Source organism: Rhodococcus sp. 15-2388-1-1a (assembly GCF_002259145.1).
Classification (GTDB): Bacteria; Actinomycetota; Actinomycetes; order Mycobacteriales; family Mycobacteriaceae; genus Rhodococcoides.
Genome location: NZ_NPFP01000039.1, coordinates 114,052 through 171,722 on the forward strand (window position 1 = coordinate 114,052; position 57,671 = coordinate 171,722).

Sequence of the window (57,671 nt, forward strand, 5' to 3'; positions counted from 1 at the left end):
TATGCCAGCTTCGGTAGCTACTCATTGGCGGAGTCGCCCGATCTGACGGCGTCGGCGGCCATCTTCTACGGCCATCTCTACGTGAACATGTCGATGTCGCGATTGACCGGCATTCGCGGTGGATTGCCCGTCGAGTTGGTCGACCAGCTCTGGTACGGCGGGGACCCCGATATCCCTCCCTACGTGGCACATCCGGACGACGAGAACGCGGACGCAAGCCAGCGCCTGCAAGCCCGAAATGCCTGGGCGCTCTCGACCGAGGACTTTCCCGAACTGGAGGAGGACCGAACCCTCGCCGACCGCTTGCGTACCGAACGGCCGGACCTGTCGGTGCTGACCCCGGCTGCTCTCGTCGCGCGCGCACGCTCGGTGATGCCCCTGGAACGAGTGGCGTGGCGCGGCGAGGTCGTCGCCACCAACTGCTCCGCGGTGGGCCCCGCCGTACTCGGTCAGTTGCTCGGTGCCGAGCATCAGGACCTCATCGTGACCCTCGTCGGTGCCGCAGGCGACGTCGATTCGGCGCTGCCGTCGTATGCACTGTGGGATCTGGGTCGACTGGCACGGGCCAACGACAGGCTGATGGCCGCGTTCGACGAGGGCATCGAGGGTGTCGGTGCGCGCGTGCACGGGATCGACTCCGCGTTCGACGCACAGCTCGAACAGTTCCTGCTCGACTTCGGCTACCGCGGACCCAACGAATGGGATCTCGGATCGGTGTCGTGGGAAACCCGACCCGAACTGGTTCTCGGTCTCGTCGACAGGCTTCGGCTCCAGGACGACGCGGCCTCACCACATGCGCGGCTGGCCGACCACGCATCGGCCACCGACACGGCGCTGAAGAAGGCCGAGGACATCGTCGGCGACGATGCCGACGGACGAGCAACTCTCACCGCCGCGCTTGCGTCGGCTCGTCGTTTCGCCGCATGGCGGGAGCGGGCCAAGACCAACTGCATCAAGGTCTTGCACGAAGCGCGGGTTCCGCTCGTCGAGCTCGGACGCCGACTGTTCTCGGAGGGCCGTCTCGAATCGGCCGACCACGTGTTCATGGCCGTCGACGCAGAACTCGACGTGTTGGCGAGTGCGCCCGAGTCGATCGCACCGGTACTCGCGCAACGCCATCGCGACTGGAAGGAACTGTTCGGCCTGGAACTGCCGACGTTCCTCGACGGGCGCGAGGCATTCCCGCCGTTGTCCTCCCTCGCTCGCAAAGGCCAGTCGGCCATCGAGTCCGTGCAGGTGGGCGACGTGCTGCAGGGTTCGGGCGCGTCACCGGGCGTCACCCAGGGCCGCACTCGGGTGATCACCTCGATGGCGGCACTGGGCGAGTTCGAGGTCGGTGAGATCCTCGTTGCGCCACAGACGGATCCGTCGTGGACACCGTTGTTCATGGTCTCCGGTGGGGCGATCACCGACGTCGGGGCCATGGGCTCCCACGCGATGATCGTCAGCCGCGAACTCGGTATCGCCTGCGCTGCAGGAGTTCAGGCGGCGACCCGTCGCATTCCCGACGGTACGCTCGTGGAGATCGACGGATCCAAGGGCACGGTCACCATTCTGGAACTGACGTGAGTGGTGTCGTGACCGCGACCCGAGCAGTCTTTCTCGCCGAGCGGCCCTCGGGCGAACCCGAAGCCCGACACTTCGACGTTCGGGAATTACCGCTACCCGAACGCGCTGCGGATCAGCTTCTCGTCCGCAACATCTTCATGAGCGTCGATCCGTCGACGCGGGGACGCCTGGGGACGTCGAACATGCAGTACACCACCAACATCGAGGTGGGTTCGCCTCTCGACGGCTCGGCGCTGGGGGTGGTGATCGAGGGCACCGACGAGGTGCCCGCGGGTTCCTACGTCCGGCATCGGCTCGGCTGGCGCGAACACGCGGTGCTCGACACCGCTGCGGCCACGGTGATCGCCCCACGCGGTATCGAGCTGCACCACTGGCTCGGGATACTCGGCCAAACCGGATTCACGGCGTACTGCGGACTGCAGCGCGCCGGTGAGATCCGAACGGGAGACACGGTGTTCGTGTCCGCAGCTGCGGGCGCAGTGGGAAGTGCCGCGGGTCAGTTCGCGAGATTGCTCGGTGCGACGCGGGTCATCGGGAGCGCCGGGGGACCGGACAAGGCAGCCCTGCTGCGTGATCGGTTCGGGTTCGACGTAGGAATCGACTATCGCGCCCGCCCTGTCGGTGCTGCGCTGCGTGATGCGGCACCGGACGGCATCGACCTCTACTTCGACAACGTCGGCGGCGATCACCTCGTGGCTGCGCTGTCCGCGCTCCGACAGCAAGGCCGCGTCGCACTGTGCGGCATGATCTCGAACGGCGGTCCGGACAGTCCACCCCTGGACCGTCTGATCGAGGTCATCCTGAAGCGAATCACCATCAAGGGCTTCATCGTTCGTGATCACGAGGACCTCAGGAGCGAGTTCGAGGACCGCGTCGCCGGCTGGCTCGCTGCCGGCGACATCGTGGCCGAGTCCACGATCCACGACGGCCTCGACAACGCGGCCGACGCATTCTTGTCGATGCTCGGCGGCGGCAACATCGGAAAGATGCTGGTCCGGGTGTCCTGACCCGCGTCGTCCCGATGGACCGGACGTCTACCCGGCGATGGTTCGGTCGGTGTCCCAGTACGGTGCTCGCAGTGCCTTCTTGTCGAGCTTTCCCATGACGTTACGCGTCAGCTCGTCGACGATCACGTAGCGTCTGGGGCACTTGTACGATGCCATCGCCGCCTTGGCGAACCCTGCGAGTTCGGTGGTGTCCAGCGTTGTATTCGGTTCAGGGACAACCAGAGCCAGCAGGGCTTCACCGAAGTCGGCATCCGGTACTCCGATGACCGCGACCTCCGCGACGGCAGGGTGTGTGGCCAGAACTCGTTCGCTCTCGGCGGGGTAGAGGTTCACGCCCCCGGACACCACCATGTCGGCGACTCTGTCGGTGATGAAGACGAACCCGTTCTCGTCCACGTAGCCGACATCGCCCAGGGTTGCCACGCCCGGCAAAATGTAAGCGGCTGCTGTCTTTTCGGGATCGGCGTGATACACCACGCTGCGTTCCGGCGGGGTTCGGAAGCCCAGTACCCCGACCTGCCCACGGTCGAGTTCGTGTCCGTCGGCGCCGACCACGACTGCCTCGAACGGCGGTACTGCGCGCCCGACCGACCCCGGATGTGTACGCCAGTCCGGTGAGTCGATCTTGCACACCGTCCCGATTTCGCTGCCGCCGTAGGACTCCACCAGAACCGGCCCGAACCAGTCGATCATGGATCGCTTGACATCCGGCGGACACGCCGAGCCGGTGTGCGCAACGTACTCGAGGCTGGAGACGTCGTACTTCGAGCGAGTGTCGGTATCGAGTGCGAGCAGCCGCTGGAAGTGCGTCGGGACCATCAATGTGGACGTGACGCGGTGGCCGTCGATCGAATCCAGCGTCTTCTCGGCGTCGAAGCGGCCCAGCACCACTACTGGGTGGCCGGAGAGCAGGTGCCGAACGGCGGTCAACGGACCGTTGTGCTGGAGTGGTCCCACGACCAGGTGTACTCCGTCCGGGTAGCCGGATCTCGCAGCGACCGCGTCGGCGAATTCTGCAGCGCTCTGGCCGGTGGCCGGCAACCATCGCACCTGGGTGCCGCGGGCGCGGCCGGTCGTGCCGGATGTGTAGACCAGAGGTGGACGCGCGGGGCGCTCGGTCGGAGGCGTGGATGCAGAGGAAGTTCGTCGCGGCGTGACGGCCTCCGACCAGTCCACCGTGTCGACGGCACCGTCGCACCCGTGCGCAATCACTTCGCGTAGGCCTGCGGTGGCCGCGGCGGCGCGGGACGAGAGGAGACCGGCCGGACCGGTCACCACCGCGACGGTTCCGGAGTCGAGGAACTGCTCCGACATCTCGTTCGGTGTCAGCTGACGGGAGACGGCGACCGTGCCGACGCCCCGCGCAATGGCCGCCACGTGGGTGAGCAGGGTCGGACTGGAGTTCTCGCCGATGACGGCAATGCGGTCGTCGGAATCGGGGGCGATCTCGAGAAGGTGCTCGCCGAGCGCCTCGAGGGCGCTGAGCAGGTCGGACCACGTCATCGAGGTGGTGTCGTCCGTCAATGCCCGGCCTGACGGATCGACTCGTGCTCGATCTCTGATTCGGTCGAGCATGGGATCGATCCTCCAAAGGTGTGACGCGACGGGTTGAAGTAACTTTATAGTGATTCTACTTACATTGCGCTAGTGTGGTGACGATACTGGTGAAGACGTAAACAAAGTCTGCAGAGAGGTGTACGTGGTGACTTCGACCGCGACCGACCCGACCCGCGAGGCCATAGAGCCCGTGGGGTCGAACGATCCGACGCCGAGCCGAGAGGTCGTGCTCGATCTGCACCGCAGGATGGTGCGCATCAGGCAGTTCGAGACCGAGGCCGGTCGGTTGATGGAGGGCGGTCGGATGCCTGGCTTCCTGCATCTCTACGTCGGACAGGAGGCTGTCGCGGCCGGCGCGATGTCCAACCTCAGGGACACCGACCAGATCACCTCCACCCACCGCGGACACGGTCATGCCGTCGCCAAAGGCGCCGAATTCAAACCGATGTTCGCCGAGCTGTTCGGTCGCGTCGACGGTTACTGCAAGGGCCGCGGCGGCTCCATGCACATCAACGACCTGTCGATCGGCATGCTCGGTGCCAACGGCATTGTCGGAGGCGGTATTCCGATCGCAGTGGGCGCTGCGTTCGCGGCCAGGTACCGCGACGAGGATTCGGTGGCGATCCCCTTCTTCGGCGACGGCGCGAGCAACATCGGGGCGTTCCACGAAGCGGCCAACATTGCGGGAATACTCGAGCTACCGGTTGTCTTCGTCTGTGAGAACAACGGATACGCCGAATTCACGGCACTCCGTGACCACATGAAGCTGGAGAACGTGGCCGATCGTGCTGCGGCCTATGGATTTCCGAGCGAGATCTGCGACGGAATGGACGCGATCGCCGTGCGCGCCGCAGTCGGTCGCGCCGTCGAGCGGGCGCGAAACGGCGGCGGTCCCACACTGGTGGAAGCCAAGACGTACCGCTACTACGACCACCAGGGTGTGAAGGGTCTCCGCAAGACGTACCGCACCGAGGAGGAGGTCGAGGCCTGGAAGGAGCGCGACGCCATCAAGTTGCTCGAAGCGCGGGCGGTGACCGAGGGGCTGGTCACCGAAGCCGAATTCGCAACCGTCTGGGCCGAGGTCGACGCCGACATCGCAGAATCCGTGAACTTCGCCGAGGCCAGCCCGTTCCCGGATCTGGCCGACATCGCCCTCAACGTCTACAGCGACTGAAGATCTGAAAAGGCTGAGCATGTCTACTGCAACGGAAACACCCGAGTCGACCGCGACGGCACCGAGCGCCGCGGGCAGAGTCACCACCTACGTCAAGGCCTACAACGAGGCCGTCGCCCAGGTCATGCGCGAGGACGACAACGTCTTCGTCGCCGGCGAGGACGTCGCGGCCTACGGCGGCGTCTTCCACATGTACGACGGACTTCTCGCCGAATTCGGGTCGCGGCGCATGGTCGACACACCGATCGCCGAGATGGGTCTGATCGGACTCGGCGTCGGCGCGGCCGCACGCGGCCTACGCCCGATCATCGACATCATGTTCATGGACTTTCTGGCCGTCGCGCTCGACCAGGTCGTCAATCAGGCCGCCAAGATGAAGTTCATGTACGGGGGCGAGGTCAAGGTCCCCATGGTCATCGCTGTCGCGTACGGCGCCGGTGTCAGTGCGGGCGCACAGCATTCACAGAGTCTCGAAGCGTGGTTGGCTCACACGCCCGGTCTCAAGGTGGTCATGCCGTCGAACGCGTACGACGCCAAGGGCTTGATGGTCTCCGCCGTACGTGACGACAACCCCGTCGTGTTCATGCTCAACAAGGTCCTTCTCGGTGCCCGCGCCGAGGTACCGGAGGACGTCTACGCAATCCCGCTCGGTGAGGCGTCCGTGGCGCGAGACGGCGAGGATGTGACCATCGTGGCGTTCGGCCGCATGGTCTCCGAAGCGCTGAAGGCCGCGGACATCCTGGCCGAGTCCGGGGTGTCGGTGGAGGTCGTCGATCCGCGGACGGTCCAGCCTCTGGACACTGCCACCATCGTGAAGTCTGCGTCGAAGACCAACCGCATCCTCGTGGTGCACGAGGCCGTGACCTTCGGTGGAATCGGAGCCGAGGTGGCCGCGCAGATCCAGGAGGAGGCGTTCGACTACCTGGACGCGCCCGTACTTCGCGTCGGTGCTCCCTTCACGCCGGTGCCGTTCAGCACACCACTCGAAAAGGCCTACGTTCCCGATGCCGACCGCATCGTCGCAGGTGTGCGCCGTCTCCTCGAAAGGAACTGATCGTGGCTCAGCAGATCGTGCTGCCGAAGCTGGGTCTGACGATGCAGGAGGGCGTGATCGGCGAATGGGTGGCCGAATCCGGCCAGCGCATCGGTCTGGGCGACGTTCTTCTGCGGCTGGAAACGGACAAGGTCGACGTCGACGTCGAAGCGGAGGCCGAGGGAATCCTGGCGACGACCGCGCAGGCCGGTGACGTCTTGCCCGTCGGCGCGGTGATCGGGTGGCTTCTCGGCGACGGGGAAACGGCACCGGGCGTCGACGCGGCGGTCGTGACCGCGGCCGAACCGGCCGCCGCCGACGGTGCCACCGCCGCCGTCGAGACCGACGTTCCCACCCTGGGCAGCGACTCACGAATCAAGTCGTCTCCGAATGCCCGCCGGGTCGCTGCGATGTCCCACATCGATCTTGCCCGTGTACGGGGTTCCGGCCCCGGCGGACGAATCGTGTCCGAGGACGTCGAGGAGTTCCTCGCGGCAACGCCCGTGCAGGACAAGGCAGACACTGCCGAGAAGGCCGGTGCCTCCGAGAAGGTAGCGACGCCCGAGCCGGCGCAGCCCCAGAACGCGGTCGGCGCGGACAGTGCGGCCGGTCGGTTCGTCGGCCCGGTACTCCGTCGTCGGGCAGCCGAGCTCGGAGTCGATCTCGGCGAGCTCGTCGGATCCGGTGTCGGAGGGCGAATCACGAAGGGCGACATAGAGACTGCCGCCGGTCGCAGTGTTTCGGTCCCGGTTGGCGCGCAATCGGCAGACGCGGACGCGCCTGCCCGCACGACCGGCCCGAAACCCGGCGACACCATCCCGCTGAAGGGCATGCGAGGCGCTATCGCTCGCAACATGCTCGACAGTCTGCACTCCATGGCGCAGCTGACGCACGGCTACGAAGCAGATGTGACCGCACTGGTGCAGATCAGGGCCGAACTGGGAGCCGAGTCCGCGCGCAGCGGGTCGAAGCCGCCGAGCCTCAACGCATTCGTGGTCAAGGCCGCAGCGCTGGCGCTGAGGAAGCATCCACTGCTGAACGCGGGAATCGCCGACGACGAGGTGACCCTCTTCGAGGCCATCGACATCGGCGTCGCCGTGTCGGTCGAGGGTGGTCTCGTCGTTCCGGTCGTCCGGGGAGCGGATTCGTTGTCGATCGGCGCAATCGGCGCTCGCACCACGGAATTGGCGACAGCTGCCAGGACGGGGAGGCTGGGATCGTCCGACATGGAGGGTGCGACGTTCTCGGTCAGCACGCTCGGGGCGTACGGAGTCGACTTCTTCACGCCGGTCATCAATCCCGGCAACGTGGCGATCCTCGGAGTCGGCAGAGTGAAGGACGGATTCCGTTGGGAGGGGCAGACTCCCGTCAAGACTCAGGTGATGACTCTGAGCTTGACGTTCGATCATCGGGCCGTGGACGGAGCTCCCGCGGCGGAATACCTCCGCACGGTCAGCGAGATCCTGGCGCGTCCGCTGAGCCTGTTGGCGGACTAGGCGAGCGGTAGGAGATGGAATCGACCGCGATCGACGACAGGCTGTTCGTCGAACTCGACCCACCACTGTTGGCCGGAAGTTCGTGTGGCGACTGCGATGTGGTCGTCTTTCCGGCAGCCCATCGGTGCCCGGGATGTACCGGCGAGAACGTCACGCGCATCGCGCTGCCGAACCGAGGAACGATCTGGACGTGGACCACCCAGGCGTTCGCGCCGAAACCGCCGTACCAGCCGCCGTCGTCGGGATTCGAACCGTTCGTCGTCGGATACGTCGATCTCGGTGCGGTTCTGGTCGAGTCGCGAATAGTCGGTGAGGTCGCGATCGGCGACGAGGTCGAGTTGCGTCTGCTCTACGTCGGCGGGGGCCAGGTCACGTTCGCCTTTGCCAGGGTGGTCTCGTGAGTCCGGCCGACATCTTCGTCGTCGGAGCGGGGATGCATGCCTTCGGGCGGCACGACGGTGTCTCCGGCATGGACATGGGTGAACACGCACTTCGTGCCGCACTGAAAGACGCCGGAATCGGGTGGTCCGATGTCGATGCGGCCGTCGGTGGCAGCAACGTCTCCGGCAAGCCCGACTCGCTGGTGTCTCGGCTCGGGCTGACCGGAATCCCGTTCACGACCGTCAAGAACGGCTGCGCCACAGGGGGAGTCGCGCTGTCGACCGCGGCCGACATGCTCACCGCCGGTCGAGCGGGGATCGTCGCAGTCGTCGGTTTCGACAAGCACCCGCGAGGAGCATTCGCATCCGACCCCGCGGCCTACGGTCTCGACCCCTGGTACGCGCAGACCGGTCTGATGGTCACCACGCAGTACTTCGCCATGAAGACTCGTCGGTACCTCCACCGGTACGGACTCGACGAGTACGCCCTCGCCGCGGTATCCGAGCGGGCCTTCGCCAACGGGGCCGCGCATCCGATGGCATGGCGTCGCACTCCGCTGACCTCTGCGCAGGTTCTGGCGTCCCCGATGATCAACGACCCGCTGACCCAGTACATGTTCTGTTCGCCGGGCGAGGGCGGCGTGGCACTGATTCTCGCTCGGGGTGAGCGGGCACACGACATGTGCGAGCGGCCGATTCGGCTGGCATCCGTCGAAGTCCGAACGAGACGACCGGGATCCTTCGAGGTCTTCTCACCCTGGTTGACCACCGATCCGGTGCACAGCCCGAGTATCGACGCGGCCGCGTCTGCATTCGCCGGAGCGGGTGTGGATCCGGCCGACGTCGATGTGGCGCAGTTGCAGGACACCGATTCCGGGTCCGAGTTGATCCACATGGCCGAAACCGGGCTCTGCGAGCACGGTGAGCAAGCACAGTTGGTCGGCTCCGGAGCGACCGACTGGGACGGCGACCTTCCGATCAACACCGATGGTGGATGTCTGGCCGGAGGTGAGCCGATCGGCGCATCCGGATTGCGGCAGGTGCACGAGGTGGTGCGTCAACTGCAGGGTCGAGCGGACGGGCGTCAGGTGCCCGGCGGGCCGACCGTCGGATTCACGCATGTCTACGGGGCACCGGGTCTGTCGGCCTGCACCGTGCTGACGAGCCGATAGCGAAAGGCGAACCATGACAGAGGTTGTCGACACCGTTCCCGAGTTGGCCGATTTCCGGTCGGAGGTCCGCTCGTGGTTGAGCTCGATCCTCCCGCCGCGGCCGACCCCGTCACCGGACGACCGGCCGGACCTGGCCGTCTTTCGCAATCTGTCCGATGACGACGAGTCGGCCTTGCTCGACGCCGTCAGAGAATACCGTCGCAGGCGTTTCGATGCAGGCTACGGCGCGGTGACGTTGTCGGTCGAGCACGGTGGACGCGGGCTTCCCGCGTCGTTCGCATCGGCCATCGCCCAGGCCGAGCGCGAGTTCGATGTTCCGCCTTCGACCGAACTCATCAGTGTCACCACGGGTCTCGTCGGTCCCGCGGTTGCGATGTTCGGGTCCGACGAACAACGTGAGACCTACGCGAATCCACTGCTGCGCACGGATTTGCTGGCCTGTCAGCTCTTCAGCGAGCCCGGTGCCGGCTCGGATCTGGCGGCTCTGGGATGCCGTGGGGTGCGCGACGGTGGCGAGTGGATCTTCAACGGGCAGAAGGTGTGGTCGTCGGGCGCACGGTTCGCAGACCTCGGGATGCTCCTGGCCCGCACCGATCCTGACGTGCCCAAGCACAAGGGAATCACCGCGTTCCTGGTTCCACTCGACCTCGAGGGCGTCGAGATCCGCCCGATTCGGCAGATGAGCGGGGGCGCATCCTTCAACGAGGTGTTCCTGCACAACGTTCGAGTTCCCGACAGCATGCGCCTGGGCGACGTCGGCGCGGGGTGGAAAGTTGCCGGTGCCACTCTGGCCTTCGAGCGCACCGCCTCCGGTTCGGTGACCCGCAAGAAGGGCGGCTCGGTCGCAGAGTTGGTGACTCTCGCACAATCCCTCGGCGTGGCCGGCGATCCGCTGGTGCGTCAGGACATCGCCGACGTGTACATCCGATCCGAACTGCGCGCCGCCACCGCCGACAGGGTAGCGAGGGCCGCTGCGGCAGGGATCTCGCCGGGACCGGCCGCGTCGGTCGGAAAACTGATGGCATCGGACGTGCTGAGCAAGATCGGTGAGATTGCCGCAGACCTGTTGGGAGAGAACATCTCCGCCCGGGTGAACGACGACCTCTTCGCGTGGTCCGAGCACGTGTTGGGTAGCCCGGGTTACCGGCTGGCGGGCGGCACCGATCAGATTCAGCGAACCATCATCGGCGAGAGAGTGCTCGGCCTACCGTCCGAGCCACGGGAGAATCGTGATCGGCCGTGGTCGGGGCGCGACAAGCGCTGATCTACCGGGTGGAGGTCTCACCAGGCGAGGGCGAGGGCCAGACGTTCCCGATGGAACGCGGAACCACCGAAGAGTTGAGCGTCTGCGCGTGCACGTCGAAAGTACAGGTGGCAGTGGTGCTCCCAGGTGAAGCCGATGCCGCCGTGCAGTTGCACCGCCTCGGCCGTCACCGTTCGGTACGCGTCCGAGCACCACGCCTGGGCAACCGAACCGGCTTCGGTGCGGTCTTCGGCTTCGACCGCGCGGGTCACCGCTGACCGACTCGACTCCACCAGCACCAGTAGGTCTGCGAGCGAGTGCTTGACCGCCTGGAAGCTACCTATCTCGCGGCCGAACTGCCGTCGTTCCTTGGCGTACCGGACCGTGGCATCGAGACTGGCCTGGGCACCGCCGAGCTGCTCGGCGGCCAGCACTATGCAGGCGAGGTCGAGGGCCGGAAGTAGTGCTGTGGCAGCGCTTCCGCCAGTTGTGAGACGTCGTGCCGAGGTATCGGTGAGGGTCACAGAGGCCTGAGCGCGGGACAGATCCAGTGTCTCGACGCGGGAGATCGACGCGCCGTCGGCAGACGCCTCGAGGACGAAGACATCGGGGCCGTCGGGAGTTGCCGCCACGGTGACGATCCATCGCGAGCCTGCGGCACCCGGGACGGCTGGCGTGTGCCCGCTCACTGTCCATCCGTGGCTGTTCTCCGAGGCGGTGAACGGCAGGTGGTCGGGCGACCACCACCCGCGCCGGTCGAGCCCGGCGAACGCCGCAGGCTGCCCTTCGGCGATGTCGGACACCACGTTCTCGGCGCTGCCTGCGCCGGCGAGCACCTGCCCCGCGAACAGGGTCGAGAGAAAGGGGACCGGAAGCAATGCAGCGCCGAGCTCCTCGGCGACGACGACCAGTTCGGCCAATCCTCCTATACCACCGCAGGATTCGGGCAAGCCGAGGGCAGCCGTTCCGATCTGCTCCGCCAGTATCGACCAGGCGCGCGTGTCCCATCCTGGGCCGGCCGGATCGAGTCGACGGCACAGGTCGTGTCCGCCGAGTTCGGTGGCAGCAGCGCGGACGGCAGCTCGAAGGGCGTCGAGTTCGGCGCTCATCGTGTGGAATTCACCGGCTTTCGAGGGTGGCGTGCGCCGCGGCGAGCCGGGCAACCGGGACCCGCCGAGGTGAGCACGAGACATAGTGCAGGCCGAGCGAATTGAGGAACGAGATGGACTGCGGATCGCCGCCGTGCTCACCACAGACACCCAGTTTGACGTCGGGACGAGCGGTGCGGGCACGGTCGACGGCCATGGAGACCAGAGCGCCGACACCGTCCCGATCCAGGACGGCGAACGGGCTGTCGGTGAGCAGCCCATGTTCGAGATAGTGGGCCAGTACCGTCTTCTCCACGTCGTCGCGGGAGAACCCGTAGGTGAGCTGGGTCAGGTCGTTCGTCCCGAAGGAGAGGAACTGGGCCTCGGCGGCCAATGGTTCGGCCAGCAGGGCTGCGCGGGGAGTCTCGATCATGCTGCCGACGAGATAGGGAACGGTGACGCCGGTGTCGGCGGCAACGGTCGCAGCGGCCCGGTGCACCTGTGCGATGGCCTCGGTCAGTTCGCCCGGCAGCGACACCAGCGGAATCATGACCTCGAGTTGCGGTGTCATTCCTTCGCCGTTCACCACGACCCACGCACGGAACAGAGCTTCGGCCTGGGCGGGATACAACCGGGTCTGCACCATGGCGAATCGAACTCCGCGCAGACCGAGCATCGGGTTCGATTCGTGTGTGGCAGCCGCACGTTCGGCTTGTTCGCGGTCGCGATAATGGCCGTCGGCCGGGAGGAACTCGTGCAGCGGCGCATCGAGCAAGCGCACGGTGACGGGTCGGTCGCCGACGACACGGAGCAGGTCGGTGAAGTCCGATTGTTGCGCGGCGGTCAGGGCCGCAATGGCCTCGATCTCCTCGGCCTCGCTCTCGGCCAGTACCAGCCGTTGCACCAGCGGGAGTTGATCGCCGAGGAACTGGTGCTCGGTGCGGCACAGTCCGATTCCCTCGGCACCGAGGCGAAAGGCGGTAGCGGCGTCGTCGGCATTGTCCGCGTTGGTGCGGATGCGCAGTTCGCGGATGTCGTCCGCCCAACCGAGCAACACTTCCAGTTCCGCTGACGGCTCGGCCGGCCGAATTGCCACGGTACCGACGTAGACGTCACCGGTACGGCCGTTGACCGAGACGGTGTCGCCCTCGGCGAGGGTCACGCCGCCGGCCGTCACGGTGGCGCGCTCTCTGTCGATGCGGATGGTCGCCGCGCCGCAGACCGCCGGACGACCGGCACCGCGGGCAACGACGGCGGCGTGGGATGCGAGCCCGCCGTTGGACGTGACGACCGCGGTGGCTGCCAACAGAGCGGGCACGTCGGCGGGGCTGGTCTCGGACGCAACGAGGATGACGGCCTTGCCCTGCGCTGCCAGAGCAAGTGCTCGATCGCTCGACAGTGCGATCTCGCCGACGGCAGCACCCGGTGACGCGGGGAGTCCGCGGACGAGCAACTGCTCGCTACCGGTGAGGGTGAGCTGAGCGTGCAGAAGGTCCTGCATCAGGTCGGGCTCGAGCATGCGCACTGCCTCGCTGCGGTCGATCGATCGCGCGTTGGCCAGATCCACGGCGAGATTGGTGACCGCACGTGGGCCTGGATGGTCCAGCGCCCCTGCACTCAGCAGGGCGAGCTGGCGATCGCGGACCTCGAACTCGATCTCGGCGACACCGCGCAGATGCGGCTCGAGAGTCGCGAAGATCTGATCGAGGATCTGTTCACCACCGGGAGTGCTGGACAGTGGTTCGCCAGGACCGGGATTGGGATCGGCCTTGCGGACACCGAGGTGGAACACGCCGTGGGGTGCGTACTTGCCGGTTTCGAGATCGCGGCTGACGGCGGAACCATGGCCCGAGTCGTCCCAGGGGCCGAGTCGCAGAGCACGGACGTGCAGTGCAAGGCCCAGATCGTCCGGTAGGGACAGAGAGCGGCGGGCCCGCTGCCCGCGGGGAGAGGCCCAGCGAGCCAACATGGCGGTCGCTGCGAGGCCGAGCTGCTCGGCAGGTTCGGTGGGAAACGGACTGCCCGTCGCACGTTCGATCAGTTCGAGAAGGGCGGGTACGCGAGAGTGACTGTCGGGGTGGTCCTCGTCCAGATCGTCGAGATCGTCGGTGTCGACGTCGAGGGCACCTTCGGCGACGAATCGAAGGGTCGCAGCCCACGAGTCGTAGATGTCGCGATCGCGTCCGATCACCTCGACGAGTGCATCGACGTTCAGGGGCGAGAGCCCGATGACCGAGATGGCAGGAGGCAGAGCCGACACCGGAACCGGTGCGCTGCATCGCAGATGCAGCAGCATGGGTCGGCGCTCGGTGCGCACCGACGGCCAGATCCCGCGGACTGCCAACTTCTCCAACAGATCGATCGTGGCGCTCGCGGTGTCGGGAACGCGCAGGCCGGCACCGGACCCGATCGGCACCGTCAGCCCTGGTACGACCGGAAGACCAAGCGCGACAAGGTTGTCCATCTCGACGCCGTGAACCCCCAGCGCGTCGGCACCGAGACCGCGAGCACGGCCTTGCCCGTACGGCACTGCTGCGCGCGCGGAGGTGAGTACGGAACCGTCGGACAGGGTCATTCGGCGCTACCGCGGACGAGTTCCTCCTCGAGTGCCTCGTCCTCGGCGCGGGTGAGTCCCAGCATCATCAGCACGTGCTGATGGAGCCACATCCACACGGTGTGGTAGCCATCGGTCAGGGGCGACGTCATCGACGCGGTGTCGCCGTTGTCGAACCGTTCGAGTGCGACATTCAGGCGGTCGCGGTACTCCAAGAGGACTGCACACTGCTTCCCACCGCGGCGGAGCAGCTTGGACACGGATGTATGAATGTCCTCGAGCTGGTCGCGGATTCTGGCGTCGTACTGTGCATCGCCGTGGTCGTTGGCCGTGCCGTCCGGACGGCACTGCCATGCGGTGCACAGTTCCCGCAGCCGACGGTTGACCGGTAGGAATGCGCGCAGGAAGTCGGTGACCGCACCGTGCTCGTCGCTTCCGTCTGTGAGACGAACCTGCGCACCGGCAGCGGCGATTCCGGCCTGCGTCGGCATGACGATCGGGCCCTTGGCCACGGCGTCACCGGCATCGACGACAGCCTGTAGCTCGGGCGTGACCGGCCCTCGAAGCATGCCCTTCACAACGAGGTCGACCAGAGCGGTCGATTCGGATGTGGTGGTCGCAAGGTCGTTCATGGTGCTCCTGGCGCTCTCCGGTCCCCCGTGGGGAACAGCCTTCGGCAAGTGACGTACGTCTACCGTAGGCGGGACTGTGACGGTGCTCATAACCTACTCAAATAGTAGTGGATGTCAAGAAACTTTGTCCAACTCTGTACAGGTTTGACTGCGGCTAGTTACTTGACAGCATGTCGCCTTTGGCGGCTAGGCTGCATGTGATGGCCGCCACTCGGCCGACCGCCGTACGGGAAGAGGGATCGCGACATGGACGACCGAACCGAGCTCTACATCGGCGGGAAGTGGGTGGCCTCCGCGGGCGGGGGCACCATAGATGTGCTCGACGCCACGACGGGTGAGCTGCTCGCCCGCGTACCCGCAGGAACGGAAACCGACGTCGACGACGCTGTCGCCGCAGCGCGCTCCGGCTTCGATGTGTGGTCGCAGTCCTCGATCGAGGAGCGAGTCTCGGTGTTGCGGCGGATCGCCGACGGGCTGGTCGAACGCGAGAGCGAGCTTGCCGAGATGATGGCGCGCGAGGTCGGGACGCCGATCGCGCGGTCTCGAACCGTACAGGTGGGGCTCGGAGTCACGATCTTCCGATCGATGGCGGACATTCTCGAGGACACCTCGTTGGAGGAACGTCGCGGGACATCGTTGATCCTGAAGGTCGGCATCGGTGTCGTCGGCGCGATCACGCCGTGGAACTACCCGCTCTACCAGCTCGCCGCCAAGGTCGCGCCTGCCATTGCAGCCGGATGCGCCACGGTGGTCAAGCCCAGCAGTGTGGCCCCGCTGGTCGCGTTCGCGGTCGCCGAGATCGCCGATTCGACCGCTCTGCCCCCGGGCGTGCTCAATATCGTCAGTGGGGCAGGCGGCCGGGTGGGGGAGCGGCTGGCCGGACACCCGGACGTCGACATGGTGAGTCTGACCGGCTCGACGGCAGCCGGTGCCCGCGTCGGACAGGTAGCTGCAGCCGGAATAAAGAAAGTGACTCTGGAGCTGGGAGGCAAGTCGGCTTTCGTCATCGCTCCCGACGCCGACTTCGATGCAGCTCTGACCGCCGCGGTGCGCGGCTGCTACGTCAACAACGGGCAGACCTGCACTGCGACAACGCGGCTGCTGGTACCCGCCGATCGCCTCGAGTACGTCGAGGAGAAGCTGGCGGAGTTGGTCGGCTCGCAGCGGATCGGTGACCCCCTCGACGAATCCGTCGACATCGGACCGATGGCATCGCGTGAGCAGCAGCAATCTGTCCTCGATCACCTCTCCGCAGTTCCCTCGAACGCTCACTTCGTGGTCGGTGGGCCGGGCGACGTGCCCGACCTGGACGATCGACTACGGTCGGGATTCTTCGTCCGCCCGACGGTGGTGAGCCGGGTCGACAACGATTCTGCGATCGCCCGTGAAGAGGTGTTCGGCCCGGTCCTCACGGTGCTCACCTACGACGGGATCGACGACGCGGTCCGCATTGCCAACGACTCCGAGTACGGGTTGTCCGGAGCCGTGTTCGCGGCCGACGACGACGCAGCGATTGCCATCGCCCGCAGGTTGCGCACCGGTCAGGTGGGCATCAACGGGGGGCGCTTCAATGCCCTTGCACCGTTCGGTGGCATGAAGAAGTCGGGTATCGGACGAGAGCTCGGACCGGATGGATTGGACGAATACTTCGAGAAGATCTCCCTACAGTTGCCTGCGACATGAGCGTCGAGGCGACCGGTGACATCACCCGGCTCATGGCGCGATTCGCGCGAGGGATCGACCTGCGTGACTGGGATATGTATCGATCCGTGTTCACCGACGAGATCGACGTCGACTACACCAGCTACCGCGCGGGTAACGGTGGGCACTTCCGCGCCGAGGACTGGGTGCAGCGTGGGCGAATGCTGTTCCCGGGGCTCGTTGCGTCGCAACACTTCTTGTCGAACTTCGACATCACGGTCGAGGGTGATCGGGGCACGGTCATCACCTACGTGCGAGCCGAGCACGTACTCCCGAACACCTCCGGCGATGCCGTGTTCACCATCGGCGGGTACTACACCGATTCGGTGGTGCGAGTCGGCGGTGAGTGGAAGATCTGCCGAAAGCAACTGACGGTTCTCTGGAACTCCGGCAACCCGCAGGTGCTGACGCTGGCCCGTGAACGAGCGGCTGCCCTACTCGCCGAGGCCTAGACGCGTCAGAGGCGGCGAACGGGATCGGTTCCGTCCCAGTTCGTCGCGGCGTCGGCAACACGCCGGTACAGCTCGAGAATGCTCGGCCGTGGCTCGTAGATCTCCAGGAGATGTCCGAGCTGCGGCCGCGCATCGTGGAACGCGAAGTTGTTGCCGTGCGGGGTGGACGCCGACAGTAGGGCCGGCCAACCACGCTCGGTGAGTTGCCGTTGGTGCTCGACGAACGACGCGACCATGATCGCAACGTGGTGCACACACCCGCGTGCTCGCGTGGTCTCGGCGAATTCCGGCGGTTCGGCCGAGTGCGTGTGCACCAATTCGATCTGCATGCGGCCCCATTGCCCGTAGGCCGATGAGTGGTCGAAAGCCCCCGTTCGGCCGTCGGAGCCGTACGCGGCCGTGATGACGTTCCGTCGCACGAAGAACGGCCCCGCTCCGGTACGGGCGGAGAAGTCGGCGGCCGCTGCACTGACGTCGTCGACCATGTACGCGATCTGAACCACACTGCCGAGCTCGAACTCACTCATCCGGATTGTCTCGCTTTCCATGTGCAACCGTCGATTCTGATGCTTGCTAACTGATGATCGACTGCAGATACGACGCCGCAGTTCTCGATCGCGGCGGTTACCGCGATCCTCTCCTCGTCGATGATTCCTGCACCGAGGCGCACAATGTCGAGTTTTGCAGATTGCTGGACTTATCCCTGTACATAGTTGAGTATGACGTGGGTAACACAAGCGGATCTCAAGTAACTCGAGTCACAGGCGGGCTTTCATGACCGATGCACTGAGCATCACCAGTCTTTCCAAGACCTTCGGCGGGCACCGAGCACTCGACCGTGTGGAGTTGTCGCTGGCCCCGGGTGAGATTCGAGGGTTGGTCGGTCAGAACGGGTGCGGGAAGTCGACACTGATCAAAGTGCTGGCCGGATACCATGATCCGGACGACGGTGCCCGGATATCGGTCGGCGGTCACGACCTTGCCCTCGGTGTTCCCGGCAGTGGCGAGGCCGCTGGCCTGCGATTCGTCCACCAGGAACTCGGGTTAGTCGAAACCCTCGATGTCGTCGACAATCTGGCACTCGGTCACGGCTACCTGACCACCGCGATCGGGACGATCGACTCTCGTGCCGAGCGAGCCCGGGCTCGCGCCGCCCTCGCCGAACTGGGAGTCGACCTCGACCTGAGCAAGCTCGCGGGAGCGCTGAGCATGAGCGAGCGCACGATGCTCGCGATCGCCCGTGCGGTTCAGGACAGGTCGGGTCAGGCCGCCGTCCTGGTACTCGACGAACCGACAGCCAATCTTCCCGCAGCAGAGTCTGTTCGGCTCTTCGACTTGGTGCGCAGGATCAGGGATCGCGGTGTCGCGGTCCTGTTCGTCTCGCACCACCTCAACGAGATCTTCTCGCTGTGCGACAGCGTCACCGTGATGCGGGACGGCGCTGTCGTGAGCACGCGTCCACTCGACGGTCTCGACGAATCGGGGCTCGTCGAGTTGATGATCGGGCGGCGCATCGACGATTTCCTGGCCGAACCGGAGGAGACATCGGATCCCGAGGGGCATCCTGTGCTCGAGGTGTCGGAGTTGAGTTGCGGTGCGGTGGAGAACTTCGGGTTCGCGATCAGATCCGGTGAGGTCCTCGGCATCGCCGGTATCACCGGCTCCGGTCGTGAGCAGATCGTGCCTGCGCTCTTCGGTGCCGAGTCTCGACGCGGGACGGTTGCCGTCGATCGTGTGGTGGTCGAACAGGGCCGCCCTGACCTCGCCATGTCGGCGGGCGTCGGATGCGTTCCTGCCGAGCGGCTTTCGAATGCTGCATTCGCTACCGCTTCCCTTCGCGAGAACGTCTCGGTCGCGGACCCGTGGGGTTTCTCTCGGGGTGGGATCGTGCGAGTGAAGCGGGAGAAGTCCGATGTTGCCACGTGGCTCGAGCGACTCGGTGTACGTCCGGCCGGTGACACCGAGCGCCATCTCGGCACTCTCAGCGGAGGCAATCAACAGAAGGTCGTGCTGGCCAGGTGGCTTCGGCGCAGTCCTCGCGTGTTGTTGTTGGACGAGCCTACGCAGGGTGTCGACATCGGTGCTCAGGCAGACATCCATGCACTCGTGGACAAGGCCGCGCAGGACGGCGCTGCGGTGCTCGTGGTGTCCACCGACCACGGGGAACTCACGCGCTTGTGCGATCGGGTGATCGTCCTCTCGGCAGGCCGGGTGGTCGACGAATTCTCCCGCCCCCGCATCGACCCGGATCGATTGACGGCCTCGACTCTGAAGAAACCTGTGTCCGCAGCAGCGCGGTCCGGCGCAGAAGATCGGTGAAAGGATCACCATGACAACACAATCCCACGAAGGCACAGCAGCGTCGCCGCACACTCCACCGCCGGGCGGTGAGGTCGATGCCGAACGTCGCACGGCTCGACGACGGCCGAATCTCGGACTCGATCGCTTCAGCGGTCTCTATGTGTGGATCGTCGTCATCGCGCTCTTCGCGCTCTGGATTCCGGACACCTTCATGACCCAGGGCAACTTCCGCATCATCGCGGGCGACCAGGCGATCACCGCGATGCTGGCCATCGGGCTGATCGTGCCGCTCGCCGCCGGGGTGTTCGATCTGTCCATCGCAGGCATCATGGGCTTCTCGGTCGCGATGGTGTCCTATCAGCTCTCGCAGGGTGTCAGCACACCCATCGCCGTCGTCACCACGCTGCTCTGCGGTGCGGTGATCGGAGCCGTCAACGGTTTTGTGGTGGTCAAGCTCAAGGTCGACTCGTTCATCGCCACTCTGGGAATGTCGAGCATCCTGCTGGCGGGAACCTATTGGGTCACGGACGGCAAACAGATCACCGAAGGGTTCACCGACGGCTTCCTCGACCTGGGGAGCAAGCCGTTCCTCGGTCTGCCGCTGCCGTTCTTCTACATGATCGGCGTCGCCGCCGTGATGTACGTGGTACTCGAGAAGACCCCGTTGGGTCGCTACTTCTACGCCACCGGTGGCAACCGTCAGGCCGCACGGCTCGCCGGACTACGAGTCGAGCGAATCATGTTCGGCGCGTTGATGACGTCGGCCACCATCGCAGCCTTCACCGGAGTGGTCCTGGCGGCCAAGCTCGGCACCGCCGCACCCGATATCGGCCCGTCGTACCTGCTCCCGGCGTTCTCGGCCGTCTTTCTCGGCTCGACTCAGATACGCGCAGGCCGGGTCAACGTGCTGGGCACGCTGATCGCCATCTACCTGCTTGCCACCGGTGTCAAGGGACTGCAGTTGGCCGGTGCTCCCAGCTTCGTCAACGACCTCTTCAACGGACTAGCCCTCATCGTCGCCGTGGCTCTCGCGGCTCGGACCGCACGCCGTACCTGAACTCCCTCCTCTCGAAAGGTGATCACGTGAAATCAACCAACTGGACGAAGGCTTTCGTGGCCCTCGTATCCGCGAGCCTGCTGGCGTCCGCATGCAGCAGCTCGGACGAGACCACGACGACCGGTGCAGCTGCCGACGTGGCCGGCGCGCAGGCCGTCGCCGATCGGTACGAGGCACCGCCGGCCGATCTCGTTCTGACAGCGCCGTTGAGCAGAGCTCCGGACAGCGGCAAGTACGTCATCAGTATCGAGACCCCACAACCGATCTCGAGCGCGAAGAACGACGCCATCCAACAGGCCGCGGACGTCCTCGGGTGGCGCTATCAGCGAGTACTGATGGGCACCGACGCAGAAGCGGCACCCAAGGCGATGGATCAGGCCATCGCGCTGAAGCCGGACGCGATCCACATCTCGGGTACCCCACTCACGATGCTCACCCGGCAGATCGAATCTGCCGAAGCCGCAGGCATTCCCATCATCGCGGACAGTATCGCGGGCCCGCCCGTGGCCGGTGTCATCTCGACCGCATTGGACGGTGACGCTCAGGTCGAGGAGTGGGGAAAGATGGTCGCGAGTCAGGTCGTCGCCGACAGCGACGGGCAGGCGAACGTCGCCATCTTCTCGATCACCGACTATTCGATCCTCAACGTCTTCACCGACGCGTTCACCGCACAGTTGAAAGCCCAGTGCCCCGACTGCACAACCCAACTCGTGAACCAGCAGGTCACCGATCTCGGCACCAAGACCCCCCAGAGCGTGGTCAGTACGCTCCAGCGTGACCCGACCATCAACTACGCGGTCTTCTCCTTCGGTGACCTCGTGCTGGGTGTCGATGCGGCCCTGCGTGGTGCAAGCCTGACCGATCAGGTGACCTTCGCCGGTCAGACGCCGACGCCGGACAACCTCGAGTCACTGAAAGGCGGCGACAACAGTGTCTGGGTCGGCTTCCCGGTGCAAATTCTCGGATGGCGCGTGATCGATACCCTGGCAAGGCAATTCAACGGTGACGACCTCGCCGCGGCCGATGCCGCGTTCCTTCCCACGCAATTGCTCAACAGCGACAACATCGGTTCGGCAGTCCTCGACGAGGACACCGGCTACTACGTCGGCGTAGCGGATTACCAGGGTGAGTTCGAGACACTCTGGCAGAAGTGACGCCACGGATCCTGTCTCTGTCCCACCTCTCGGCGCTGCATCTGGCACCGCCGGAGCTGATCGACTGCGCTGCGTCGGGCGGCTTCGGCGCGGTGGGCGTCCGAGTGGCGCACACCGAACGCGACCGGGGATTCTGTCTCCCGGCCGGATCGGCGCTGCTGCGTGAGACCAAATCTGCGTTGGCGCACAACGGGATGCGAGTTCTCGATGTCGAGGTGGTCAAGCTGCATCCCGGAAGTTCGAAGGGGGACTGGTCGTCCATCCTCGACGCAGGTGCCGAGCTCGGTGCCCGGCACCTGCTCGTCACGGTGCTCGACGACGAGCGCAACCGGGCAGCGGACAACTTCGGCGAGATCTCGGAGCTGTCCGAGGACGTCGGTCTTCGGTGTTGTCTCGAGCCGATGATCTTCTCGTCCATTCGAGACTTCTGCGCCGCTGCCGACTTCGTCGCCGCTGCCCGGGGCAGCAATGGCGGTGTTCTCGTCGACGCCCTGCACTGGGTACGGGCGGGGTCGGCGCTGTCCGATCTCGACGCCGTCGACGAGAACTCGTTGCCGTACTGGCAGATCTGCGACGCGACGTCGGCGGAGCCCTGGGACGATCTGAACGCAGCGATCACCGAGGCTCGAACCGACAGGCTCCCGCCGGGACAGGGCGCGTTCCCGCTGGTCGATCTCGTGCGGGCACTCCCGCCCACGGCTGCGGTCAGCGTTGAGGTCCCGTCCGCCCGTAGCGCAGGCGATACGCGGGCGTGGATTGTGGAACTGGGTCGAGCTACTCGAAAGGTGCTCGACGAAGCGGAAAGTGAGAAACTGGAGACATGACCAATAAACTGAATTGCGCGCTGTCGTGACCGGCACCTCGGAGCGAAGGTACGTCCACGTCGTCGCACCCGGCACAGCCGAGACGAGTGTCGACGCTGCACCCGTGCCTGCCCCGGACGGTGTCGTCGTCGACATCCGCTACTGCGGGATCTGTGCAACCGACACACACGGATACTCGTCCGCGGCCCTGCCGCCGGCCGTGTTCGGCCACGAATGGACGGGCACGATCAGCGCCGTGGGCGAGAACGTGACCACCTTGCGGGTGGGTCAGCGCGTGGTCGCAGGTGTCGGGCCTGCATGCGGCGTGTGTGCCCAATGCAGGGCAGGTCACGCCGCTCACTGCGACCTCGCATTCGCAGAGGCCAACGGTATTACCGATGACGCCCCCGCACACGGCGGATTCGCCACCACCCTCACGGTGTCCGCACGCAGGGCCATCCCGGTGCTCGACGCGCTGTCGGACGAAGAGGCCGCGTTGATGGAGCCGGCGACCGTGACGTTCCATGCCGTCAAACGTGCCGCGATCACGCTGGGCTCCACCGTCGTCGTCCAGGGAGCGGGTCCCATCGGTCTACTGACCGCACAACACGCACGTACCGCTGGGGCAGGCCGAATCCTCGTCAGCGAGCCGTCATCCGCACGTCGAACGGCGGCAACGGATCTGGGCTTCACCGACGTGGTGGAACCGGCGGATCTCGCAGCGTTGCTCGCCGACGTCACCGGTGGGCTCGGGGCCGACGTCCTGTTCGAGTGCACCGGAGTCGCCGCTTTGATGCAACCGTCCGCCGAGCTGGTCAGACGGGGCGGGACCCTGGCATTGCTCGGGTATCCGGGCACCGATTCCTCTGTCAGCTATGGCGATTGGCAGTCTCGCGAGCTCACGGTGATCGGCTCGCTGGCGTACTCGCACGAGGATTTCCTCGGTGCGATGACACTGGTCGCCGAAGGTCGGATCGATGTGAAGTCCTTGCACACCGGCACGATCGGGCTCGGTGAACTGGTCGAGATGTTCGCCGAGCTCGACTCCGGGACGAGTCGGCACGCCAAGGTGCTGGTCGACCCGAGTCGTTGACGCGGTGGGTCAGACGGGAGCCGGCACCGGCACCGTCTGACCGCTCCCGCAGGTCGCTCCACCGTCGACCGGGATGGCGACACCGGTGACGAACGACGCCAGCGGTGAGGCCAGGAATGCGATGACCTCGCCCACCTCGCGAGCGGTGCCCCAACGGTGAAGGGGCACCATCGTCCTGAGCGCTTCGTAGCGGTCGGGGGTGTTGTCCTCGATGCGTCGGGTCATGCCGGTGCTGATGGGTCCCGGGCAGACGGCGTTGACGCGGATTCGGTCGTTCGCCAGGTCCAGGGCGAAGGATCGTGCGAGGTTCACAGCGCCGGCTTTGGCCGCGGCGTACGGCCACCGGTTCGGCTCACCACCGAGCGCGGTTGCCGATGCCGTGATCACGATCGAACCGCCGCCTGCTCGGCGAAACGCAGGAATGGCTTCGCGCACACCGAGTACGACCGCACGAAGGTTGACTTCGATCGAACGATCGAAGACCTCCATGTCGATGGTTTCGATGGATCCGGATGCAGGCACACCGGCATTGAGCACCAGGGCGTCGAGGCGTCCGAACGAGGTCTCCGCGTGCTGTACTGCCGCACGGTTGTCGTCCTGGTGGGTGACGTCGCCGACGAACGGCACCGCATTGTCGTTGCCGGACAACCAGTCCAACGACTCCGCGGTGGTGTCGAACGCAACGACCGAGCCGCCGTTCTCGAGAATGATCTCCGCGGTCGCACGGCCGATACCCGACCCTGCACCTGTCACCACCGCGACGGTGTTCACGACGCGCTCGCCGTCGCCGGAGTCGACAGATCCTCGATGTCGTCGAGCAGGACTGCCAGCCGCGCCGGTGCGTCGACCCAATCGTTCGGCGAACGCATCTCGTCCCAGAAGTTGGGCTCGACGATCAGGTGTTCTGCGCCTGCCGCCAGCGCAGTGCGGATGTCGGTGCGGACCCCGTCGATGCCCTGGCCACCCGATCCCACATCGTCGGTGGGCCGCTGCAGATACGAACGGAGGAACAGTCGAATCGGACTCGCATCCTCCGAGCGCAGTTCCCGCATCGTCTCGAGTTGTTCGAGCAGAGCCTCCGGGCTGCCACTGCTGGGGTTCCAGATGTCGAACAGTGCTGCGGTGCGCTTCAATCCGGTCGCCGAACGCAGGCCCGAGAGCAGTGGTGGGTGTGGCTGCTGCACTGGTTTGGGTCGAACGATGGACCGCGGGATGCTGAAGAACTCACCCTCGAATTCCACCGGGTCGGGTCCCCAGCAGGCCTGCACTGCCCGCACCAATTCGCCCATTCGACGGCCGCGGGTGCGCGGATCGACGTCCATCTGAGCATGTTCCTCGTCGGACCATCCGGCCCCGAGACCGGCGACGAGTCGTCCGCCCGACAGTAGATCCAGAGTCGACAAGCGTTGCGCCAGTTCGACCGGACGATGGTAACCGGCCACCAGGATGCTGCTGCCAATCGTGATCGTCCTTGTACAGGCAGCGGCGAACGCCATCAGTTCGGTGGCACCGAGAACCGAGCGGTAGGCGGGATGCACGCTGGTGGTGTGGCGCCCGCCGTAGATCGATTCGTTCTCTTCGGGATAGAACAGGTGCTCCTGAACCCACAGGCTCGAGAAGCCCAGTTCCTCGGCCGAGGTGGCGAAGGCGCGGACAGCACCGGCGTCGACATGTTCACCGAGCTGAGGGAGGGACAAGCCGATTGCGAGAGTCACAGTACGGTCACCGTTCCCGTGTTTCCGTCGACTTCGATCATCGCACCGTCGGGGATTTTCAGGGTTGCGTCCTGCACCGAGACCGCGCAGGGAATGCCCAGTTCGCGGCACACTATCGACGAGTGAGTGATGGTGGCACCGACGTTGACGACCACGCCGCCGGCGAACACGAAGAGAGGGGTCCAGGCCGGATCCGTCTGTGGGGCAACGATGATGTCGCCCTCGGCGAGGTCGCCGACTTCGTACGGATCATGGAGGATGCGCGCTCGGCCGCGGCTCACCCCCGGTGCGCCGCCGACTCCGGTCAACGAATCGCCGGGAGCTGCGATCTGCGCCTTGTTCTCGGTCCTTCTGGGCCACTGCGAGAGTGGCAGCGGCTCGAACAAGAAGAAGGGCGGCTCGAGCTCGAAGAGTGCGAGGTACTGCTCGCGCCGCTCGGCAACGGTGGTTGCGAAACTTTCGGGATCGGCGACGAAAGCATCGAGTTCGTCGTCGAGAAGCATCGTGATGTCGTGATGGTCGTCCATGATGCCGCGGTCGACCATACGATGCCCCAATTCGTACAGGGCAGTGCGCATCTCGCCCATCACCTTCACACAGGCAGTCTTGGTTCGCTCTCGCCAGGGCATGAACTTGGTGATGGATTTGGCAGCGTCGAGGAAGCTCTGACGAGTTGCATCGTCGGGCATCTTGGCGGCGAGCTCCGCGGTGAGTGCGATGCGCTTGGACTCGTTGCGCCGTCCGATCACCTCGGGGTCGGATTCGTCGGGACTGAGCCGCATTCCGTTGATGGCCAGCAGAGCGAGCACCGGCTTCGATTCCCAACTGTCGGAGCGGATGTCCCACTCGTTCGGCGCTCGCGATCCGAACTTGTACAGAAAGTCGTCGAAGTCCTGTCGGAACTGCTTCGCATCGGGGGAGTCGCCTGCATCGACGGCGTCGAGGAGAGTGGCGAGTCCGTTGTCGAACAGGGAGGTCAGTTCCGCGGACTTCGCCACCGACCGACCCATGTTCCACAGGGCGTACGACGGTTCTGCCGAGTCGACTCCGCCCAGCCCGCTGAGGAGGTCGCCGAGCTTGTCGGCTTCACCGATGGCCTCGAGCAAGGCTCCGGCCACGGCAGGCCCCATCGTCGAGAGTGTGGTGGTCACCGGGTGGTAGGCGTAGCAGAAGACGAGGTCCGGAACGAACGATCGCGCGTGGTCGACCAGTTCGCGATCGCTCAGTGCCGACATGTCGGGGCGAGCGGCGCGAGCGGCGTCCGCCCGACGCTTCGCCTCCTCTGCCTCGGGAAAGGTGTCGGTGGTCAGAGCCCACGCGGTCTTGTCGGCCAATCCCGCTGTGAGCTGGTCGTTCTGGTGCCACGGTTGTTCGACGTAGTCGGGGATGTCGGGGTGATCGCCGACCCACAGGCTGTTCCAGACCGGAACGGTCAAGCCCGGCAGGCGGGCTCCGTTCAGCTCGGTCATCGAGAAGTTGGTGTAGTGGTAGCCGCCGAAGTTACCGATGATCTGCGGCATGGTCTCGTCGATCTCGGAGGGCAGGTGAGTGCCGAGGTGTTCCACATATCCTTCGCGCCAGCCGATGTTGAGGCCCTTGTTCCAGACGAGGGTCACGTTGAGCGGACTCGACGGGTCGGGAAGTACCTCCCCGGCGTTGGCTCGGGTGTACACCGGGTACCGCTCGCTGAACTCCCAGTCGGTGATCCAGCTGTCGCGATCGTTCTCGACGCTCACTGAGTGCTCCTCTGCCGTTGATGCCGGACTGTATTTCAAGTCACACTATAGAAACTATGGGGCAAAAGAAACATGTACAGAGATATTTGTCCGCAAGTCCGACAGGTTTGCCGACGTCAGGCGAAGCGTCAGTAACTTGAGAAGTGAATCAGTAACGGATTCGGTCGTGGACGAGCGCGGCCGCGACGGCCTCGACGTGAACGGTGGTGCTTCCGAGCAGTAGCTCACTGGTCTTGGCCCGGCGGAAGTACTGGTGCAGTGGGTGTTCCCACGTGAAGCCGATGCCGCCGTGGATCTGGATGGACTCCTCGGCGGCAAAAGTCGCGGCCCGGGACGCGAGCACGCGCGCGGTCGCTGCGGCGACGAGGAACTCGCTCGTGCGTCGCGTGTCGGCACCCGCCGCATCGAGTACAGCGGCCTCGGCCAATTCGATCGCGATCAGCATGTCGGTCAGACGATGCTTGATCGCCTGGAAAGATCCGATGGCCCGGCCGAACTGTCGCCGGGTCTTCGCGTACTCCACCGACATCTCGAGGCAGGCGCGCGCCGCACCCACTTGCTCGGCGGCAAGGGCCGTGATGGCTACCGCTTGTGCCGTGGCGAGACCGGTCGGCAGGTCTCGGCCGGTCACCCGATGTGCGACGGCATCGGAGAACTCGACTCGCGTGAGCCCGCGCGTGAAGTCCAATGTTTCTCGGCGAGTTCGGGTTACCCCGTCGGCGTGCGCATCGATCGCAGCGAGGTGAGGTCCGTCCGATCCGTCTGCGACCACGAACAGCACATCGGCATCGGAGCCGTCGACGACTGCTTCCTGGGCACCGTCGAGTACGACGGTGTCGTCGGCACCTTCGCGCGCGGTGACGAGCGAGGTGCCGAAGGGAAATCCCGTCACGAGTGCTGCAGTGGCGGTGCCATCGGCGATCGACGGGAGGTATTGCGCGCAGGCAGAATCGGAACCGGCATGCAGAAGAGTGAGCCCGGCCAAGATCACCGACGAGAAGTACGGAGCGCGTCCGAGCGAGCGACCGAGTTCGGACATGACGACTGCAGTGTCCTTCAACGCGAAGCCCGCACCACCGACGTGCTCGGGGAACGGAATCTCGGTCAAGCCCATCTTCAGAAGTGCAGGCCACACATCCTCTCCTGCAGCAGTTCTCGACAACGATGCCCGCAGACTACTGCTCAGGTCCTGCTGTTCTTCGGACAGTTCGAGTGTCATGCGAGGCCTTCCCGCGGTTCACGCGGCAAGCCGAGTCCGCGTTCGCCGATGATGTTGCGCTGAATCTCGTCGGAACCCCCGGCAATTCGGTATCCGGGTGCGCCGAGAAGATGCTCGGTCCAGGCAAACGTGTCGGGTACTCCGGTGTCGGCCAGAATGCTCGGCCCGAGGAACGACGCTGCCGCGTCGCCGATGCGTTTGAGGTTCTGGGTCCAGACCAGCTTGCCGATCGATCCTTCCACTCCCGGAACGGCTCCGGCCAATTCTCGCTCGGCGTAGCGAGCCACCAGCAGCGCCGAGGCCCGCTCGTAGATCGCCGCGTCGGCGAGCTGTTGACGAACCAGTGGGTCTTCGGTGATGCCCGAAGTCCGTGCCAACCGCAGCAGGTCGGCACTGTTTCCGCCGGCGCTGACAATTCCTGCGCTCGAACTTCGCTCGAAGCCGAGCGTCGTGAGGGCGACCGTCCAGCCGTCTCCCTCGGCACCGAGGCGCAGTGAATCCGGCAGCTCCACATCGGAGAAGAACACTTCGTTGAACGTCGAGCCACCGGACATCTGACGGATCGGTCTGATGTCGACACCCGGGCTGTCCATCGGCACCATGAATGCCGTCATTCCCCGGTGTTTCGGGACGGTCGTATCGGTGCGGGCAATGAGAAGACCCCACTCGGAGAACTGAGCTCCCGAGCTCCAGACCTTCTGGCCGTTCACCCGCCAGCCACCGTCGGTCTTCACCGCCTTGGTGGCCAGTCCGGCGAGGTCGGAACCGGCTCCAGGCTCCGAGAACAGCTGACAACACAACTGGTCGGCTCGGAGGAAGGCCCTGACGAACTGCTGCTTCTGCTCGTCCGTGCCCAGTGCATGAATTGTCGGAGCCACCAGTTCGACTGTGACAAGGACGCTTTCGTGCCGCTCGGGCGCTGCGAAGTCTCGTTCGAGACCGACGTACGCGCGCTCGTGGCTTGCGGTCAATCCCGGACCGCCCCATTCCTGACCCCATGTGATGGCTCCGAAGCCCGCGTCGATGCGAACCCCTTGCCATTGTCGGGCGGCGTCGATGAGCTGCCGCTCTTCGTCGTGGCTCCGATCGTGGAAGATCGCATAGTTGGAAACGGCCGATTCATTGCTCCGCCGCGCCATGTTTTCTTCGAGCCACGCTTCGGCCTTTTCGGTGAAAGCCTCAACGTCGATACCGCGATCATCCGGTGTCATGCTTTCTTGCCTCCTGCCATCTCGGCAATGCGTGCCTCGACCGCCGCCTTCGAGTCGGGGTGTTCGGACAGGCGCAGTGTGAACGTCTGTTCCAACTCGTATCCGCGCTTGAGATCGAGGTTCTCGCAACCGTTCAGCGACTGCTTCGCGAGAGTGAGTGCGTAGCGACTCTTCGACGCAATGGATCGCGCGCGCGTCATGGCCGTGGTCATGCAGTCGTCGTGCGCGACGACCTCGATCGGAGCGCCCCAACTCCGTAGTGTCTCCGCGTCGACTGCGTCGGCCGTGAAGAACAGACGCCGCATGGCTTGCTGCGGCAGCATGCGCGCCGTGAACCGGCCGCCGCCGAGGACACCGACTCCCATTTCCGGAAGCCCGAATGTCGCCCGCTCGGACGCGACCACCAGATCGCAGACCGACGTCAAGCCGAACCCGCTTCCGAGGCAGGGGCCGTTGACGGCCGCGATCACTGGGAGTGCGCAGTCCAGAACTCCGAAAATCGCTCGGCGCACTTCCCGCATCTCGATCTCGCCGCCGATCGAGTCCATGACCCGAAAGCTTCCGAGATCGTTTCCGGCGCAGAATATTCTGCCTCGACCGGTGAGCACCACGGCGCGAATGTCCTGGTTGTCGGACAGCGCCTCGAAGACCGTGGCGATCTCCCCGTACATCTGTGTGTCGATGGCGTTGACCTTGCCGCGGGCCAACTCGACCACCGCGATGCCGGGTTCCGGCTCGGTCACCGTGAGATGTTCGATTCCGTTCGGCTGGAGAGGCATTGGGGTGTCCTATCTTTCGTGTGCTGCGGCAAAGGTCATCGCAGCCATCTGAGGCGGCACCGTGACGCGGTCCTGCGTCCAGTTGCGCAGTGCGAACTTCTGAATCTTTCCGCTGGCCGTCTTGGGTAGTGAGTCGACGATGAAAACGCTCTCCGGGATCTTCTGTACGGCGATTCGGCGCTGTACGAGGAACTCGCGCACTTCCTCGAGACTCAGATCGCGGTGGTCGCGAGTGACGACGAAGGCGCAACCACGTTCTCCCGTCACAGGATCGGGACCTGCGACAACGGCGATCTCGAGCACATCGGGATGTGTTCCGAGTTCGTTCTCCACGTCGTAGGCGCTGACTTTTTCGCCGGACCGGTTGATGATGTCCTTGATTCGCCCGACCACATGAAGGGCTCCGCTACCGTCGAAGCGGCCGAGGTCGCCGGTACGGAAGAATCCATCGTCGGTGAACGCTGCGGCGTTGAGAGAGGCATCGAGGTAGCCGAGGAAAGTATCCGGTCCACGCCAGACGATCTCGCCGACATCGCCGGTCTGCGCGATCGCACCGGAGGCGTCGGTCACGACCACCTCGGTTGTCTCGATGGGGCGACCGTCGGATTTCATCCGCAATGCAGGCGGGTCCCACCGGTCCGCGGTGGTGACAGACGGCCCCTCGGTGGCCCCGTACATCCGGACGACGGTACCGAGGCGGGTGGTGGCCGCCGCGGTCAGAGCATCGGGGATGTCGGCTCCGCCGCAGACGATATAGCGGATCGACGGGGTCGACGAGTGAGTCGCTTCGGCGGCGTCGAGCAGGCCTCGGAGAAACGGTGTCGAGAAGATCATGAAGCTGCACTGTTCGTCGATCACTCGCTGCAGCGCTGTTGCCGGGTCCCACTCGGCCTGCAACACAACGGTTGCGCCCACTACGAACGGGAGAACCAGAGCACAGTTGACTCCGGTGATGTGCGTGACCGGAGACGGATTGAAGACAACGTCGGTTTCGTTCAGTCCGAACCACCGCGCCATCGACAGGTTTTCGTACACCAGGGTGTTGTGGCTGTGGAGTACGCCTTTGGGGTCTGCGGTCGTTCCCGACGTGTAGAGCAACAAGCAGATGTCGTCGGGCGACGGAGAAGTCGCGGCATCGAGTTCGGCGACCATCGCGTCCGTGGCCTCGCCGATCAGGTCGGTCCACCTGGTTCCAGGTCGGTCGTCCGCGTAATCGCCTACGGTGACGATCGATTCGAGGTCCGGTAGTTCGGCGGAGAGGTCGCTGTACATGTCGGCGACGTCGACCCCGCGCAACTCGGCGGGTACGAAGGCGATCCGCGCCCGCGACTGACCGAAGATGAAGCGGAGCTCGCGAAATCGGTAGATCGGCACGATCGGATTCGCGATGGCTCCGAGCTTCATCGCGGCATGGAAGACGACGATTGCCTCGGTGCAGTTGGGGAGCTGGAACGCGATCACATCGTCGGAGGTAATCCCTCGGGCGTGCAACGCAGCCGCCAGTCGAGTCGCGTCACGGTCGATGTCGGCGAAGCTCACGCGCCGGTCGCCGTCCACCACAGCAGTGGCGTCGGGATAGAGGCGGGCGGCACGTGAGAGGTAGTGCCCGATCGGAAGATCTGTCCACAGCCCGCGTTCGCGATACGACCGGGCGAGGTCGCTGCCCGGCGGCCGAGTCGGCAACATGGTCGGCTCCTGCCCTAGTCCTTCAGTTTTCTGACAATCACTACAGTAACTAAGCTACCAAACTATGTATAGAGTTAACCCGCATCACACCGAGATCGATGAGGTCAGGCCACAGACATGACAGCTGAGGAGAGTGTCGCTCCGCGGGGGCGATCGCCCAAGGTCTCCGCGAGGATCGCCAACATCATCGCGGACCGCATCCTCGACGGGGGCGTGGTAGAGGGTGAGCGGTTGCCCACGGAGAAGGACATGATGGCCGAGCACGGTGTTGCTCGGACCACGGTGCGTGAAGCGCTGCGTTTGCTCGAAAGCCGCGATCTGGTCACTATCAAATCGGGAATCGGCGGCGGGCCGGTGGTCAAGCGGCCGAGGCTCGAATCACTCGGCAACACCATGAAGTTGTTCCTGCAGTTGGACGGGGCCAACATCAGCGACGTCATCGATGCTCGTCTGATGCTCGAACCCATCATCGCTCGCGAGGCCGCCTCGAACGTGAGCGACGAGCAGATAAAGATCATGCAGGGTGCGCTGGATCGAATGCGCGAGGACCCGGGTGACTACGGCAATTTTCAGGAGAACAACGCCGAGTTTCAGCGGGGGGTGTACGACGCGGCCGGAAATCCGGTCCTGAACATTCTGATGGAAACTCTCTGGCTGTTGGTGCGCGACGCCGAACCGAACGAGCATCCTCTCGCGACGCGGCTGGCGGCGATCGAGATGCAGCAGGACGTCCTCGATGCGCTGAGCCTGCGCGATCCCGACGCTGCTGCGGCCACGATGAGCGCGTTCGTCGGCGAATCGGCGAAGTACTACCGTCGCCGCCTGCGGGCCATCATTTCCCGTCCGGTTCGGTGGCAGATGTAGATCTCCGAGACACCAGTGGTGTCGGAACGGATCTCGTCGCGGACTCCATCGAATCGACTCCGTGCTCGGTTTCGACCGCTTACTCGACGCGCTCTCCGTCCACTTCACCGGCGGTGGTGCCGCTGGACGCTCGGAGCGGACCGACACCGCCGAACAGAACCGACGCTCCTGCCGTCAGAAGTTCGGGAAGGTCGTTCTTTTCGTCGATCAGCCAATGCTCGTACGCGGAGATCGCCACGCCCAGGAGCATCCACCCGACGGTGCGCGGAAGGTGGTCGGCAGGGGCTGAGTTCGTTCGTGCTGCCACGTACTCGGCAATGACCTGACGCCAGCCTTCGTACATCACCATCGAGTAGCTCTGCAGTGCTGGATTTCCCAGGATCAGCGCCATGCGCTGTCGATGGACGGCAGCCTCCTCGGGCGGAAACGTGTTGAACTGCAACAGGGCCGATTGCAATCCGTCCGCGAGTCCGATGTCCTCGGGCAGGCCGTTCAGGTGGGTCCTCAATGCCGAGAGCTGAGCGTCGAAATCGCCCCAGGGAACTGCGTTCTTGGATGGGAAGTAGCGAAAGAACGTGCGCCTCGCGATGCCCGCGGCATCGGCGATGTCGTCGACGCTGGTCTCCTCGAATCCCCTGGCGGCGAACAGCTCGATTCCGAGATCACTCAGCTCGCCCCGCGTTGTGGACGGGCGTCTACCTGGCTGATTGGAGGGTTTCGCGCTCCTGACCATTTTCTTCTTTCCATCCTCTGGTTTTCTGCACTCAGTGTCATTATGTTGGTGACCCAAGCCACTGTCGACTCCGATTGTGGTCCGCAACAATCTCCGGAGGTTTCAGATGTCGAAGAACAACGAGAACGCTGTGGTCGGTACGGCTGTCGTCGAGTCCGATCTGGTCGAGGAGTCGTTGGTCGAGGAAGTGTCGATCGACGGCATGTGCGGCGTGTACTGATCATGACCGCTGCAGTGCGCGAGGACCTCGACGAGTTCGATCTGGATGCGCGGTGGGTTCTGCATCCGCAGGTGGCGTTGCGTCCGGAGTCGTTCGGGGCGTTGCTGTATCACTTCGGAACTCGCAAGCTTTCGTTTCTGAAGAACCGCACGATCGTGGCGATCATCGAATCGCTGCCCGAGCACTCGGACATGCGGTCGGCGATCGCAGCCGCGGGGATCACCGAATCCGCGTCGGCTCCGTACGTGAAAGCACTCACCACGCTGGCTCACTCGAACATGATCACCCGCCCGTAAAGCCCTGACCTACTGCAGAAGAGGACTTCCGCCCATGACCTCCACCCTCGAAAGACCAGCTCCGGTTGGAAAACTGGTCGATCAGTTCGAGCTCGGGCTCGACGCACCGATCTGTCTGACGTGGGAGTTGACCTACGCCTGCAACCTGTCGTGCGTGCATTGCTTGTCCTCGTCGGGTCGCCGCGACCCGCGCGAGCTCAGTACCGAGCAGTGCAAGTCGATCATCGACGAGCTGCAGAAGATGCAGGTGTTCTACGTCAACATCGGTGGCGGTGAGCCGACGGTGCGGTCGGACTTCTGGGAGCTCGTCGATTACGCGACGGCCCATCAGGTGGGGGTGAAGTTCTCGACCAACGGGGTCAAGATCGACAAGAAGGTCGCTGCGCGTCTGGCGGCGTCGGACTACGTCGACGTACAGATCTCCATCGACGGTGCAACCGCCGAGGTCAACGACGCTGTGCGCGGACCGGGTTCGTTCGACATGGCCTGCCGGGCTCTGGAGAACCTGAAGGAAGCCGGCTTCCGCGATGCGAAGATCTCGGTCGTGGTCACCCGGCACAACGTCAGCCAGCTCGACGACTTCAAGGCTCTCGCCGACAAATACGCTGCAACACTGCGTATCACCCGGTTGCGGCCATCGGGACGCGGTGCGGATGTCTGGGACGATCTGCACCCGACGGCCGGTCAGCAGCGCGAGCTCTACAACTGGCTCGTCGCGAACGGTGAAGGCGTATTGACCGGTGATTCCTTCTTCCACCTCTCGGCATTCGGTGACGCTCTGCCCGGGCTCAACCTGTGCGGTGCAGGCCGTGTGGTGTGTCTGATCGATCCGATCGGCGACGTGTATGCGTGCCCGTTCGCCATTCACGAGAACTTCCTCGCCGGCAACATCGTCCGCGACGCGAAAGACGGAATGGGCGGATTCCAATCGGTTTGGCAGACATCGGAATTGTTCCAGGAACTGCGCTCGCCGCAGACCTCGGGCGCGTGCACCAAGTGCGCCCATTTCGATGCGTGCCGTGGTGGATGCATGGCAGCGAAATTCTTCACCGGCCTGCCGATGGACGGCCCGGATCCCGAATGCGTCATCGGTAACGGCGAAATGGCGTTGGCAGCGGCGGGGGAGATCCCCAAGTCCAGCGTCGACCATTCCCGTACCGGGCAGCGCAAGACCCCACGAAAGTCGGTGCCGCTGACGTTGATGATGCGTCCGCCGGCGAAGATCTGCGACGAGAACCCGCTCGCAGGAATGGAACAGGAACACTGATGGCGAAGAGCGAGTGGTTCGAGACCGTTGCCGAAGCGCAGCGGCGTGCGAAGAAACGCCTACCGAAGTCGGTGTATGCCGCGCTCGTGGCAGGCTCCGAGCGCGGGTTGACGATCGACGACAACATGGCGGCGTTCGGCGAGCTCGGTTTCGCCCCGCATGTGGCAGGTCTGTCGGACAAACGTGACCTGTCGACGACGGTGATGGGGCAGTCGCTGTCGTTCCCGGTGATGATCTCCCCGACCGGTGTGCAGGCGGTTCATCCCGACGGTGAGGTCGCCGTCGCGAGAGCTGCTGCGGCGCGGGGGATTCCGATCGGATTGTCCTCGTTCGCGAGCAAATCCGTCGAAGAGGTCGCTGCGGCCAACCCGCAGACGTTCTTCCAGATGTACTGGGTGGGTTCGCGTGAGATCCTGCTGCAACGGATGGAGCGTGCCCGTGCCGCGGGAGCTGTCGGGTTGATCATGACCCTGGACTGGTCGTTCTCCAACGGCCGCGATTGGGGCTCTCCGTCGATCCCGGAGAAGATGGACCTCAAGGCAATGGTGCAGTTCGCGCCCGAAGGCATCATGCGCCCGAAGTGGTTGTGGGAGTTCGCCAAGACCGGCAAGATTCCCGACCTGACGACCCCCAATCTGACCCCACCCACCGGCGGTCCTGCGCCGACGTTCTTCGGTGCGTACGGAGAGTGGATGGGTACTCCGTTGCCGACGTGGGAGGACGTGGCGTGGCTGCGTGAGCAGTGGGGTGGGCCGTTCATGCTCAAGGGGGTCATGCGCGTCGACGACGCCAAGAAGGCTGTCGATGCAGGCGTGACCGCTATTTCGGTGTCGAATCACGGCGGCAACAATCTCGACGGCACCCCTGCTCCGATCCGGGCGCTGCCTGCGATCGCCGAGGCCGTCGGCGATCAGATCGAGATCACTCTCGATGGCGGAATTCGCCGTGGCAGCGACGTGGTGAAGGCACTGGCGTTAGGTGCGCGGGCTGTGTTGATCGGCCGCGCGTACTTGTGGGGTCTGTCTGCCAATGGTCAGGCGGGTGTGGAGAACGTGCTCGACATTCTGCGCGGCGGAGTCGATTCCGCTGTCCTCGGCCTCGGCCACACCTCGGTACAGGATCTCTCACCGTCCGATGTCGTGATGCCTCTCGGATTCGACCGCAAGCTCGGGGTCTGAGCGAGCGCGTGTGGTTCGAGACCGTTGCCGAGGCGCAGCGGCGAGCGGCGAAGCGTCTACCGAAGTCCGTGTACGCAGCGTTGGTGGCGGGGTCCGAACGTGGTCTGACCGCGGCAGACAACACAGCGGCGTTCGGTGAACTCGGGTTCGCCCCACACGTGGCGGGGTTGTCGGACACGCGCAATCTGTCGACAACACTGATGGGACAGGCTCTTTCGTTTCCCGTGATGATCTCGCCGACGGGTGTGCAGGCGGTCCACCCGGACGGTGAGGTCGCTGTGGCGAGAGCGGCAGCGGCGCGGGGTCTGTCGATGGGATTGTCGTTGTTCGCGAGCAAACCGATCGAGGACGTCGTCGCTGCGAATCCGCAGACGTTCTTTCAGGTGCATTGGGTGGGTTCGCGGGAGTTGTTGCTGCACATGCTTCATCGTGCACGTGCCGCGGGTGCGGTCGGGCTGATCGTGACGATGGACTGGTCGTTTTCGGAGGGCCGTGACTGGGGTAGCCCGGTGATTCCGGAACGCCTCGATGCCAGGGCGATGCTGCGGTTCGCGCCGGAAGCTCTGTCGCGGCCGCGGTGGCTGACGCAATGGGTGCGGTCGGGCACGATCCCTGACCTGACCGCACCCAATCTTGCCCCGCCCGGTGGGCCGGCGCCGACGTTCTTCGCTGCGTATCGGGAGTGGAAGTCCACCGCGCTGCCCACGTGGGAGGACATCGCGTGGCTACGCGAGCAGTGGGGCGGGCCGTTCATGCTCAAGGGCATCTCGCGGGTCGACGACGCGCTGCGGGCCGTGGACGCAGGCGTCACCGCGATGTCGGTGTCCAATCACGGCGGCAACAATCTCGACGGTTCCCCGGCGTCGATTCGGGTGTTGCCGTCCATCGTCGGGGCAGTGGGCGATCAGGTCGAGATCACCCTCGACGGTGGTATCCGGCGGGGAAGTGATGTCGCGAAAGCACTGGCGCTCGGTGCGCGAGCTGTCCTGATCGGACGGGCGTACCTGTGGGGTCTGGCCGCGAACGGTCAGGCCGGGGTCGAGAACGTGCTCGACATTCTGCGCGGCGGCCTGGACTCCGCGGTCCTCGGTCTCGGACGTGCTTCGGTGCACGACCTGTCACCGTCCGATGTGGTTGTGCCGTCTGACTTCGAACGGTCGAATCAGCGCCCCGGTCTGGGATAGCCGACGCCGATCCGAGTCCGGGATCCAGAATCGAGGGGCTGATTTTACTCGCCGGTCCGACTGCGAGGTTACGAATCGAGACTCACCACTCGGACAGGTGAGTGTGACCGTCCTGCAGCGCACGTGCGAAAAGGGCGGCCTTCGTCGGCGCGCTGCGGCCCACAGCGGCGTACTTCTGTCGAACTCGGGTGATGTGCGTGTTGATCGTGCCCACCGAAATGTAGACGGACCGAGCTGCGACCGTCTTCGAGTCGGAGGCGAACCAGGCGAGCATGACCTCGATTTCGCGGGCGCTGAGCGCAGGCTTGCGGAGACGAGGGTCGAGCGGTGTGGGGAGTGCATCAGGTCCCCGCGGTGCAGGCCTTCGGAACGGATGATGCACTGCCGATGCCAGCGTTCGTTCGAGCACGAGAATTTCCCCCTCCAGTCTGCGCCTACCCCCGACCACACCGTCCATCGTCGACGGGAGTTCGTGGCGGAACCAGCCGGACGAGCAAGTCCGTACAAGGTCAATACGGACGGCCACGGACGCCGTACGTGCGTCATTCAAACGCATCAATTTGGTGTTTGTCCTGCTCAGCGTGACGAATGAGTGCCGCTGTCGACGACTTTCCAGTCCTATAGTTTGCGCTCATGACCCCCGACCGCCCGGATCCCTCGTCGATCTCGGACCGCACCGAATTCGCGGCAGCACTGCGTGCGGTCAGGGTCGAGGCAGGCGCAACGGTCCGAGAGGTCGTCGAGCGTTCCGGTGGTTTGCACGGCACCATCAGCGGTTGGTTCTCCGGCCACCACGTTCCGACCAAAGCCAGCGCCGAGATGTTCGCCGCCGTACTCATCGCATGCGGCGTCGACGCCGAGGACGAGCGCGCACTGTGGTGGGATGCGGTGTCCCGGGTGCGGTCCATCCCGGGCAGACGCGCCGTCGATCCGGTGAAGGGCGACCCCCCGTACAAGGGCCTTGCAGCGTTCGAGTCAGCCGACGCCGAGTGGTTCTTCGGACGTGACGATCTCATCGAGCGCCTGGGCACTCGCGTCCGTCGCGCCCTCGACTCCGGTGGAGGCATTGTCTTCGTCGTCGGTGCTTCGGGCTCGGGTAAGTCCTCGCTCCTGCGTGCAGGTCTGGCATCGAGGTTCCCTGGTTCGGACGTCCATTCCGGCGTCGGCGATATCCGTGCCTTCCCCGAGCGAGCCGAATCGTTCGAGCCGGGATCACTTCTCGTCCTCGATCAGGCCGAGGAGCTGTGGACACTGGCGACATCGCCTGAGCGCGAGAACTTTCTCCGTGCGGCATCGGCGTTGCCGAGCGCGGGGTCGGTTCTCGTGGTCGGACTGCGGGCGGATTTCTATCAGGACGCCGCGTCCGAGGACGCGCTGCTTGTCGGACTGTCCGACAACCCGGTTGTTGTCGGGCGTCTCACCGAGTCACAACTGCGGGAGGTCATCGTCTCGCCTGCCGCGAAGGCGGGTGTCACCGTCGAGGATGCTCTCGTGCAGGTCTTGGTCGGCGAATTGGGTCCGCGCGGATCGCAGTTCGCCCACGACTCGGGTGCTCTGCCGTTGCTGTCCCACGCTCTGCTGACCACGTGGCAGGCGTCGAGAGGCAGCACGCTGACCGTCGCGGACTATCTCGAAACCGGTGGGATCGGCGGCGCAGTGGGGCAGAGCGCCGAGGAAGCGTTCGTGGCCCTGACCGCCGAACAGCAGCGCGAAGCACGACGCATCTTCATGCGGCTGGTCAATCTCGAGGACGACGTCGTCACTCGTCGCCGCGTGGATCGTGTCGAGCTGTTCCAGGGAGACGAGAACGCAGACGCGGTGACCGACGTCGACGTCGTCGTCGAACGGTTCGCCGCGCGCAGACTGCTGACCGTCGAGGAAGAGACCGTCCAGGTGACCCACGAGGCGTTGCTCACGGCGTGGCCGCGGCTCGGTGAGTGGCTCGACGACGATCGGCAGTGGCTCGTCGAACACCGCCGGCTCACCCAGGCGGCGGAACTGTGGGAGAACAACGAACGCGACGACGGCTCGCTGTTGTCCGCATCGAGGCTGCTACTCGTGCAAGAATCCATCGGACCGGTGCGTCGGCGAGACCTCAATTCCGTGGAGAGGCACTACCTCGAAGCGAGCGCCGACAGGATCGAGCACCGGACCCGAAGCGATCGCCGTCGTCGACGCACCCTCGAGACGCTTGTCGGAGCACTCGCGTTTCTGACCGTGCTGGCCGTGACACTGGCGGTGACCGCGTTCGTTGCCCGATCGGACGCCAACAGTCGGCGGGTCGACGCCGAACACGCCGAGGCGGAGGCCGTCTCCCGTCAGATCGCCGGTGTCGCACAGCAATTGAGGAGCCAAGATCCCGGTCTCGCGGCCTACTTCGCGTTGGCGTCGTACGAGGTGGACCGAACGTCGGAGGCGCGATCGGCACTGCTCGATTCGTCCGCGATCCACACTCCGGTGCGGCTGCTCGGGGTGGAGGGCGAGGCGGTGACCGCGGTCGACCCTCGCGGAAGCATCGTGACGACAGCCGGTTCCGACGGACATGTGCGGATGTGGTCCCTCGCGGACGGACACGCACAGCTCGGCGAAATCGTCTCCCGTGACGTGTCGGCGTTGGCGTTCGATCCGCGCGGTGGCGTTCTCGCCGTGGGTGGGTTCTACGGCGTGGAACTGTGGGACGTGTCGGACCCGGTAGAACCGATTATGGTGTCGCGCAACGATATCAACGAGGCTCGGAGCCTGTCCTACTCTCCCGATGGCCGCTTGCTTCTCGTCGGTACCCAGGATGAGACGATGCCGCTCCTCGACGTCTTCGAGCCCGCTCGGCCGGTCGCAATGGCAGAAGTGACTCAGCCCGGCTCGCCGACAGCGACGGAATTCAGTCCCGACGGTCGGTACCTGGTGACGGTCGGTCCCGGTCGCGCGATGCGGTTGTGGGACGCGACCCGACTGACCGCGTCTCCAGCAGCCCCTGTCGTTCCGCTGATCGACGTCCCCTCGGACGGGTCGACCTACACCGCGCTACAGCTGGCCTTCTCTCCCGACGGCAGCACGTTGATCGCGGGTACCACCGGTCGCGAGGTTCTGCGCTGGGCGGTCGACGGCGGTCGGCTGTCTCCACTACCGGCGTTGACGGGATTCACCAGTTACGTCAACGATGTGGCGTTCAGCGGAGACGGGGTGTTGATCGCTGCAGCGAGTTCGGACAATTCCTCGAAGGTGTGGGACGCCGCATCGGGAACGCTGCAGCGGACGCTGCCCGGCCCGATCGAGGTGACCTCGCTCGCGTTCGCGCCTGATCTCTCGTCGATCGTCACCGCCAGTGGCGATGGAATCACCCGGATCTGGCCACTCCCCGGACCGGCCCTTGCCGACGCCGGTGACACGATCTACCAGAATCCCATCGGAGCGTCGGGGACTCGTCTCCTCGTCGGAGCCGGTAGCCGAGCCCCCGCCACGACTCTTTGGGACGTCTCGGATGTGGAACATCCGGTGGCATCGGAACCGTTGGTGGTCGGTGACGGTATGGAGCAGACGGGTGCGGTGGCGCTCGCCGTCGACGGCACCCGTGCTGCGGTCGGCACGACGACAGGCGGATTCCAGCTCTGGGACACAACCGATCTCGCCGATCCGGTGGCCCTCGGCACCGTTCGGACGGCAACCACCAGCTTGACCGCAGTGTTGGTTTTCGACCGCACCGGCACCCTGCTGGTCGCGTCCGGCCAGAACTCGAGCGATGTGTCGTTGTGGTCGCTGGCCGACCCCGCAACCCCACGAGCGTTGTCGACCCTGGAGGCGGGGAACTACCCCGCGGAGATGGCGCTGTCGCCCGACGGTTCGGTACTCGCCATCGCCAGTGTCGGGGGCGTGGTCGAGCTGTGGGATGTCGGCGACCCGACCGAGCCGCGCCGGACGGCCGTGCTCGGCGGGTTCGGAAGTAGCGTCCAGGCCGTGGCCATCTCACCGGATGGGCGAACTCTTGCCGCAGGCAGTGCGGATCGCTCGATTCGACTGTGGGACATGGAGAACTCTGCCGAGCCGCAGCACCTGTCGCGCATCGTCGGGCCGTCCAGCCCGATCTACTCCCTCTCGTTCGACCGGGCCGGTGCACGCCTGGCTGCCGGCGACGGGGGCTCGACGCTGTGGTTGTGGAACGTGGGGGACCGCACCGCACCCGAGCAGTATGCCGCGCTCACGGCCTACGGCCGGCGCGTCAACGATGCGGTGTTCGCCGCGGACGGGCAGGTGGTGTTGGGCGGTGGCACGGCCCGCGACGTCCGAATGTGGCGGACCGAGCCGGAGGACGTACGCACTCGCCTGTGCGGATCAGGAGGATCGGTGGTCACGGAGGCCGAATGGGCCCAGTACCTCCCTGGGGTTCCTCACCGAGAGTTGTGTAGCAGCTGACCGAGTGGGGATGGTGTACTTGCGCAATGACCGACAAGCTGCCGAGGAGCATTACGACGTCTGCTCTCGTCGCACTCGTGGCGTCCTGCGTCGTGATCTACGTCGGGTTGTTCGACGACTCGATGTCCACGACCCTGCAGGTCGTACTGCTGCTCGTCGGCGTACTGGTTGCCGGCGCAGCAATCGGCTACACCGTCGCCAAGCTCGGTCGGTCCAGGTAACGCTCAGGGCCTACTGAATCCCTCGAGCATCCCCGTGTAGAGCTTGGGCGGCGGGACGGCGAACTCGCCGCGCTTTCCGGTCCGCAGTCCGAGGGTTACGAGGGACTGCACGAACAGTGTTCCCGCGGCAACCCCGTCGACGACGGGTACTCCGATCTCGGCCGAAATGTGTTGGCACAGATCGGCCATGCCTGCGCATCCGAGCACGACGGCATCGCTGCCGTCCGTCTCGACGGCGACGCGGCACGCCTCGGTGACGATCTTGCGGGCGTCGGGGTCGGTCTCGAGATCGAGGACCGGCATGTCGCACGCATGGATACCGAGGCAATGGCGGCCGAAGCCGTAGTGATGCGCCAGATCCTGTGCCCGGCCGACGGTGCGGTCGAGGGTGGTGACGACACTGAATCCGCGGCCCAGGAAACTCGCGGCGTGCATTGCCGCTTCCGCGATACCGATGACCGGTCCGGACGCGGATTCGCGGGCCGCGTCGATGCCGGGATCGCCGAAGCAGGCGATGACGTAACCGTCGACCCCCGCGGCCTCGCCACTGGCGATCTCGGCGAGAATGCCGGGGACACTGAGGGCTTCGTCGACGTGACTTTCGATGGATACCGGCCCCATCGAGGGACTGACCGCATCGATGACGGTGCCCGGGCCTACTACGGCCCGGGCACAATCACCGATCGTTGCGGTCATCGAACCGGTGGTGTTCGGATTGATGACCTTGATGAGCACGTACGAAATCCTATGCCTTGGCTGGAACGTCGAAGTCGGTGACAGCGAGCTTGGTCTTCGTCGCCAGATAGAAGTACATGACGAAGCCGATGCCGCAGCCGATGAACCAACTGTACTTCGAGGCCGTCGACATTCCGGCGATCTCCATGCCGTCGATTGCCCCGTTGAAGAGCACGGTGAACATGGCTACGAGCGCGCCCACGATTGTGGAGTACACCGCTGCCGGGTTGTAACCCTTCGAGTACCAGTACAACCCGGTCGGCGACATCGAGAACAGTTCGTCGACAACGACTTTCTGCTTGCGGACGAGGTAGTAGTCGGCGATCAGGATGCCGAACAACGGTCCGATGAACGCACCGAGAGTTTCCAGGGTCAGGTGAATGACCTCGGGATTGTTGTACAGGTTCCACGGGGTGATGAGCACCGAGCCGATGGCGGCGATCATGCCGCCGGCACGCCAGCTGATCTTCTGGGGGCTGACGTTGGAGAAGTCGAAGGCCGGCGAGATGAAGTTGGCGACGATGTTGATGCCGATGGTGGCGATCGTGAAGGTCAGGGCACCGAGGACGATCGCGAACGTGCTGTCGATTCGGGCGACGGTCTCGACCGGGTCGGTGATCAGCTCACCGAACACCGGCAGCGTCAGCGAGGCGGTGACGACGACGAGAATCGAGAACACCAGGAAGTTCACCGGCAGGCCGAGGAAGTTGCCCTTCTTCACTGCGGCATAGGACTTGCCGTAGCGCGAGAAGTCGCCGAAGTTGAGCATCGGACCGGAGAAGTACGAGACCACGAGCGCGATGGCGCCGAGCATCACCGGGATCGAGCTCAGACCCGTGTGCTCGACCTCGCCGAGGTTGAGGTCGATCGCGCCCCAGCCGGCTTTCCAGATCAGGTAGCCGCACAGCATGAACATCACGACGTAGACCGCAGGGCCGCAGAAGTCGATGAACTTGCGAATGGACTCCATGCCACGCCAGAAGACCGCGGCCTGGACAACCCAGAGGAACAGGAAGCTCGCCCAGCCGAGCAGGGAGAGTCCGACGAAACCGTAGTCCGCAGTCACCGCGTACGGAGCCAGCGACGGGAACAGCTTGATCAGCACGATATCGAGTGCGGCCGAGGCCAGGAATGTCTGAATGCCGTACCAGGCCACCGCGATCAGACCGCGGATGATGGCCGGAATATTGGCACCGAGGACGCCGAAGACGCTGCGGCAGATGACCGGGTACGGAACCCCCGATACCTGGCTGGGCTTGGCGACGAGGTTGCAGAAGAAGTAGACGATCGTGATGCCGACGAGGAGCGCGATCAGCACCTGCCAACTGGCCAACCCGAGCGCGAACAGGCTGCCCGCTGTCACGTACCCACCGACCGAGTGCACATCCGACATCCAGAAGGCGAACAGGTTGTACGAGGTCCAGGTCTGCTTCTTGAGCGGAGCCAGATCCTCGTTGGTCAGCCGCGGGTCGTAGCTGTCCTTGATCAGTCCACCACCGACGGGGTGCCCCGCGGCTTCCACAAGATCTCCCGTTTGGGCGGGACCGTGCGCTGTATCTGTCATCGATGCTCCTGACGGCATGGCGTATGAGGTGAACGAAGGAGATGAATGAGGAAAAGTTAGCGGCGTAGTGTTGCGCGCTCGTGACGTAAGCGATATATCTTTAGCGGATTTTCTATCGCGACTGGTCGGACGGCGGATCGGCGAACAATCCGTGGTCGTTCGACAGTGTCGAAATGACCGAATTGAGACGCGTGTGATGATGCTGTGCGGCGCGCAGTAGACCCGCGGAATCACCGGCCAGGAATGCCGCGAGCATTTCGGCATGATCGCTGTGCAGTGACGCTCTGTCCGACCCGGCGACATGAACCATGGGTTGCACGGGTTCGGTGATGTTCCAGGCGGATTCGAGCATGTGCAGTAACCGGTGCATCCGAGACGGGCGCGTCAGCGACAGGTGGAATTCACGTGAGAGTCGGTGATACTCCCGTGAGTCGTCCTGGGCCAAGGAGGCCTCGAGTTGTCTGTTGACCTCGATGAGGTGTTCGCGGTCGGTATCGGTCGCCAGATCGACCGCGACCGGTAGTGCCGCAGTCTCGAGAACCTCACGCACGATGTACATTTCGCGAAGTTCGGCCGCGGTCAGCTGAGCGACCGTGTAGCCCAGGTTCGGTCGATGATCGACCAAGCCCTCGCCGATGAGTGTCTTGAGGGATTCGCGCACCGGAATTCTGCTCACTCCGAAAAGTTCCGCTACTTCATTGAGTGGAATCGGTGTATTCGGAGGCGCATCGCCGGCAAGAATGACTCGGCGTAACTCTTGTAGAATTGTCGGCTGCGGGCCACCGGGTGCCGATATCGACAATTGCGAGAGCAATATGGATCGGCGACGGGGTGGCACGAATCGAAGATTATCGTCGCAGTGTTTCGGCGGCGTGACGTCCTCGTTCCATCCGATAGCATCTGCACTCATGGCCACGGACCCCCTCGGTACGCAGTACTGGCCGGACATCGACGGGTCTCGGACCCTCGTGGTGCCGGTCGGCTCGACCGAGCAGCACGGTCCGCACCTCCCGCTCGACACCGACACTCGTATCGCAACAGCCGTGGCGCACACCATCGCGGATGCCGTCGTGGCCCCCGCGATCGCGTACGGAGCCAGTGGCGAGCACGAGGGATTTCCCGGCACAGTCTCGATCGGGGCCGCAGCGCTCGAAGCGGTCCTGGTGGAGTACGGGCGCTCGGCGTGCCGTTGGGCCGAGCGGGTGGTCTTCGTCAACGGACACGGAGGTAACGGCCCCACTGTGCGGTCCGCAGTGCTGTTGCTCCGGTACGAGGGACGCGATGTCGTGTGGTTCCCGTGCGCGATACCCGGAGCAGATGCTCACGCCGGTCGCACCGAAACGTCGTTGCTGCTGCACCTTTCGCCCGAGGTGGTGGACATGAGCAAGGCCGAGGTAGGGAACGTGGCCGACATCGCCGACCTGCTCCCGTCGCTTCGCGTCGACGGCATGGCACCGATCACTCCCAACGGCGTGCTCGGCGATCCCACCGGGGCCGATTCGGAGGAGGGGAGGCACCTGTTCGAGGCCCTCTGCGTCCGCGCAGGCGATGCAGTGCAGAGATGGAGTCCCTCCGAGCACGGAGTGATCACATGATCGAACACGGTGAAACGCCTGCTGGGGGACCGGTCGACGATTCCGGAAAAACGGGGCATGGGTATGTTCCGTCCGATTTCACGGGTGGCCGACACTTCGGCGTCTCGTCCGCTTACGATCTCCTGATGGGTGAAGGTCGGTTGCCTGATGGCTTCGGGGTGCGAGTGGATCCACGCGTACGCACATTCTCCGAAGGGCGCGTCCTGATCGGTGGTTCACCGACCCGCATGCTCAAGCTCGCACCGACCGCTGCGGCGATGATCGGCGATGGATTCATCGAAGTGACCGACTCGCAGTCCGCTCTCGTCGCTCGCAAATTGCTCGACTCGGGTGTCGGGAACCCGCGCCCGATGTCGATCCCGTCGCCGTGTGACGTCACCGTCGTCGTACCGCTCAAGAACAACGAGGCGGGATTGGAGCGGTTGATCGCGGCGCTGCACGGATTGCACGTCATCATCGTCGACGACGGGTCGGACGTCCCGGTCGCAGTGCCGAGGGTCTCGTGGAGTGTGGGCAGCGTGACGGTGCTGCGGCACGAGCGCTCGCGCGGACCGGCTGCGGCGCGGAACACTGGCTTGCGTTGTGCTACAACAGATTTCGTGGCGTTCCTGGATTCGGACGTCGTCCCGCGTAAGGGGTGGCTCGAGGTGATGCTGGGCCACTTCTCGGATCCGGCAGTCGCTCTGGTGGCCCCTCGCATCGTCGCACTCGAGTCCGAGGGCAGCGCGCTGGCCCGGTACGAACACGCCCGCTCGTCGCTCGACCTCGGCCGTAGGGAAGCTGCAGTACGCGCGGGCAGCTCGGTGTCGTACGTCCCCAGCGCCGCCATGTTGATGCGTCGGTCGGTGGCGATGGACTGCGACGGATTCGACGAGTCGATGCACGTGGCCGAGGACGTGGACCTGTGCTGGCGATTGCAGGAAGCGGGGTGGCGGCTGCGCTACGAACCCGTCGCCCACGTCGCGCACGAGCATCGCGTCACCTTCGTCGAATGGTTCGCCCGCAAGCTGTTCTACGGGACCGGTGCCACGCCGTTGTCGGCACGTCATCCGGGAATGGTGCCGCCGATCGCGATGTCTCCGTGGACGTTGGTCGCGTGTCTGCTCGCCGCGAGTCTGACGCGAATCGGGCTTGTCGGTGCTGCCGCCACACTGGGCGTGACGATAGTGCGCCTGCGAAAGATGTTCGTCGGTCTGGATCAACCCACGCGGATCGCGGCCATTCTCGCCGCCGAGGGTTTTGTGGCGGGGTTGTGGCAATTGGCGTCGGCCCTGTGTCGACATTATTGGCCGATCACGCTGCTCGCCGTGTTGCTGTCGAGTCGTATTCGTAGAATTGCGCTGGGATTGGCTGTGGCAGAGGCCTTTTCGGATTGGTACAAGCATCGTGAGCTCGGCGGCCTCGATCCTGTGCGCTATGCGTTCTACAAGCGAGCCGATGACGTCGCCTACGGAGCAGGGCTGTGGCGCGGTGCACTGTCCGCGCGCAGTGTCGACGCGCTCAAGCCACGCCTCGACGGCTGACGTGGTGCGAGCCCGGTCGGCTCCGTCGACGGTGTGAACCCGATCGAGTTCGCCGACGTCATCGTCGTCGGAGGTGGCTCCTGCGGCTGCGTTCTCGCGTCGCGGCTCAGCGAGAATCCCGATCGGTCGGTGCTGTTGCTCGAAGCCGGACCGGCGTTCTCCGGCGTCGACGATGTTCCGGCGGCCCTGCTCGACGCGTCGACGCTTCCCATCGGCCCCGGCAGCGAATGGGTGGGAACCTACACGGCCGAACTCGCCTCGGATGTCTCCCGGACGATCGCCCGAGGCCGGGTGCTGGGAGGCTCCGGCGCAGTGAACGGCGGCTACTTCATGCGTGCCACGCCGGGTGACTTCGACGCCTGGCCGCAATCGGTGTGGTCCTTCGATCAAGTGCTGCCGTTCTACATCGGCTCCGAAACCGATCTCGATGCCGGAGCGATCAGGCGGTGGCACGGTTCCCGCGGACCGATACCGGTCTCGCGCACCCCCGCGCAGGACCGACATCCCCTCACGGCGGCATTCGTACAGGCCGCGACGAACGCGGGATTTCGATTCCACGAGGACATGAACGCTCCCGATGCAGCCGCAGGGGGAGTGGGCAGCGTGCCGTCGAACATCCGCAACGGGATCCGCGTAAGTGCTGCTCTGGCATATCTTCTGCCGGTCGTCGGACGAAAGAACCTGAGGGTGCAAGGGAATACGACGGTGGCGTCGTTGATGTTCAAGGGAAACAGGGTGATCGGGGTCGAGATCATCGCCGACGGCGTACGCCGTGTCGTCGAGTCCGACACCGTTGTCCTCTCGGCCGGCGCGGTGCACACCCCCGCGTTGCTGCTTCGATCCGGCGTGGGACCGTCGGAAGGCTGTGCTGCGCTTGGCGTTCCGGTGATCGCCGACATTCCGGGAGTCGGCCGAGGTTTCAGCGATCATCCCGAGGTTGCCGTCCCCGTTGCCATGGCGAACGAATTCTCGACGGTATCCCCGGTTCTGGAAGCGGTGCTGCATGCGGGCGACGTGGAGATCAGGCCGTACACGAGGAGATTCGATCGACTGATCTCCGGTCTTCCACCTGGGCCCCACGTGTTCGGTGTCGGCCTCATGCGCTCCACGGCACGAGGCAGCATCGCGCTGCGCAGCACCGATCCGTTCGAGGCCCCGGACGTGAGATACCGCTACCTCGAATCGGCGGGCGACCGGCGAGCGATGCGAGGTGGCGTCGAGCTGGCGCGAGATCTGCTCGCATCGCCGTCCATGGCCTGCCGGGTCGAAGTCCCCGCGAGCGACGACCCTCTCGCGGCACTCGGTACGTCGCTGCACCTGTCCGGCAGTGCCAGGATGGGACCCGAGTCCGACCCCGGGTCGGTGCTCGACGACCACTGCCGTGTGCGCGGAGTGGACGGTGTCCTCGTCGTCGACACGTCGGCGTTTCCGGTGGTGCCCAGCCGTGGCCCGCATGCGACGGCCATCATGTTCGCAGAACGCGCCGCTGCGTTGATGGGAGTGGAGCCGGCGGGATGACTGGTGACCGTTGCAACCACGGGGTGCGCGTCGAGGCGTAGCGTTCGTGGTCTGGGGACCGTTCAGGTTCCCCAATAGATGGGTTACTGCCATGTCGGACAAATCGCCCCGCAACACGATGACCAAGAAATCCGGCAAATCTCTCAAGGACAAGCGCGCGGACAAGCGGGCCAAGTCGAGTGGTGACACCAGCAACGACATCATCACCTCGGCCGTCAAGAAGAAGTAGGCACTCGGGGTCGGCGCGACCGGCCACGGCCGCGCGCGTCGACCACGGCTGTATCCTTGCTTGTGAGCTGGGTTACAGCGATGTGGACAGGTCACGGAGGAAGCGTCGAATGGCAAGCCGATCGGACAGTGGTGGCAACCCCTGGGTCGCAGTGCGCCCCGGCGAGGACATCGCTGTGCTCGCACGCCAGATGTCCAGTGCCCATCAATCTTTCGTCGACGATGTTCGCACCCACGGTTCGACCGTCAGGTCCGTCGTGCTCGATTCGTGGATGCGCAGTCGGACCAAGGGTGTCGATCCCGACGGCGGCAACGACACTCCGGCACTGACCGGTGCGGACCTCGAGCGCTACCGCAACGGGCATCCGATGGCCATCATCCGTCCGGTCATCCGCAAGCTGCTGGTCGAGGACGCGTCGGACACCGGTCTGCTCGTCGCCATCTCCGATGCCGAGGGACGCCTGCTGTGGGTCGAGGGTGATTCCGCGGCCAAGGACCGCGCGCTCACGATGGACTTCGCCGAGGGAGTCGATTGGAGCGAGGAGAGCAAAGGCACCAATGCCCCCGGTACTGCGCTCGCCGTCGACCACAGCGTGCAGATCTTCGCGTCCGAGCACTTCTCTCGGTCGGTGCACGAGTGGAGCTGCTCGGCGGCACCGGTTCACCACCCCACCAGCGGCCACATCCTGGGCGCCATCGATATCACCGGTGGCCCGCGCGTTGCGGTGCCCGAGGTGCTCTCGTTGGTGCGCGCCACCGTCGCCGCCGCCGAATCCGAGCTACGCCTGCATCTGATGAATTCTCCGAAATCTTTGGGCGACACAGCTCCTCGACTCGAGGTTCTCGGATCGGGACGGCCGGGTGTGGTGCGCGGTTCCGGCCGGATACCGCTCTCTCAGCGACACGCGGAGATCCTGCTTCTGCTCGGTGAGCATCCCGAAGGCCTCAGCTCCGACCACCTCGCCGTGCTGCTCGACGAGCAGGAGCTCGACTCCGTGACGATTCGCGCCGAGATGTCGAGATTGCGTAAGGCATTCGGGACCGCAGGCCTGGCGTCGCGGCCCTACCGTCTGGTCGGCGAGCTGTCCTCGGACGTCGGCGACATCAGGCGTGCCCTCGACCGCGGCGACGTCGACGCTGCGCTCCGTATCTATTCGGGCCCGGTGCTTCCCGGATCGTCCGCACCCGGCATCGAGGAGATCCGCGAGGAACTGCGGTCCCGGATGCAGGCAGCACTGCTCCGGCTCGGAGATCCGGTGCTGCTGGCGCAGTGGACATCGTCCATTCACGGTCGCTCGGACGTGATCGCGTGGGAGGCGTACAGGGCCACCCTGAGCAGCGATTCCGCACTCTACGGGCAGGTCAGTGCGCGCATCGATCTACTCGACCGCGAACTCGGAATCTGACCGTATCGCCACTGTCGGTACCTCCGGCAGGTGCAGCGACACAGATGCCGTCGCATCGGCAACGTAGTTGCAACGTTGCAACCCCTAGTGTCCTGAATCACACACCGCATCAACTGTGAAGCACGTGTCGATCAGGAGGATTTTCAATGTCCGTCTACGCCCGTCCAGGTACCGCCGATTCCGTCATGTCGTTCCAGTCGCGCTACGACAACTGGATCGGTGGCGAGTGGGTACCGCCGGTCAAGGGTCAGTACTTCGAGAACCCGACTCCCGTCACCGGTGAGAACTTCTGCGAGGTCGCCCGCTCCACGTCCGAGGACATCGAGCTCGCGCTCGATGCCGCACACGCCGCAGCCCCCGCATGGGGCAAGACCTCCGCTGCCGAGCGCGCCGTGATTCTGAACAAGATCGCCGACCGTATCGCCGAGAACCTCGAGTCCATCGCACTGGCGGAGTCCTGGGACAACGGCAAGCCGATCCGCGAAACCCTCAATGCCGACATTCCGCTCGCCGTCGATCACTTCCGCTACTTCGCCGGTTGCATCCGTGCGCAGGAGGGGTCGCTGTCCGAAATCGACAGCGACACAGTGGCATACCACTTCCACGAGCCGCTCGGTGTCGTCGGGCAGATCATCCCGTGGAACTTCCCGATCCTCATGGCCGTGTGGAAGCTCGCGCCCGCTCTGGCCGCGGGTAACGCAGTGGTGCTCAAGCCCGCCGAGCAGACTCCCGCGTCGATCCTGCACCTGATCTCGATCATCGGCGACCTTCTTCCCCCCGGTGTCATCAACATCGTCAACGGATTCGGAGTCGAGGCAGGCAAGCCGTTGGCGTCGAGCCCGCGGATCGCCAAGATTGCGTTCACCGGTGAGACCACAACCGGCCGCCTGATCATGCAGTACGCGTCGCAGAACCTGATTCCGGTGACCCTCGAGCTCGGTGGCAAGAGCCCCAACGTCTTCTTCTCCGACGTGCTGCAGGCCAACGACGACTACCAGGACAAGGCGCTGGAGGGCTTCACGATGTTCGCCCTCAACCAGGGTGAAGTGTGCACCTGCCCGTCGCGCTCGCTGATCCAGGCGGACATCTTCGACGAGTTCCTCGCCCTCGCAGCCATCCGCACCAAGGCTGTGCGACAGGGAGATCCGCTCGACACCGAGACCATGATCGGCGCGCAGGCATCGAACGATCAGCTCGAGAAGATCCTCTCGTACATCGAGATCGGCAAGGGTGAGGGCGCACAGGTCGTCACCGGTGGCGAGCGCGCCCAGCTCGGCGGCGACCTCAACGGCGGCTACTACGTGCAGCCGACGATCTTCACCGGCAAGAACAACATGCGCATCTTCCAGGAAGAGATCTTCGGGCCGGTCGTGTCGGTGACGTCGTTCAAGGACTACGACGACGCGATCGACATCGCCAACGACACCCTCTACGGCCTCGGCGCAGGCGTCTGGTCTCGTGACGGTGGCGTCGCCTACCGCGCCGGACGTGACATCAAGGCCGGTCGCGTGTGGACCAACACGTACCACCAGTACCCCGCGCACGCCGCGTTCGGTGGCTACAAGCAGTCCGGTATCGGCCGCGAGAACCACAAGATGATGCTCGATCACTACCAGCAGACCAAGAACCTGTTGGTGAGCTACGCGCAGAAGGCACAGGGCTTCTTCTGATGAACAGCCCTCGGCCGCCCGCGCGGCTGAAGACAACCGTCGAGGCGATGGACCTGCTCCGTCGCCTCGGCGGTATCCACGGCGAACTGATGATGCATCAGTCCGGTGGATGTTGTGACGGGTCGTCGCCGATGTGTTACCCCGCAGGGGAATTCATCGTCGGCGATCGGGATGTTCTCCTCGGGTACATCGACCTCCGGCTCGGGGTGGGCGAGATCCCGCCCGACCTCCCCAGTGGCACCGATGGTGTGCCGGTGTGGATTTCGGGCTCGCAGTTCCAGGCGTGGAAGCACACTCAACTGGTACTCGACGTGGTTCCCGGCCGCGGCGGTGGCTTCTCGCTCGAATCGCCCGAGGGAGTGCGCTTCCTCAGTCGCGGGCGGGCCTACACGGACGAGGAGAACGACATCCTCGCCGAGCATCCGCCGCTCGTCGGCGTCGACTGGGAAGAAGGTCGACGGCCCGAAGTTCCCGACGATCCGTTGGTGGTCGCCGAGGCCGTCGACGCATGTCCCGTCCCGGGGATGCTCCAGGGCTGAGTGCCTCCGGCAGTGGTGCGGTTCCGCTTCTGGGTCGTTCAGCGGGCTCCACTCCCGTGTGCCGCAGGCGGCACTCGACCGCACCACTGCGCGGAGCGCATACAGTGCGAAAGATGAAGAGCGCACCGAAGTCCGACGCGGCCGAGGGCGGCGAGAGCCTACGTACCGTGATCATCGCTTTCGTCGCCAATCTCGGCGTCGCGATTGCCAAGACGTTTGCCGCGGTGTTCACCGGATCTGCATCGATGGTCGCCGAAGCAGCGCACTCGTGGGCCGACACCGGCAACGAGATCTTCTTGCTCGTCGCCAATCGTCGGGGATCGCGCGGACCGGACGATCGTCGGCCGCTCGGCTACGGACGCGAAACGTACTTCTGGTCGACACTCGCGGCGATCGGACTGTTCGTCGCCGGTGCGGCCGTCTCGGTGTGGCACGGCATCACCTCGTTGTTCGCCGGTGAATCGAGCAGCGAGAACTACCTGGTGGCCTATGTCGTGCTCGCCATCGCGTTCCTGCTCGAGGGCGTGTCGTTTCTGCAATCGGTGCGTCAGATCCGCGGCGAGGCCGCCGAGTACGACCGGGACTTTCTCGACTACGCACTCGAGACCTCGGACCCGACGCTGCGTGCAGTGTTCGCGGAGGACAGTGCCGCACTGATCGGCATCGTCATCGCCGGTGCCGGAATCGGCCTGCATCAGCTCACCGGATCGGCGGCGTTCGACGCCATCGGCTCCATCCTGGTGGGTGTACTTCTCGGAATCGTCGCGTTCGTTCTGATCGATCGAAACCGCCGATTCCTCACCGGCGAACCGGGATCGAGAGCATTATGGAACGCGGTGGTGCAGCGGATCGAAGAACTTCCGGACGTGGCGTCGGTCAGGTTCGTTCGCATCGAGTTCGTCGGTCCCAAACAGCTCTACGTGGTGGCGAGTGTCGATCTCGTCGGTGATTTCGCAGAATCACGCATCGCGCACACGCTCCGGCGGCTGGAGCGTGAGTTGGAAACCAACAGAGCTGTTGTGGACGCAGTACTGACAGTCGCCGAACCGGACGAGGGAGACATCGGCGACGTCAACGCCGTCGGGTACCAGCCGTAATTCGCCCGTCATTCAGCGATGACGCGCCGCTTACATCACGGGCCTATCTTGAACCGATTCGCGCGCCACACGTGTTGTGAATCGACCCCCTCGGGCGTGACCCCGCTCCGAGCGAACTGGTGACGAGAGGCTTGCAATGTCCGTAGTAGACCCCCAGTCGTCTCATCCGAAAGCTGGCTCCCACGAGAGCACTCAGTCGCACGTCGAGGGCGGTGACTACCTGGCCAAGCGAACTCTGAAGAAGGGGACGGCCGGCTGGGTCCTGCTGGCGGGCCTCGGAGTCAGCTACGTCATCTCCGGCGACTACTCCGGATGGAACCTCGGTCTCGCCGAGGGTGGCTTCGGGGGTCTGCTCATCGCGGCGATCATCATCGCGGGGATGTACCTGGCCATGGTCCTCGGTATGGCCGAGATGTCGTCGGCGCTGCCCGCAGCAGGCGGTGGCTACACCTTCGCCCGCCGCGCTCTCGGACCGTGGGGCGGATTCGCCACCGGCACAGCGATTCTCATCGAATATGCCATTGCTCCCGCCGCGATCGCAACGTTCATCGGCGCCTACGTCGAATCCCTCGGGCTGTTCGGCATCACCGACGGGTGGTGGGTCTACCTGGTGGTCTATGCGGTGTTCATCGGAATCCACCTCTCCGGCGCAGGCGAAGCCCTCAAGATCATGTTCGTCATCACCGCGATCGCCTTGGTCGGACTCATCGTCTTCGCCATCGCCGCCATCGGACAGTTCGACGCGAGCAACCTGACCGATATCGCACCCACAGACGCTGCCGGGGCCTCGGGATTCCTGCCGTTCGGCTACCTCGGCATCTGGGCTGCCGTCCCGTTCGCCATCTGGTTCTTCCTCGCGATCGAAGGTGTTCCGCTGGCCGCAGAAGAGGCCAAGGATCCGACCAAGAACGTCCCGCGCGGCATCATCGCCGCCATGGGCGTGCTGCTCGTCACCGGTGCCGTCGTGCTGTTCCTGGTGACGGGCGCAGGCGGTGCCGACGCCGTCAAGGAATCGGGAAACCCGTTGGTGGAAGCCCTCGGTGACGGAACCGCCAGCAAGATCGTCAACTACATCGGCCTGGCCGGACTGATCGCGTCCTTCTTCTCGATCATGTACGCGTACTCGCGTCAGCTCTTTGCGCTCTCGCGTGCCGGGTACCTGCCGAAGACACTGTCCATCACCAACTCTCGCAAGGCCCCGACGCTCGCCTTGATCGTCCCGGGCGTCATCGGCTTCCTGCTCTCGCTGACCGGTCAGGGCGGAATGTTGCTCAACATGGCCGTGTTCGGCGCGGCGCTGAGCTACGTTCTGATGATGGTCAGCCACATCGTGCTCCGTCGCAACGAGCCGAACATGGAACGCCCGTACCGAACCCCCGGCGGCGTCGTGACCACCGGATTCGCATTGATCATCGCGGCGCTCGCCGTGGTGGCCACGTTCGTCGTCGATTCCACGGCGGCGCTGTGGTGCCTGGGAGTGTTCGTCGCGTTCATGGCCTACTTCGGCATCTACAGCAGGCATCATCTGGTCGCGAACTCGCCGGACGAGGAGTTCGCCGCTCTGGCTGAGGCCGAGGCCGAGCTGGAATGACGATCTACACCCAGCAGGTCTCGGGCACCACCTACACCTTCGACGGTCTGGTGGACTTGATGGCCAAGGCGACGCCGCTTCGATCGGGTGACGAATTGGCCGGTTGCGCAGCCGAATCGGATGCCGAGCGCGCGGCAGCGCAGTGGGCGTTGTCGGAGGTCTCGCTCGATGTCTTCCTGCACGATCTGCTCGTCCCGTACGAAACCGACGAGGTCACCCGCCTCATCATCGATTCACACGACCGCATCGCCTTCGGGGCCGTCTCGCACCTGACCGTCGGAGGCCTGCGGGACTGGCTGCTCGAGGTCACCGCGAGGCCGGACGCGGCGGCGACGTTGCGGTCGGTGGCCGCCGGACTGACTCCCGAGATGGTGGCAGCGGTCAGCAAGATCATGCGCAACCAGGATCTGATCGCAGTGTCTCGAGCCGTGCAGGTGACGTCGGCGTTCCGTACGACGATCGGGCTACCCGGAACGCTCACCACGCGTCTGCAGCCCAATCACCCGACGGACGATCCGCGTGGAATCGCTGCGGCCACCCTCGACGGACTGCTCCTCGGCTCGGGCGATGCGGTCATCGGGATCAACCCCGCGACCGACTCACCGCAGGCCACGGCGGACCTGCTGCATCTGCTCGACGAAATTCGCCAGCGCTTCGAGATCCCGACGCAGTCGTGCGTGCTCTCGCACGTGACGACGACGATGGAACTGATCGACAAGGGAGTTCCGGTCGATCTGGTGTTCCAGTCCATCGCGGGCACCGAAGGAGCCAATTCGAGCTTCGGCGTGAACATTCCGCTGCTACGCGAGGCCAACGAGGCCGGCCGATCGCTGCACCGCGGAACCGTCGGGAACAACGTCATGTATCTCGAAACGGGCCAGGGCTCGGCGTTGTCGGCGGGCGCGCACATCGGCACCGGCGACCGGCCCGTCGATCAGCAGACCTTGGAAACGAGGGCGTACGCGGTGGCCCGCGATCTCGAGCCGCTGCTGATCAATACCGTCGTCGGATTCATCGGGCCCGAGTACCTGTACGACGGTAAGCAGATCATCAGGGCCGGCCTGGAAGATCACTTCTGCGGCAAGCTGCTGGGGCTGCCGATGGGAGTGGACGTCTGCTACACCAACCATGCCGAGGCCGACCAGGACGACATGGACACCCTGCTGACGCTCCTCGGCACCGCTGGGGTCGCGTTCGTCATCGCGGTGCCGGGTGCCGACGACGTCATGCTCGGATACCAGTCGTTGAGCTTTCACGACGTGCTCTACGTTCGGCAGGTTCTCGGTCTGCGACCGGCACCGGAATTCGAGTCGTGGCTCTCCCGATTGGGCATGGTGGACGCCGACGGCAGAGTCCTCGACGTCGATGCCGCGGGATCGCCACTTCGAGCGTTGATGAGTGCGCGATGACAGACCCATCGGGCGCAGTGCCCGCGGAACGGCAGGAAGGCGAGTTCTGGGGCGAGTTGCGCGCGATGACGCAGGCTCGAATCGGATTGGGGCGCATCGGTGATTCGTTGCCGACCACGCGGGTGCTCGAGTTTCGCTCGGCGCACGCTGCGGCGCGGGATGCGGTGCACATGCCGCTCGAGGTCGAGGACTTCGTGGGCCGGGTGGAGCAGGTCGGTCTCGGTGCACCGTCGGTGGTGACGTCGTTGGCGACGAGTCGCGCGGAGTATCTGCGACGGCCCGATCTGGGTCGGCAACCGAAAGATCTGTCGGACGTGGTGAATTCCGAGGACGAGATCGGAATCGTGTTGAGCGACGGGTTGTCCCCGCGCGCACTCGCCGATCACGGTGTGCCGATGCTGGAGGCGTTGAAAGCCGAACTGGCCGATCGCTATTCGATAGCGGCCCCGGTCGTCGCGACCGAGGCACGGGTGGCGCTGGGTGATCACATCGCCGCGGCGATGGGTGTGCGGACGGTGCTGGTGCTGATCGGGGAGCGTCCGGGGTTGTCCGTTGCGGACAGTCTCGGTATCTATCTGACGCATCTGCCGAAACCCGGGTGCACCGACGCCGAT

General features: G+C 65.0%; 51 protein-coding genes (2 of these 51 only partly in view). 34 read left to right on the forward strand and 17 right to left on the reverse strand.

Annotated elements, in window-relative coordinates; translation table 11 throughout:
- Positions 1 to 1,569, forward strand: the 3' portion of a protein-coding gene (locus CH302_RS21020; RefSeq protein ID WP_037188429.1) for a PEP-utilizing enzyme. 156 nt of this gene lie to the left of the window's left edge; 1,569 of the gene's 1,725 nt are visible here — the last part of the coding sequence; its start codon lies beyond the left edge, outside the window; its stop codon occupies positions 1,567 to 1,569.
- Positions 1,566 to 2,576: an NADP-dependent oxidoreductase gene (locus tag CH302_RS21025; protein WP_230596167.1), complete on the forward strand. Its 1,011-nt coding sequence runs from the start codon at positions 1,566 to 1,568 to the stop codon at positions 2,574 to 2,576. Before CH302_RS21020 ends, CH302_RS21025 begins: the two co-directional genes overlap by 4 nt.
- A 27-nt stretch (positions 2,577 to 2,603) precedes the next feature.
- Here the strand turns inward: CH302_RS21025 and CH302_RS21030 are convergent, their stop codons facing one another.
- Complete coding sequence (locus CH302_RS21030; protein WP_094650029.1) at positions 2,604 to 4,151, reverse strand: AMP-binding protein; 1,548 nt, start codon at positions 4,149 to 4,151, stop codon at positions 2,604 to 2,606.
- Between the two features lie 127 nt (positions 4,152 to 4,278).
- Between CH302_RS21030 and CH302_RS21035 the strand changes: the two genes are divergently transcribed.
- From CH302_RS21035 to CH302_RS21060, 6 genes are read left to right on the forward strand one after another with little or no spacing between them, the layout of a single operon-like run.
- Positions 4,279 to 5,307, forward strand: coding sequence for a thiamine pyrophosphate-dependent dehydrogenase E1 component subunit alpha (locus CH302_RS21035; RefSeq protein WP_230596166.1), 1,029 nt, complete (start codon positions 4,279 to 4,281; stop codon positions 5,305 to 5,307).
- Positions 5,308 to 5,326: 19 nt separating this feature from the next.
- The gene (locus CH302_RS21040) at positions 5,327 to 6,361 is read left to right on the forward strand and encodes an alpha-ketoacid dehydrogenase subunit beta (RefSeq protein ID WP_037188426.1); all 1,035 of its coding nucleotides are present in this window, start codon (positions 5,327 to 5,329) and stop codon (positions 6,359 to 6,361) included.
- A 2-nt stretch (positions 6,362 to 6,363) separates the two neighbouring features.
- Positions 6,364 to 7,836 (forward strand): 2-oxo acid dehydrogenase subunit E2, encoded by a 1,473-nt coding sequence (locus tag CH302_RS21045; protein ID WP_037188425.1) that lies wholly within the window; start codon positions 6,364 to 6,366, stop codon positions 7,834 to 7,836.
- Between the two features lie 14 nt (positions 7,837 to 7,850).
- Entirely contained in the window at positions 7,851 to 8,237 is a 387-nt protein-coding gene (locus CH302_RS21050; RefSeq protein WP_052047384.1) for a Zn-ribbon domain-containing OB-fold protein, read from the forward strand.
- Positions 8,234 to 9,388, forward strand: a complete 1,155-nt coding sequence (locus CH302_RS21055) for a thiolase family protein (protein ID WP_082323505.1) — start codon at positions 8,234 to 8,236, stop codon at positions 9,386 to 9,388. The genes CH302_RS21050 and CH302_RS21055 overlap by 4 nt, the downstream gene beginning before the upstream one ends.
- Before the next feature lie 13 nt (positions 9,389 to 9,401).
- Positions 9,402 to 10,652, forward strand: a complete 1,251-nt coding sequence (locus tag CH302_RS21060) for an acyl-CoA dehydrogenase family protein (RefSeq protein ID WP_037188424.1) — start codon at positions 9,402 to 9,404, stop codon at positions 10,650 to 10,652.
- A gap of 17 nt (positions 10,653 to 10,669) precedes the next feature.
- On the opposite strand, the gene CH302_RS21065 is transcribed toward CH302_RS21060, so the two are convergent.
- Genes CH302_RS21065 through CH302_RS21075 form a run of 3 tightly spaced genes read right to left on the reverse strand, consistent with a single transcriptional unit; the run spans position 10,670 to position 14,905 of the window.
- Positions 10,670 to 11,740 (reverse strand): acyl-CoA dehydrogenase family protein, encoded by a 1,071-nt coding sequence (locus CH302_RS21065; RefSeq protein ID WP_037188423.1) that lies wholly within the window; start codon positions 11,738 to 11,740, stop codon positions 10,670 to 10,672.
- A gap of 10 nt (positions 11,741 to 11,750) precedes the next feature.
- A complete protein-coding gene (locus CH302_RS21070; RefSeq protein WP_037188422.1) occupies positions 11,751 to 14,294 on the reverse strand; it encodes a putative PEP-binding protein in 2,544 nt (847 codons plus the stop codon).
- Positions 14,291 to 14,905: a hypothetical protein gene (locus tag CH302_RS21075; RefSeq protein WP_037188421.1), complete on the reverse strand. Its 615-nt coding sequence runs from the start codon at positions 14,903 to 14,905 to the stop codon at positions 14,291 to 14,293. The genes CH302_RS21070 and CH302_RS21075 overlap by 4 nt, the downstream gene beginning before the upstream one ends.
- Positions 14,906 to 15,151: 246 nt before the next feature.
- On the opposite strand from CH302_RS21075, the gene CH302_RS21080 reads away from it, so the two are divergent.
- Together CH302_RS21080 and CH302_RS21085 are read left to right on the forward strand one after the other, a co-directional pair.
- Positions 15,152 to 16,588: an aldehyde dehydrogenase family protein gene (locus CH302_RS21080; RefSeq protein ID WP_037188420.1), complete on the forward strand. Its 1,437-nt coding sequence runs from the start codon at positions 15,152 to 15,154 to the stop codon at positions 16,586 to 16,588.
- Positions 16,585 to 17,058 (forward strand): nuclear transport factor 2 family protein, encoded by a 474-nt coding sequence (locus CH302_RS21085; RefSeq protein WP_037188418.1) that lies wholly within the window; start codon positions 16,585 to 16,587, stop codon positions 17,056 to 17,058. The genes CH302_RS21080 and CH302_RS21085 overlap by 4 nt, the downstream gene beginning before the upstream one ends.
- A gap of 5 nt (positions 17,059 to 17,063) precedes the next feature.
- Here the strand turns inward: CH302_RS21085 and CH302_RS21090 are convergent, their stop codons facing one another.
- Positions 17,064 to 17,585, reverse strand: a complete 522-nt coding sequence (locus tag CH302_RS21090) for a VOC family protein (protein ID WP_037188417.1) — start codon at positions 17,583 to 17,585, stop codon at positions 17,064 to 17,066.
- Between the two features lie 247 nt (positions 17,586 to 17,832).
- On the opposite strand from CH302_RS21090, the gene CH302_RS21095 reads away from it, so the two are divergent.
- Genes CH302_RS21095 through CH302_RS21115 form a run of 5 tightly spaced genes read left to right on the forward strand, consistent with a single transcriptional unit; the run spans position 17,833 to position 23,466 of the window.
- Positions 17,833 to 19,377 carry a sugar ABC transporter ATP-binding protein gene (locus CH302_RS21095; protein WP_037188408.1) on the forward strand — a complete coding sequence of 515 codons (1,545 nt, stop codon included), beginning with the start codon at positions 17,833 to 17,835 and terminating at the stop codon, positions 19,375 to 19,377.
- Positions 19,378 to 19,387: 10 nt separating this feature from the next.
- On the forward strand, positions 19,388 to 20,416 hold the full coding sequence (locus CH302_RS21100; protein ID WP_052047383.1) for an ABC transporter permease: 1,029 nt from the start codon (positions 19,388 to 19,390) through the stop codon (positions 20,414 to 20,416).
- Between the two features lie 26 nt (positions 20,417 to 20,442).
- Positions 20,443 to 21,570 (forward strand): sugar ABC transporter substrate-binding protein, encoded by a 1,128-nt coding sequence (locus CH302_RS21105; RefSeq protein WP_176460744.1) that lies wholly within the window; start codon positions 20,443 to 20,445, stop codon positions 21,568 to 21,570.
- Positions 21,567 to 22,394, forward strand: coding sequence for a sugar phosphate isomerase/epimerase family protein (locus CH302_RS21110; RefSeq protein ID WP_230596165.1), 828 nt, complete (start codon positions 21,567 to 21,569; stop codon positions 22,392 to 22,394). Before CH302_RS21105 ends, CH302_RS21110 begins: the two co-directional genes overlap by 4 nt.
- A 25-nt stretch (positions 22,395 to 22,419) precedes the next feature.
- Positions 22,420 to 23,466, forward strand: coding sequence for a zinc-dependent alcohol dehydrogenase (locus CH302_RS21115; RefSeq protein ID WP_037188403.1), 1,047 nt, complete (start codon positions 22,420 to 22,422; stop codon positions 23,464 to 23,466).
- A gap of 9 nt (positions 23,467 to 23,475) precedes the next feature.
- Here the strand turns inward: CH302_RS21115 and CH302_RS21120 are convergent, their stop codons facing one another.
- The 7 genes from CH302_RS21120 to CH302_RS21150 all read right to left on the reverse strand — a co-directional run bounded on the left by CH302_RS21120 (position 23,476) and on the right by CH302_RS21150 (position 31,812).
- Entirely contained in the window at positions 23,476 to 24,237 is a 762-nt protein-coding gene (locus CH302_RS21120) for an SDR family NAD(P)-dependent oxidoreductase (RefSeq protein WP_037188401.1), read from the reverse strand.
- On the reverse strand, positions 24,234 to 25,181 hold the full coding sequence (locus tag CH302_RS21125) for a TIGR03619 family F420-dependent LLM class oxidoreductase (protein ID WP_037188400.1): 948 nt from the start codon (positions 25,179 to 25,181) through the stop codon (positions 24,234 to 24,236). The genes CH302_RS21120 and CH302_RS21125 overlap by 4 nt, the downstream gene beginning before the upstream one ends.
- Positions 25,178 to 26,917 carry a PEP-utilizing enzyme gene (locus CH302_RS21130; RefSeq protein WP_037188398.1) on the reverse strand — a complete coding sequence of 580 codons (1,740 nt, stop codon included), beginning with the start codon at positions 26,915 to 26,917 and terminating at the stop codon, positions 25,178 to 25,180. The genes CH302_RS21125 and CH302_RS21130 overlap by 4 nt, the downstream gene beginning before the upstream one ends.
- A 148-nt stretch (positions 26,918 to 27,065) precedes the next feature.
- Positions 27,066 to 28,136: an acyl-CoA dehydrogenase family protein gene (locus CH302_RS21135; protein WP_037188396.1), complete on the reverse strand. Its 1,071-nt coding sequence runs from the start codon at positions 28,134 to 28,136 to the stop codon at positions 27,066 to 27,068.
- Positions 28,133 to 29,347 (reverse strand): acyl-CoA dehydrogenase family protein, encoded by a 1,215-nt coding sequence (locus tag CH302_RS21140; protein WP_037188394.1) that lies wholly within the window; start codon positions 29,345 to 29,347, stop codon positions 28,133 to 28,135. Before CH302_RS21140 ends, CH302_RS21135 begins: the two co-directional genes overlap by 4 nt.
- Positions 29,344 to 30,126, reverse strand: coding sequence for an enoyl-CoA hydratase-related protein (locus tag CH302_RS21145; RefSeq protein ID WP_037188392.1), 783 nt, complete (start codon positions 30,124 to 30,126; stop codon positions 29,344 to 29,346). The genes CH302_RS21140 and CH302_RS21145 overlap by 4 nt, the downstream gene beginning before the upstream one ends.
- Before the next feature lie 9 nt (positions 30,127 to 30,135).
- Positions 30,136 to 31,812 carry an AMP-binding protein gene (locus tag CH302_RS21150; RefSeq protein ID WP_037188390.1) on the reverse strand — a complete coding sequence of 559 codons (1,677 nt, stop codon included), beginning with the start codon at positions 31,810 to 31,812 and terminating at the stop codon, positions 30,136 to 30,138.
- Between the two features lie 117 nt (positions 31,813 to 31,929).
- Here CH302_RS21150 and CH302_RS21155 point away from each other — a divergent pair, with 117 nt between their 5' ends.
- Positions 31,930 to 32,676, forward strand: coding sequence for a FadR/GntR family transcriptional regulator (locus CH302_RS21155; protein ID WP_037188388.1), 747 nt, complete (start codon positions 31,930 to 31,932; stop codon positions 32,674 to 32,676).
- Between the two features lie 79 nt (positions 32,677 to 32,755).
- Here CH302_RS21155 and mftR read toward each other — a convergent pair whose 3' ends face one another.
- Complete coding sequence (gene mftR / locus CH302_RS21160; protein WP_037188386.1) at positions 32,756 to 33,409, reverse strand: mycofactocin system transcriptional regulator; 654 nt, start codon at positions 33,407 to 33,409, stop codon at positions 32,756 to 32,758.
- Between the two features lie 106 nt (positions 33,410 to 33,515).
- Between mftR and mftA the strand changes: the two genes are divergently transcribed.
- From mftA to mftD (CH302_RS21185), 5 genes are read left to right on the forward strand one after another with little or no spacing between them, the layout of a single operon-like run.
- On the forward strand, positions 33,516 to 33,629 hold the full coding sequence (gene mftA, locus CH302_RS21165) for a mycofactocin precursor MftA (RefSeq protein ID WP_080733295.1): 114 nt from the start codon (positions 33,516 to 33,518) through the stop codon (positions 33,627 to 33,629).
- A 2-nt stretch (positions 33,630 to 33,631) separates the two neighbouring features.
- Positions 33,632 to 33,925, forward strand: coding sequence for a mycofactocin biosynthesis chaperone MftB (gene mftB, locus CH302_RS21170; protein WP_037188383.1), 294 nt, complete (start codon positions 33,632 to 33,634; stop codon positions 33,923 to 33,925).
- A gap of 34 nt (positions 33,926 to 33,959) precedes the next feature.
- A complete protein-coding gene (gene mftC, locus CH302_RS21175; RefSeq protein WP_037188381.1) occupies positions 33,960 to 35,192 on the forward strand; it encodes a mycofactocin radical SAM maturase in 1,233 nt (410 codons plus the stop codon).
- Positions 35,192 to 36,370 carry a pre-mycofactocin synthase MftD gene (gene mftD, locus CH302_RS21180; RefSeq protein WP_037188379.1) on the forward strand — a complete coding sequence of 393 codons (1,179 nt, stop codon included), beginning with the start codon at positions 35,192 to 35,194 and terminating at the stop codon, positions 36,368 to 36,370. Before mftC ends, mftD (CH302_RS21180) begins: the two co-directional genes overlap by 1 nt.
- Positions 36,371 to 36,378: 8 nt before the next feature.
- The gene (gene mftD / locus CH302_RS21185) at positions 36,379 to 37,554 is read left to right on the forward strand and encodes a pre-mycofactocin synthase MftD (RefSeq protein WP_371828416.1); all 1,176 of its coding nucleotides are present in this window, start codon (positions 36,379 to 36,381) and stop codon (positions 37,552 to 37,554) included.
- 82 nt (positions 37,555 to 37,636) lie between these two features.
- Here mftD (CH302_RS21185) and CH302_RS30695 read toward each other — a convergent pair whose 3' ends face one another.
- A complete protein-coding gene (locus CH302_RS30695) occupies positions 37,637 to 37,963 on the reverse strand; it encodes a LuxR C-terminal-related transcriptional regulator (protein WP_230596164.1) in 327 nt (108 codons plus the stop codon).
- A gap of 224 nt (positions 37,964 to 38,187) precedes the next feature.
- Between CH302_RS30695 and CH302_RS21195 the strand changes: the two genes are divergently transcribed.
- Together CH302_RS21195 and CH302_RS21200 are read left to right on the forward strand one after the other, a co-directional pair.
- Entirely contained in the window at positions 38,188 to 41,961 is a 3,774-nt protein-coding gene (locus tag CH302_RS21195) for an AAA family ATPase (protein WP_037188377.1), read from the forward strand.
- 26 nt (positions 41,962 to 41,987) lie between these two features.
- On the forward strand, positions 41,988 to 42,182 hold the full coding sequence (locus CH302_RS21200; RefSeq protein ID WP_037188375.1) for a hypothetical protein: 195 nt from the start codon (positions 41,988 to 41,990) through the stop codon (positions 42,180 to 42,182).
- 3 nt (positions 42,183 to 42,185) lie between these two features.
- Here the strand turns inward: CH302_RS21200 and CH302_RS21205 are convergent, their stop codons facing one another.
- The 3 genes from CH302_RS21205 to CH302_RS21215 form a co-directional block, all read right to left on the reverse strand.
- Positions 42,186 to 42,917: an aspartate/glutamate racemase family protein gene (locus CH302_RS21205; RefSeq protein ID WP_037188374.1), complete on the reverse strand. Its 732-nt coding sequence runs from the start codon at positions 42,915 to 42,917 to the stop codon at positions 42,186 to 42,188.
- A 10-nt stretch (positions 42,918 to 42,927) separates the two neighbouring features.
- Entirely contained in the window at positions 42,928 to 44,481 is a 1,554-nt protein-coding gene (locus CH302_RS21210; protein WP_094633672.1) for an NCS1 family nucleobase:cation symporter-1, read from the reverse strand.
- Positions 44,482 to 44,593: 112 nt separating this feature from the next.
- On the reverse strand, positions 44,594 to 45,319 hold the full coding sequence (locus CH302_RS21215; protein ID WP_037189024.1) for a GntR family transcriptional regulator: 726 nt from the start codon (positions 45,317 to 45,319) through the stop codon (positions 44,594 to 44,596).
- Positions 45,320 to 45,389: 70 nt separating this feature from the next.
- On the opposite strand from CH302_RS21215, the gene mftE reads away from it, so the two are divergent.
- From mftE to eutC, 11 genes are all read left to right on the forward strand, one after another.
- Positions 45,390 to 46,076 (forward strand): mycofactocin biosynthesis peptidyl-dipeptidase MftE, encoded by a 687-nt coding sequence (mftE, locus tag CH302_RS21220; protein ID WP_037188370.1) that lies wholly within the window; start codon positions 45,390 to 45,392, stop codon positions 46,074 to 46,076.
- Between the two features lie 125 nt (positions 46,077 to 46,201).
- Positions 46,202 to 47,599: a mycofactocin biosynthesis glycosyltransferase MftF gene (mftF, locus tag CH302_RS21225; protein ID WP_037189022.1), complete on the forward strand. Its 1,398-nt coding sequence runs from the start codon at positions 46,202 to 46,204 to the stop codon at positions 47,597 to 47,599.
- A 33-nt stretch (positions 47,600 to 47,632) separates the two neighbouring features.
- Positions 47,633 to 49,117 (forward strand): mycofactocin dehydrogenase MftG, encoded by a 1,485-nt coding sequence (gene mftG / locus CH302_RS21230; protein ID WP_037188367.1) that lies wholly within the window; start codon positions 47,633 to 47,635, stop codon positions 49,115 to 49,117.
- 91 nt (positions 49,118 to 49,208) lie between these two features.
- Complete coding sequence (locus CH302_RS30230; protein ID WP_167326762.1) at positions 49,209 to 49,346, forward strand: hypothetical protein; 138 nt, start codon at positions 49,209 to 49,211, stop codon at positions 49,344 to 49,346.
- A 109-nt stretch (positions 49,347 to 49,455) separates the two neighbouring features.
- Entirely contained in the window at positions 49,456 to 50,751 is a 1,296-nt protein-coding gene (locus CH302_RS21235; protein ID WP_037188366.1) for a transcriptional regulator, read from the forward strand.
- Positions 50,752 to 50,897: 146 nt separating this feature from the next.
- Positions 50,898 to 52,421 carry an acetaldehyde dehydrogenase ExaC gene (exaC, locus tag CH302_RS21240; RefSeq protein WP_037188363.1) on the forward strand — a complete coding sequence of 508 codons (1,524 nt, stop codon included), beginning with the start codon at positions 50,898 to 50,900 and terminating at the stop codon, positions 52,419 to 52,421.
- The gene (locus tag CH302_RS21245) at positions 52,421 to 52,960 is read left to right on the forward strand and encodes a DUF779 domain-containing protein (protein WP_052047381.1); all 540 of its coding nucleotides are present in this window, start codon (positions 52,421 to 52,423) and stop codon (positions 52,958 to 52,960) included. The genes exaC and CH302_RS21245 overlap by 1 nt, the downstream gene beginning before the upstream one ends.
- Before the next feature lie 113 nt (positions 52,961 to 53,073).
- Complete coding sequence (locus tag CH302_RS21250; RefSeq protein WP_037188358.1) at positions 53,074 to 54,057, forward strand: cation diffusion facilitator family transporter; 984 nt, start codon at positions 53,074 to 53,076, stop codon at positions 54,055 to 54,057.
- 136 nt (positions 54,058 to 54,193) lie between these two features.
- Positions 54,194 to 55,648: an ethanolamine permease gene (gene eat, locus CH302_RS21255; protein ID WP_037188356.1), complete on the forward strand. Its 1,455-nt coding sequence runs from the start codon at positions 54,194 to 54,196 to the stop codon at positions 55,646 to 55,648.
- On the forward strand, positions 55,645 to 57,057 hold the full coding sequence (locus CH302_RS21260) for an ethanolamine ammonia-lyase subunit EutB (RefSeq protein ID WP_037188354.1): 1,413 nt from the start codon (positions 55,645 to 55,647) through the stop codon (positions 57,055 to 57,057). Before eat ends, CH302_RS21260 begins: the two co-directional genes overlap by 4 nt.
- Positions 57,054 to 57,671 carry the 5' portion of an ethanolamine ammonia-lyase subunit EutC gene (gene eutC, locus CH302_RS21265; RefSeq protein WP_052047380.1) on the forward strand. The gene runs 174 nt beyond the window's last position, so 618 of the gene's 792 nt are visible here — the first part of the coding sequence; it begins with the start codon at positions 57,054 to 57,056; the stop codon falls past the right edge of the window. Before CH302_RS21260 ends, eutC begins: the two co-directional genes overlap by 4 nt.

Excerpts from the sequence above, each read along its gene's own strand:
- CH302_RS21030 (WP_094650029.1), bottom strand. The coding sequence starts at position 4,151 with ATGCTCGACCGAATCAGAGATCGAGCACGAGTCGATCCGTCAGGCCGG.
- CH302_RS21040 (WP_037188426.1), top strand. The coding sequence starts at position 5,327 with ATGTCTACTGCAACGGAAACACCCGAGTCGACCGCGACGGCACCGAGC.
- CH302_RS21050 (WP_052047384.1), top strand. The coding sequence starts at position 7,851 with ATGGAATCGACCGCGATCGACGACAGGCTGTTCGTCGAACTCGACCCA.
- CH302_RS21060 (WP_037188424.1), top strand. The coding sequence starts at position 9,402 with ATGACAGAGGTTGTCGACACCGTTCCCGAGTTGGCCGATTTCCGGTCG.
- CH302_RS21065 (WP_037188423.1), bottom strand. The coding sequence starts at position 11,740 with ATGAGCGCCGAACTCGACGCCCTTCGAGCTGCCGTCCGCGCTGCTGCC.
- CH302_RS21070 (WP_037188422.1), bottom strand. The coding sequence starts at position 14,294 with ATGACCCTGTCCGACGGTTCCGTACTCACCTCCGCGCGCGCAGCAGTG.
- CH302_RS21075 (WP_037188421.1), bottom strand. The coding sequence starts at position 14,905 with ATGAACGACCTTGCGACCACCACATCCGAATCGACCGCTCTGGTCGAC.
- CH302_RS21080 (WP_037188420.1), top strand. The coding sequence starts at position 15,152 with ATGGACGACCGAACCGAGCTCTACATCGGCGGGAAGTGGGTGGCCTCC.
- CH302_RS21085 (WP_037188418.1), top strand. The coding sequence starts at position 16,585 with ATGAGCGTCGAGGCGACCGGTGACATCACCCGGCTCATGGCGCGATTC.
- CH302_RS21090 (WP_037188417.1), bottom strand. The coding sequence starts at position 17,585 with ATGAGTGAGTTCGAGCTCGGCAGTGTGGTTCAGATCGCGTACATGGTC.
- CH302_RS21095 (WP_037188408.1), top strand. The coding sequence starts at position 17,833 with ATGACCGATGCACTGAGCATCACCAGTCTTTCCAAGACCTTCGGCGGG.
- CH302_RS21100 (WP_052047383.1), top strand. The coding sequence starts at position 19,388 with ATGACAACACAATCCCACGAAGGCACAGCAGCGTCGCCGCACACTCCA.
- CH302_RS21135 (WP_037188396.1), bottom strand. The coding sequence starts at position 28,136 with ATGACACTCGAACTGTCCGAAGAACAGCAGGACCTGAGCAGTAGTCTG.
- CH302_RS21140 (WP_037188394.1), bottom strand. The coding sequence starts at position 29,347 with ATGACACCGGATGATCGCGGTATCGACGTTGAGGCTTTCACCGAAAAG.
- CH302_RS21145 (WP_037188392.1), bottom strand. The coding sequence starts at position 30,126 with ATGCCTCTCCAGCCGAACGGAATCGAACATCTCACGGTGACCGAGCCG.
- CH302_RS21150 (WP_037188390.1), bottom strand. The coding sequence starts at position 31,812 with ATGTTGCCGACTCGGCCGCCGGGCAGCGACCTCGCCCGGTCGTATCGC.
- CH302_RS21155 (WP_037188388.1), top strand. The coding sequence starts at position 31,930 with ATGACAGCTGAGGAGAGTGTCGCTCCGCGGGGGCGATCGCCCAAGGTC.
- mftR (WP_037188386.1), bottom strand. The coding sequence starts at position 33,409 with ATGGTCAGGAGCGCGAAACCCTCCAATCAGCCAGGTAGACGCCCGTCC.
- mftA (WP_080733295.1), top strand. The coding sequence starts at position 33,516 with ATGTCGAAGAACAACGAGAACGCTGTGGTCGGTACGGCTGTCGTCGAG.
- mftB (WP_037188383.1), top strand. The coding sequence starts at position 33,632 with ATGACCGCTGCAGTGCGCGAGGACCTCGACGAGTTCGATCTGGATGCG.
- mftC (WP_037188381.1), top strand. The coding sequence starts at position 33,960 with ATGACCTCCACCCTCGAAAGACCAGCTCCGGTTGGAAAACTGGTCGAT.
- mftD (WP_037188379.1), top strand. The coding sequence starts at position 35,192 with ATGGCGAAGAGCGAGTGGTTCGAGACCGTTGCCGAAGCGCAGCGGCGT.
- CH302_RS21195 (WP_037188377.1), top strand. The coding sequence starts at position 38,188 with ATGACCCCCGACCGCCCGGATCCCTCGTCGATCTCGGACCGCACCGAA.
- CH302_RS21200 (WP_037188375.1), top strand. The coding sequence starts at position 41,988 with ATGACCGACAAGCTGCCGAGGAGCATTACGACGTCTGCTCTCGTCGCA.
- CH302_RS21210 (WP_094633672.1), bottom strand. The coding sequence starts at position 44,481 with ATGACAGATACAGCGCACGGTCCCGCCCAAACGGGAGATCTTGTGGAA.
- mftE (WP_037188370.1), top strand. The coding sequence starts at position 45,390 with ATGGCCACGGACCCCCTCGGTACGCAGTACTGGCCGGACATCGACGGG.
- mftF (WP_037189022.1), top strand. The coding sequence starts at position 46,202 with ATGGGTGAAGGTCGGTTGCCTGATGGCTTCGGGGTGCGAGTGGATCCA.
- CH302_RS30230 (WP_167326762.1), top strand. The coding sequence starts at position 49,209 with ATGTCGGACAAATCGCCCCGCAACACGATGACCAAGAAATCCGGCAAA.
- CH302_RS21235 (WP_037188366.1), top strand. The coding sequence starts at position 49,456 with ATGGCAAGCCGATCGGACAGTGGTGGCAACCCCTGGGTCGCAGTGCGC.
- exaC (WP_037188363.1), top strand. The coding sequence starts at position 50,898 with ATGTCCGTCTACGCCCGTCCAGGTACCGCCGATTCCGTCATGTCGTTC.
- CH302_RS21245 (WP_052047381.1), top strand. The coding sequence starts at position 52,421 with ATGAACAGCCCTCGGCCGCCCGCGCGGCTGAAGACAACCGTCGAGGCG.
- CH302_RS21250 (WP_037188358.1), top strand. The coding sequence starts at position 53,074 with ATGAAGAGCGCACCGAAGTCCGACGCGGCCGAGGGCGGCGAGAGCCTA.
- eat (WP_037188356.1), top strand. The coding sequence starts at position 54,194 with ATGTCCGTAGTAGACCCCCAGTCGTCTCATCCGAAAGCTGGCTCCCAC.
- CH302_RS21260 (WP_037188354.1), top strand. The coding sequence starts at position 55,645 with ATGACGATCTACACCCAGCAGGTCTCGGGCACCACCTACACCTTCGAC.